This window comes from Jiangella asiatica (assembly GCF_004349065.1).
GTDB classification, from domain to species: Bacteria; Actinomycetota; Actinomycetes; order Jiangellales; family Jiangellaceae; genus Jiangella; species Jiangella asiatica.
In genome coordinates this window covers 1-55,390 of the sequence record NZ_SMKZ01000045.1, presented here as the reverse complement: position 1 = coordinate 55,390, position 55,390 = coordinate 1, and the positions used below count along the sequence as shown (strand labels likewise).

Genomic DNA, 55,390 nt, shown 5'->3' with positions numbered 1-55,390 from the left:
AGCCGGGACAGCGCGAACGCCTGGGTGGGGTCGTCGGCGGTGATGTCGTGGACCACGAGGCCGGGGTCGTCGCCGTCGCACACCTCCAGCGCGCCGGTGGCCGGGTTGCGGCGGACGCCGTGCTGGCCGTCAGCGCCGAAGCGGACCGGCTCGCCGTGCTCGAGGCGGATCAGCACCTCGTCGCGGCTGTCCCTGTTCTTCAGGATCTCGAACGCACCGTCGTTGAAGATGTTGCAGTTCTGGTAGATCTCGACGAGCGACGTGCCGCGGTGTGCGGCGGCGGCGCTCAGCACCGACGTCAGGTGCTTGCGGTCGGAGTCGATGGTCCGCGCGACGAACGTGGCCTCCGCGCCCAGCGCCAGCGAGATCGGGTTGAACGGCGCCTCCAGCGAGCCCATGGGCGTCGACTTGGTGATCTTGCCCTGCTCGCTGGTGGGCGAGTACTGGCCCTTCGTCAGCCCGTAGATGCGGTTGTTGAACAGCAGGATCGTCAGGTTGACGTTGCGGCGCAGCGCGTGGATCAGGTGGTTGCCGCCGATGGACAGCGCGTCGCCGTCACCGGTGATGACCCACACCGACAGGTCGGGGCGCGCCGCTGCCAGGCCGGTCGCGATGGTCGGCGCACGGCCGTGGATCGAGTGCATCCCGTACGTGTTCATGTAGTACGGGAAGCGCGAGGAGCAGCCGATGCCGGAGATGAAGACGATGTTCTCGCGGGCCAGCTCGAGGTCGGGCAGGAAGCCCTGCACGGCCGCGAGCACGGCGTAGTCGCCGCAACCGGGGCACCAGCGGACCTCTTGGTCGCTGGTGAAGTCCTTCTTCGTCTGCGGTGCATCGGCGGTGGGAACGCCGGCGAGGCCGGGCGCTCCCAGTTCGACGGGCGCGCTCACAGCGAGCCCACCTCCTCAACGATCACTTCGGCCAGTTCCTCGGCCTTGAACGGCAGCCCGCGGACGCGGTTGTACCCGACGACGTCGACGAGGTACTTGCCGCGCAGCAGCAGCGCGAGCTGCCCGAGGTTCATCTCCGGGACGAGCACGCGGTCGTAGGACTTCAGCACGTCGCCGGTGTTGGCGGGCATGGGGTTCAGGTGGCGCAGGTGCGCCTGGGCGACGTTGTGGCCGGCCTTGCGGGCGCGCCGCACCGCCGCGCCGATGGGGCCGTAGGTGGAACCCCAGCCCAGCACGAGCATCCGGGCCTCGCCGCTGGGGTCGTCGACCTGGAGGTCGGGGATTCCGGCGATGCCATCGACCTTCGCCTGGCGCAGGCGCACCATGCGGTCGTGGTTGCTGGGGTCGTAGGAGATGGTGCCGGGCCCGTCGAGCTTCTCGATGCCGCCGATGCGGTGCTCCAGCCCCGGCGTGCCCGGGATGGCCCACGGACGGGCGAGCGTCTCCGGGTCGCGCAGGTAGGGCCAGAACGCGTGCTCGCCGTCGCCGTCGTAGTTGAGCTCGTGCGCGAAGTCCGGGTTGATGGTCGGCAGCGCGTCGACGTCCGGCACCGCCCACGGCTCGGAACCGTTGGCGAGGTAGCCGTCGGACAGCAGGAACACCGGCGTGCGGTAGGTGACGGCGATGCGCGCGGCCTCGATCGCGGCGTCGAAGCAGTCCGAGGGAGAGGAAGCCGCGACGACGGGGACCGGCGACTCGCCGTTGCGCCCGTAGAGCACCTGGAGCAGGTCGGCCTGCTCGGTCTTGGTGGGCAGCCCGGTGGACGGACCACCACGCTGCACGTCGACGACGACCAGTGGCAGCTCCAGCGACACCGCGAGGCCGACGGTCTCGCCCTTGAGCGCGACGCCCGGACCCGATGTCGTCGTCACACCCAGAGCGCCACCGAACGACGCACCCAGCGCGGCGCCGATGGCCGCGACCTCGTCCTCGGCCTGGAACGTGCGCACGCCGAAGCGCTTGTGCTTGGACAGCTCATGCAGGATGTCCGAGGCCGGCGTGATCGGGTAGGAGCCCAGGAACAGCGGCAGCCCCGACTGCCGGGCGGCGGCGACGAGGCCGTAGGCCAGCGCGAGGTTGCCGGTGATGTTGCGGTAAATGCCAGCCGGCATGGCGGCCGGCTTCACCTCGTAGGAGACGGCGAACTCCTCGGTGGTCTCGCCGTAGTTCCAGCCGGCCTTGAGCGCGGCGATGTTGGCGTCGCGGATGGTCTCGCGGCTGGCGAACTTCTCCTGCAGGAACCGCACGGTGCCGTCGATGGACCGGCCGTACATCCACGAGAGCAGCCCGAGGGCGAACATGTTCTTGGACCGGGAGGCGTCCTTGCGCGACAGCTCGAACGGCGCCAGCGCCTCCATGGTGATGCCGGACAGGTCCAGCGCGTGCACCTTGTAGGCGCTGAGGGTGCTGTCCTCGAGTGGGTTGGTGTCCCAGCCGACCTTCTTCAGCGCGCGCGGCGTGAAGTCGCCGGTGTCGACGATGATGGTGGCGCCCTTGGGGACGTCGGGCAGGTTCGCCTTCAGCGCGGCCGGGTTCATCGCCACCAGCACGTCCGGTGCGTCGCCGGGCGTGAGAATGTCGTAGTTGGCGAAGTGCAGCTGGAAGCTGGAAACGCCGGGCAGTGTGCCGGCTGGCGCCCGGATCTCGGCCGGGAAGTTGGGCAACGTCGAAAGGTCGTTGCCGAAGGAGGCGGCCTCGGCAGTGAATCTGTCGCCGGTCAACTGCATGCCGTCACCGGAGTCACCAGCGAATCGGATCACCACACGGTCGAGTTCGCGTACGTGCTTCACCGTCACCGTGTGTCGACGCCTCCTTTGTTCTCCGCGACGGGTGTGTCTCCTCGTCGATCCCGACCATCCATGCTACGGCGACTTTCGCCAACTCCCGTCTGCGCGTCCGAAGCGTGAGAGATCTCTCGTGGCCGACATCCCTCGACCCATGGGACATCTGCGCGTAATCTCTACGGTCACCAACTGGTCTAGATCAGTTCCGGAGGTTGTCATGGTCGACGCCGCGCGCCCGGCTCCCACACCCGCTCGCGGACGGCCTCCGCTCCGTACGATCCTGATCTGGACGACGGTCGCCGTCATCGGTGCCGTCGCCTGGGGTGTGGTGGCGCTCGTCCGGGACGAGGAGATCTCGGCGCTGTGGCTGCTGGCAGCCGCGTTGGGCTCGTACGCGATCGCCTACCGGTTCTACGCGCGGTTCATCGCCAACCGCGTCCTCGGCGTCGACGACCGCCGCGCCACCCCGGCGGAGACTCTGCGCAACGACACCGACTACCAGCCGACCGACCGGCGCATCCTGTTCGGCCACCACTTCGCCGCGATCGCCGGCGCCGGGCCGCTGGTCGGTCCGGTCCTCGCGGCGCAGATGGGCTACCTGCCCGGCACCCTCTGGATCATCGTGGGGGTCATCTTCGCCGGCGCGGTCCAGGACATGGTCGTGCTGTTCTTCTCCATGCGCCGCAACGGCAAGAGCCTGGGCCAGATGGCGCGCGAGGAGATCGGCGTCGTCGGCGGGGTCGCGGCGCTGGTCGGCGTGTTCGCCATCATGATCATCCTGCTGGCGGTGCTCGCCATCGTGGTCGTCAACGCGCTGGCCGAGTCGGCGTGGGGCACCTTCTCGATCGCGATGACCATCCCGATCGCGCTGTTCATGGGCTTCTACCTGCGCACCATCCGGCCCGGCCGCGTCATCGAGACCAGCCTCATCGGCGTCACCCTGTTGCTGCTGGCCATCGTGGGCGGCGGCTGGGTCCAGGAGTCCAGCTGGGCGGACACGTTCACGCTCTCGCCGGAGGCGCTGGTGTGGGCCCTGATCATCTACGGGTTCGTGGCCTCCGTGCTGCCGGTGTGGATGCTGCTGGCGCCGCGCGACTACCTCTCGACCTTCATGAAGATCGGCACCATCGCGCTGCTGGCCGTCGGACTCTTGCTGGCCCGGCCGGTGATGCAGAACGAGGCGGTCACCGACTTCGCCTCCACCGGTGACGGCCCGGTCTTCGCCGGTTCGCTGTTCCCGTTCGTGTTCATCACCATCGCCTGCGGCGCGCTGTCCGGATTCCACGCGCTGATCTCGTCAGGCACCACGCCGAAGCTGATCGAGAAGGAGTCGCAGGTCCGGATGATCGGCTACGGCGGCATGCTCGTCGAGTCGTTCGTCGCCGTCAGCGCCATGATCGCAGCGTCGATCATCGACCCCGGCTTGTACTACGCGATGAACGCGCCGGCCGGCTTCCTCGGCGACAGCCTGGAGTCCGCGTCGCAGGCCGTGGCCGGTCTCGGCTTCACCATCACGCCGGACCAGCTGGCCGGCGCCGCGGCCGCCGTCGAGGAATCGACGCTCGTGGCCAGAACCGGCGGCGCGCCGACCCTGGCCGTCGGCATGTCGCAGATCTTCTCCGACGCCTTCGGTGCGGGCGGGCAGGCGTTCTGGTACCACTTCGCGATCATGTTCGAAGCGCTGTTCATCCTGACGACGGTGGACGCCGGCACGCGTGTCGGGCGGTTCATGCTGCAGGACACGCTGGGCAACGTCTGGAAGCCGATGCGCGACGTGTCGTGGAAGCCCGGCCTCTGGCTCACCAGCGCCCTCGTGGTCGGTGGGTGGGGCTACTTCCTGTATGCCGGCGTCACCGATCCGCTCGGCGGCATCAACCAACTCTTCCCCCTGTTCGGCATCGCGAACCAGCTGCTCGCCGCGATCGCACTGACCGTGGCGACGGTCATCCTGATCAAGCGGGGCCAGCTCAAGTGGGCCTGGGTGACCGGCATCCCCCTGCTGTGGGACGCCACCGTCACTCTGACCGCCAGCTGGCAGAAGGTGTTCTCCGACGACCCCACGCTCGGGTTCTTCGCCCAGCGCGACCGGTTCTCCGAAGCGCTGGACAACGGCGAGGTGCTGCCGCCGGCGCAGTCGCTGGACGACATGGAGCAGGTGGTCACCAACACCACGGTCGACGGCATCCTGGCGGCGTTCTTCGCGCTCCTGGTGATCATCGTCATCGCCGACGCGGCCAGAGTCTGTGTCAAGACCCTGCGCAACCCATCCGCCGTCGTCGACAGTGAGGCACCGTTCGTGGAGTCCGAGCTCGTCGCGCCGTCCGGGCTGATACCCACCCGTGAGGAGCGGCAGCTCATGGCTTCCGTGGCGGCCGGCCGGGGCAGGGAACCCGGCGGCGACGGCGGACCTGTCGGATCCGATGGCGACGGCGCCGCGGCCGGTCCGCGGTGAGCCGCGTGACCGGCGCGGTGACGGGCGCGGTGACGCGTGCCGCGGCCGGCGTCTGGTGGTATCTGCGCGAGGTCAGCGGCGAGTCCGCCTACGATCGGTATGTCGAGCACTGTCGCCAGCACGACGCCGGCGCGACGGTGCTGACCCGCCGCGAGTTCGAGCGGCGCCGGCAGGACCGACGAGAGCACGAGCCTCAGCAGCGCTGCTGCTGAGCCGCCGGCCGCGCCGCCGCTCGGCGGCCCGGCCGGAACCTCGCCGGTGCGCGGTGCGTTGACCGTGATGACCAAGAGGGCCGCCGTTGTCGGCGCGACGGGTGCCCGAGAGGTGGACGTGCAGCTCAATCGTGTGAAGGCCGCCGTGTTGCTGGTGGCGCTGTCGGCCGTGGGGGTCGTGATCGGATCGTGGTTCGGTCCGGTCGGGCTCGCCGTGGCCGCCGTCGGCGTCGTCGCCTTCGACGGTTACGTCTACCTGCGCGCCGATGCCATCGTGCTGCGGGCCATGCGCGCCTACCCCGTCAGCGAGGCCGAGCAACCGGCGCTCTACCGCGTCGTCCGCGAGCTCACGGCACCGGCGCGGGTCCCCATGCCGCGGGTCTACGTCAGCCCCACCAAGGCGGTCAACGCGTTCGCCACCGGCCGCGGCCCGGCGCGCGCCGCCGTCTGCTGCACCGAGGGCATCCTGGCCCTGCTCGACGAGCGCGAGCTGCGTGGCGTCGTCGGGCATGAGCTTGCGCACATCCGCCGCGGCGACACCGTCGTCTCGTCGATGGCGGGGGCGGCGGCGAGCGTGGTCATGGTCGCCGCCGGCTTGCGGGTCTTCGGCGGCGACGGCGACCGCGTCGGCGCCGCCGGTCGCGTCCTGCTCATCGTCCTCGGACCGCTGGCGGCGGCGATCGTCCGCGTCAGTGTCAGCCCTGCCCGCGAGTACGAGGCCGATGCCGAGGCCACCCGCATCACCGGCGATCCCCTCGGCCTGGCCGGGGCGCTGCGCAAGCTGGACACCAGCACCCGCACGCTCGTCCTGCCGCCCGAGCGCGACATCGTCGCCACCAGCCACCTCATGATCGCGAGTCCGCTGCAGCAAACCGGCATCGCTCGGCTGTTCGCGACGCACCCGCCGATGGCCGAGCGGGTGGCCCGCCTCGAACAGCGCGCGGGCTACCGCAGGTGAAGAAGCCGCGCGGCGCCCATCGCCGGGTGCGTCGTCGAAATAGCTCCGGCGCCGCGCGGGTTGATCCCAGCTGTCGGTCTGCCGAGCGTGAGGAGCGCCATGTCCCTGTCGGGCAAGCGAGTCGTGATCACCGGAGGCGGCAGCGGGATCGGGTTGGCGACGGCGCGGGCGGCGGCCGCTCGCGGCGCGTCGGTCGTGCTGCTGGGCCGCACCGAGCGGAGGCTCAAGGCCGCCGCCGACGAGATGGGCCCGGCCGCGACCTACCGGGCGGTCGACGTCACGGACGCGGCGGCCGTCGACGAGGCGTTCGCCGAGCTCGGCCCGCTCGACCACCTGGTGTGCGCCGCGGCCGGCGCCGTCGCCGGACCGTTCACCGACCTCGCCGAGCGTGACGTGCGCGACTTCTTCGAGACCAAGTTCTGGGGTCAGTACCGCGTCGCGCGGGCCGCCCTGCCGCAGATCGCGCCGGGCGGCTCGATGCTGCTGTTCTCCGGCTTCCTGTACCGCAAGGCCGCCGTCGGGCTGGCGCCGTTCGCGGCGGTCAACGGCGCGATCGAAGGGCTGGTGAAAGTGCTGGCGCTGGAGGCGGCGCCGGTACGGGTGAACGCGCTGTCGCCCGGGCGCATCGATACGCTCGGCGGCGGGGAACCGATGGAGCCCGCGGCGCGGCGCGAGTACGTCGAGCTCGCCGGGCGCGAGGCGACGCTCGGGCGGATCGGCACGGCCGACGAGGCCGCGCACGCGGCCGTATTCCTGCTGGAGAACGCCTACACGACGGGCGTCACCCTCGACGTCGACGGCGGGCTGCGCTGAGCTTCGTGAGCGCCGTCCCGAGGTCGGCACGCACGACGTCAGCGCTCACGACGGAGGAAGTCGCGGGCGCCGCGCAGCGCGGTCCTCAGTGTGCGTTGCGTCCGGGTGCTGTCCAGGCGGACGTCCAGCGGCCCAGGGGGACCGGTGTCGGCGCGGCGGCCGGTGGCCAGCGCGGAGGCATCCAAGCCGTCGCGCTCGGCGATCAGCACACCGAGCTCGTGGCGGCTCACCGCGTCCGATCCGGCAACGTGGCACACGCCCGACCGATCGGAGGCGGCCAGCTCGAGAAGGGCGCCGGCGAGGTCGGCCACATGAACCGGGCAGCGGATGTCATCGGTGAACAGCACGCCGTGGCGCCGCCCGGTCGCCAGCTCGTGGACGGCTTCCTCGTGCACGGAGTCGCCGTCGCCGATGATCAGCGACGTGCGGGCGACCACGGCGGCCGGGGCGAGGAGGCGGATCGCCGTCTCGGCCGCGGCCTTCGCGGCACCGTACGGGTTGATCGGATCGGGCGAGGCGGACTCGTCGTAGCGGACGTCGGCGCCGGAGAAGACGGCGTCGCTGGACACGTGCACCAGCCGGGAACCGTGCCGCGTCGCGGCCAGCGCCAGGCCGATCGCGCCGTCGGCCGTGGTCGCCCAGTCGGCCTTGCGATACGCCGCGTTGACGACGACGTCCGGTCGGGTCTCCCTGAGCGCCGAGGCGATCTCGTCGTCGTGACGAAGGTCCATGGCCAGCCAGCGGATCCCGGGGAAATGGCCGGCGCGGGTCGCGAAGGTCGCCGTGACTGCGTGCCCAGCTGCACGTGCCTGCCGAGCCAGCTCGCAGCCCAGGAAGCCACTGCCGCCCGCGATCAGGATGTTCATGATCCGCCAACGTTAGGGCACCGCATCGCGCCACGTCGACGGCCGGCGCGGGATGACGAGGACACGACGACGGCCGCCGGGCCCGGACCGAGGTCGCTACCATCGCTGCGCCATCGAGGCCCACGGGGGCAAGGTCCGGCTGGTGGCCGACTTCCCGGCCACACGGTCACCATCCGGTGACGATCGATTTGGAGACTGGGTGGCTACGCCAGGCCGAGACGGCGCGCAATCCTGCCTAGGTTCACCGACCAGCCCACGCCGAAACCGTGTGGCGTGATCAGAGTGCCCTCGGGAGCCCACACCTTGTCGCGCAGCCGCTCGAGTGTTGGTGGGCGTAGGTCGTAGGGCACCATTCCAGCGATCTTCCCCTCCCACGTCCGCCCTTCGGGCGGTTTGCGCAGCTCGGTGACTACTGCGGCGGTGAGGAGTCCGACACCGAGTACCCACACCGCTTTCCGGTGATCATCAACGGTTGGCGACGTCATGGTGTCGCCAACCGTTGATGATCATGGAGGGTTGGGCGATCACGTCGTCATCCAACGTGGCGGCCAACACCTGACGGCCGTTCCGCTATCGGTAGTTCACGAACTGCAGAGCGAAGTCGAAGTCCTGCTCGCGCAGCATGGCCATGACCGCCTGGAGGTCGTCCTTCTTCTTCGACGAGACCCGCACTTCGTCGCCCTGGACCTGGGCGCGCACGCCCTTGGGGCCCTCGTCGCGGATCGCCTTCGTGATCTTCTTCGCCTGGTCCTGGTCGAGACCGTCCTGCAGGGTCGCGGTGATCTTGTAGACGCTGCCCGAGCTGCGCGGCTCACCCGCGTCGAGCGCCTTGAGCGAGACCTTGCGCTTGACCAGCTTGTCCTTGAGGACATCGAGCACGGCGTTCACGCGGTCTTCGGCGGAGGCCTCCATCTCGATGGCCAGCTCGCCGAGCCAGCGGATGGAGGCGCCGGTGCCACGGAAGTCGAAGCGCTGCGAGATCTCCTTGGCCGCCTGGTTCAGGGCGTTGTCCACCTCCTGCCGGTCGACCTTGCTCACCACGTCGAACGAGGACTCGCTTGCCACGATCGCTCCCTTCGGGTCCGGTGTCGCGCGTGCCGCGATGCCGGACGAGATCCTGGTCGCCGCGCCGATTGTCCGGCGCCGGCCGCACTGTTGTATCCTCTCACCGGTCCCGGCCGTAGGCCTGGAACCACGGCAGGTTGCCCGAGCGGCCAAAGGGAGCTGACTGTAAATCAGCCGGCACAGCCTACGCAGGTTCGAATCCTGCACCTGCCACACCTCGTAAAGGCTTCGTGGATCATGTCCCGACACGGTCGGCCGGCGGCCGCGGGAGGGCATGATCAGCGGGGTCGAGGTGGATTTCGCGGAGCGTCCGACGTTGTGTAGTCTCGTCTGGCGCACACGCCCCAATAGCTCAGTCGGCAGAGCGTCTCCATGGTAAGGAGAAGGTCTACGGTTCGATTCCGTATTGGGGCTCTGGTGAGGCTGCGCCGTCAGCGCGGCGCCGGCTCCCACTGGCGGGGTAGCTCAGGTGGTTAGAGCAAACGGCTCATAATCGTTGTGTCGCGGGTTCGAGTCCCGCCCCCGCTACCGAAACCCCTGGTCTGCCAGGGGTTTTTCCGTTCCGGGAAGAACGGGACGATGCAGAACTCGGCAGAGAGTCCGGCGTATCGGCTGCTGCCCCCGGATTCATCCCCGAGGACCGGTGAGCGAGCTTGCCGCCGCTCGGCCGGGCTCGGCGCTCATCTCTGCGTGTCGGTCCAGGCTGTTCATGGTCCGCGTCGAGGCCGAGCCCCAGAAACCGGGAACCCAGCGCCCGCACGGTACCTGGACAAGCTCGCTTTACGGCCGGAGGAGGAGACCAGCGCCAGCCGTCATTCGGACGCTGAGCCCAGCGCCGCGCAGCTGAGAACGTCGCCCTACATGGGGCGGGGTGGCAGGCGCGACCGACACCCCCGCCTATCGCCGCCGGGCGCGGTGTAGGCGACGCGGTTGACGCGCATGGTCAGCGGGCCCGTGGACGGGCATAGGCGAGCAGAACTAGGGCGCATCGGCTAGCCCGGCCTCCCGCGCCCGGGCGATCGCGCCGTCCCGGTCGGCGACCTGGAGCTTGGTGAAGATGTTGGAGATGTGGTTGCGGACCGTCTTGGGGCTGATCGTCAGCCGGCTCGCGATGGTGCGGTTCGGCAGGCCCGCGGTGATCAGGGAGAGCACCTCGCGCTCCCGGTCGGTGAGTTCGGCAGTGCCGGCGGCCGGGGTGCGCTGAGGTGCCGCAGCACACGGTCGGCCACGCTCGCGCCGAACACCAGCTCGCCGGCCGCCACTGACAGCACCGCCCTGATCACGTCCTCGGGGCGGGCGCCCTTCACAAGGTAGCCGGCCGCCCCGGCCTCCATCGCTGCGCGCAGCGACGCCTCATCGTCGAGCATTGTCAGCGCCAGTACCCGCACTCCGGGCGCCTCGCGGCGCCCTAGCGAAAGATTCGATGGGTCGGCGCGACCTCGGCGGTAGCCACTTCGAGCCGGTTCGACCCCAGCCGAGGGATGGGCTAATCTCTACATCGCAAGAATCATGGTTGGAACGAGTAGTCCGCTTCTGACCAGAGGTTTTGTAGGGCACCCCAGCAATGGGGGGCCCGTTTCGGCGGGGGACGAGTCCATGTGACTCGTGAACGTTGCGTCGCGGGTTCGAGTCCCGCCCCCGCTACCACGCCGGCCGGGGTACCCCGTCGTCGCCGATTCGGTGCGACATGACCTGGTCGGTTACCCTAGCAAGGTTCTTACGATCCAAGACGTCTTCGAAAGAGGCACCCGTGGCCGCCAAGAGCGCTGACATCCGCCCGAAGATCACCATGGCCTGCACGGAGTGCAAGGAGCGCAACTACATCACCAAGAAGAACCGGCGGAACGACCCCGACCGGCTCGACTTGAAGAAGTTCTGCCCGCGCTGCCGCACGCACACTGTCCACCGCGAGACCCGCTGAGGCTCCGGGAGGGCACGGCCGTGACGGTCCCCACTGACCGGGTCGCCCGTCGGTGGTTCACAGCGGTGACGGTAGCGTCTGCGCATGCCCATTGATCCTTCGGTCGTCGGACGGGTCTACCCAGCTCAGCCCTACGAGGTGAGCAGGGAGAAGATCCGCGAGTTCGCGGAGGCGATCGGCGACGCCAACCCCGCGTACGTCGACACCGATGCGGCCCGCGAGCACGGGCACGAGGATGTCGTCGCACCCCCGACATTCGCGATGATCCCGGTCATGCGTGGTTTCGACATCCTCATGGACGATCTCGGCATCGAGTTCGCCCGGGTCGTCCACGTCGACCAGCGCTTCACCTACTCCCAGCCGCTGCGGGTGGGAACCCGAGTGGAGACGACCACCCGCCTCGACAGCGTCCGGGCCGTCGCCGGCAACGACCTGCTGAAGATCCGTTCCCAGGTGCGTGACGAAACCGGCGCCGACATCTGCGTCTCCCTCGCCACCTTGCTGGTCCGGCCGGAGGACTCGTCGGACAGGGACTCCCGTGACTGAGCGGGTGTCCGAGCATCTCGCCGTCGGCGAGGTGGTCGCCGACCAGACGTACTGGGTCACCCGCGAGCACCTGGTCCGCTACGCCGGCGCCTCGGGTGACTTCAACCCCATCCACTGGAACGAGCGCGTGGCCAAGTCAGTCGGGCTGCCCGGCGTGCTGGCGCACGGCATGCTCACCATGGCGCTGTCCCTCCGGCTGCTCACCGACTGGTTGGGCGACCCCGCGGCCGTCATCGAGTACCGCGTCCGCTTCGCGCGCCCGGTGGTGGTTCCCGACGACGACACCGGTGTCGCCGTCCGGGTGGCGGCTGCGGTCATCGAGGTGCGCGACGACGGCGTCGTCGCGCTCGAGATCACCGTGCGGGTCGGCGACCAGAAGGTCCTGACCCAGGCCCGCGCGCTGTGCCGGATGCCGGGCGGGCGGCCCGGGCTGGCATCCTGACCAGGAGCCCTTCATGCGCGAGACCTTGGACGTCCCCCTTGCCGGGCTGACCACGCTGCGCGTCGGCGGGCCGGCCAAGCGCGTCGTCGAGGCCACCACCGAGGACGAGCTCGTCGCGTCGGTCCGTGGCTGCGACGAGCGCGGCGAGCCTGTGCTCCTGCTCGGCGGCGGGTCCAACCTGGTCGTCGACGACGCCGGCTTCGACGGCACGGTGGTCAAGGTCGCCACTCGTGGCGTCGAGGCCGACACGTCCGCGTCGTGCGACTCCGGAGCGCTGGCCGCCTGTGGTGGCGTGCTGGTGTCCGCCGCGGCCGGCGAGCCGTGGGACGACCTCGTCGCGTATGCCATCCAGCGCGAATGGTCCGGCATCGAGGCGCTGTCCGGCATCCCCGGCCTCGTCGGCGCCACCCCGATGCAGAACGTCGGCGCCTACGGCCAGGAGGTCGCCCAGACGGTCTGGCAGGTACGCACCTACGACCGCCAGGACCGCCGCATCCACACCTTCGCCAACGCCGACTGCCGCTTCGCCTACCGCGACAGCCGCTTCAAGGGCGCCGACCGCTACGTCGTCCTAACCGTCAGCTACCAGCTGCGCGAGGGCGACCTCGGCGCGCCGGTCGCCTACCCCGAGCTGGCCCGCGAGCTCGGCGTGGCCGTGGGCGAACGCGCGAGGCTCACCGAGGTCCGCGCCGCCGTCCTAGCTCTGCGCGCCGGCAAGGGCATGGTGCTCGACCCCGCCGACCATGACACCTGGAGCGCCGGGTCGTTCTTCACCAACCCGATCCTCGACGAGGCCGGCGCCGCCGACCTACCCGAGGCAGCGCCCCGCTGGCCGGCAGGCGACGGACGGGTCAAGACCAGCGCCGCCTGGCTGATCGAGCACGCCGGGTTCACCCGCGGCTACGCCGGCGGGCGGCGCGACGTCTCACTGTCCACCAAGCACACCTTGGCACTGACCAACCGCGGCGAGGCGAGCACCGCCGAGCTGCTCGCGCTGGCCCGCGAGGTTCGCGACGGCGTCCGCGCGGCCTTCGGCGTCGAGCTCGCGCCGGAGCCCACGCTGGTCGGCTGCTCGCTCTAGCCTGCCCTCCCGCCTTGATCAAACGCGGAGGCGGCGGGCGTCACCGTTCCAGGACCACGACGGGGATCTCGCGCCGGCTGGCGGCCGCGTACGAGTCGTACACGGGTGCCAGCGTCGTCATGAGCTGCCACAGCCGGGCCCGCTCGTCGCCGGCGGCGGTGCGGGCCGTCGCGGCGAACCGCTCGCTCTTGATCTGCACCTCCACGGCCGGGTTCGCCGTCAGGTTCAGGTACCACGACGGGTGCGTGTGCGTGATGGCCGAACCGGAGGCGACCACGACGTACCGGTCGCCGTCGGTGCCGAAGAACAGCCCAGTGCGATGCCGCCGGCCGGTGCGGCGGCCGGTGACGGTGAGCACCAGGTTGGGCACCCCGCCCTCCAGGTAGCCGTCGCGGCCGTCGGTGGCGAGGTAGCGCCGCACGTGGTCGGCTACGGACCGGTCGGGACTGTCGATCACGTCCCCGCTCATGCCGCCGAGATCCCTTGCGCGAATCCTCCGTCGACGGCGAGCTCGACGCCGGTGGTGTACGTCGCGTCGAAGGCGAGGAACAGGGCGGCGGCCGCGATCTCCTCGACGGTGCCGTTCCGGCGCAGCGGGGTGAGCTCGTCGCCCTGCTTCTCGAACTCCGCGCGTTCCTCGGCGGACATCCCGGCCACGCCCATGGTCGGCGTCCGGATGAAACCTGGCGCCACCGAGTTGACCCGGATGCGCCGGTCCAGGAATTCCGCGGCGAACACCTGGGCGAAGCCGCGCACCGCCTCCTTCGACCCGGAGTAGGCGCTCATGCCGGGGAACACGCGGTCGTTGGCCACCGTCGTGAACACGATGGCTCCGCCGTCGACGACGAGCGGCGCGAGCCGCTGCACGATGAAGAACGAGCCCTTCGCGTTGATGTCGAAGTGCCGGTCGTAGGAGGCCTCGGTCACCTGCGTGAGCGGTTCCAGCTCGGCGATCCCGTGGTTGACGAAGACGGCGTCCAACCGGCCGAGGTGCCCGCCGGCTGCCTCGCCGAGCCGGTCGATGTCGGGCAGGCTGGCCGCGTCGGAGCGGACCACTTGTGCCGCCGGTCCCAGCGTGGCGCGCGCCTGCTCGTTGGTCGCCTCGTTGCGGCCGGTGACCAGCACCTGAGCCCCGTCCTCAACCAGCGCCCGGGCGATGGCCAGTCCCATGCCGTGGGTGCCCCCGGTGACGACGGCCTTCTTGCCGGCGAACCTGTTCATGATCGTTTCCTTCTCTCGTGGGATGCGGTGTGCGTCAGAGGGCGTCGACGACGGCGTGCGGCTCGGTCGTGGTGGGTCCGTCGGGTGACGGTGCGCGGCGGCGTCCGGACGCGGTCACGACGGCGCCGACGACGGCCGCGGCCAGCGGCACCAGCAGGGCGGTCCGGAAGTCGTCCAGGCCGGCCGTGCCGTCGGAGTTGCCGACCAGCACCGCCGTCACCACCGCGAGCCCCAGTGCGGAGCCGAACTGGAACGACGTGGTGAGCACCCCGCTGGCCAGCCCTTGCTCCTCAGTGGCGACACCATCGGTGGCGGCGATGGTCAACGGCCCGTAAGCCAGCGCGAACGCGACGGTGAGGGTGAGGAACGTCGGCAGCATCGCCGCGTAGCTCCAGTCCGCGCCGAGCCGCAGGAACAGCGTGTACGCCACCGCCGCGAGCACCAGGCCGACGACGACCACCCGGCCGTTGCCGAACCTGGCGACCAGCCGCGGCGTCAGTGTCGGGGCCAGGATCGCGTCCAGGCCGAGGACCATCAACGCCAGACCAGTCTCCGTCTCCGACCAGCCGCGGAGCTCCTGCAGGTACAGCACGGCGACGAACTGGAACCCGACGAACGAGCCGACCAGCATCATCGCGCCGACGTTCGCCCGGACGAGCGTCGGCGAGCGCAACAGTCCCAGCCGCAGCAGCGGCGTCGCCGTCCGCCGTTCGACCATGACGAAGACCGCCAGTAGGGCGAGACCGGCAACGAGTGTGAGGGCGGTGGACGGCGCGGCCACCTCCGGTGCCATCACGACCGTGTAGACCAGCAGCAGCATCCCGCCGGTGAGGCTCAGCGCTCCGGCGACGTCGAACCCGCCCGCCGTCCGCTCCGGCGCCGCGTCGCGCGGTACCGTCCGGACCGCCGCGGCCAGCAGCACCGCCGCCATGATCACCGGCGCGAAGAACACCCAGCGCCAGTCGATCGACGTGAGCAGGCCGCCGGTGACCATGCCCAGCGAGAATCCGCCGGCGGCGATGCCCGCGTAGACCAGCAGGGCCTTCGTGCGGCGCGGACCCTCCGGGAACGTCGTCGTGATGATCGACAGCCCGGCCGGCGTCATGAACGCCGCCGCGATCCCGGTGACGAACCGCGAGACGATGAGCACCCAGCCCTCCGTCGCCAGCCCGCCGAGGCCGGAGAAGAGCAGGAAGACGGTCAGCCAGAGCAGGAACATCCGGCGCCGTCCGAGCAGGTCCGCGGCCCGCCCGCCGAGCAGCACGAAGCCGCCGTAGGCCAGGACGTAGGCGCTGACGACCCACTGCAGCGACGACGTCGACATGCCCAGCTCGGCGCGGATCGACGGCAGCGCCACGCCCATCATCGAGACGTCGATGCCCTCCAGGAAGATCGCGCCGCTCAACACGAGCAGCAACGCCCAGCCGCGCGACCCGAGCCGATCGGTCCGGCTGTCGGGCAGCGGCGACGGTGTGGTGGACACGAGAGTGCTCTCCCTTGTTCGTGTGTTATCGAAGTGCCTGTCAGTTCTTCCTTGTAACTAGACGCATCTTCCGTCACTATTGGGAGGCATGGAAGAAGGCACTTCGAAGTCACCCGGTCACTCCGCGCATACCGACGACTGCCAGCAGTGGGACCCGCGCGAGGACTGCGACGTTCGGCAGATCCTCGACCGCATCGCGGACAAGTGGTCGCTGTTGGTCATCGCGCTGCTCGACGGCCAGAGCCTGCGCTTCACCGAGCTGCGCCGCAAGATCGACGGAATCAGCCAGCGGATGCTGACCGTCACGCTGCGGCAGCTGGAGCGCGACGGCCTGGTGCGCCGCACCGTGTACCCCGTCGTACCGCCGCGGGTCGACTACGAACTGACGCCACTGGGCGCCACCCTCCACGACACCATCGAGGCCCTGGTCACCTGGACCGAACGCCACCAGGCCGAGATCGCCGCCGCCCGCGACGAGTACGACCGCCGCGCCGCCCAAAAGCAGCTCGTCGACGCGTGACCCCCGCCTCGCGCCGCGGCTCCCGCCTCCCGGCTCCGAATGATCACGTTCAGCACGAAATCTCGTGTCGCACCATGCTCACAAGCCTGCTGAAGCGCGAGAACTCCTCGTGATGCACGCCCGGAAACGGGTGCACAACGCTGCGCGGATATGGCAGACTGTCCGCTCGTGATCGAGATGCCGAACCGCGTGGCCGCCCCGGCCGCCGTCGGCATGCACTGCTGTTGTTGTCGTCGCTGACCCGTCCCTCGACGCTTCCGACGACCATCCCGGGCCGGTCGTGGCCCTTTCCTGACAGCAGGCAGCGATGTTCTCGAGTTCCACGCCCCTGAGCGGGCGCACCGTCCTCGTCCTCCACGCCCACCCCGACGACGAGGCGATCTTCACCGGCGTGACGATGCGCCGCCTGGCCGACGCCGGTGCGCGCGTCGTGCTCGTCACCGCAACCCTGGGCGACCTCGGCGAGACACACGTGCCGCTCGCGCCCGGCGAGACGACGGCGCAGCGCCGCGTGGCCGAGCTGGAGCGCGCCGCCGAACTGCTCGGCGTGCAGCGGCTGGTGCTCCTGGGGCGGCGCGACTCCGGCCTGCCCGGCGCCGCCGACAACGTCCATCCCGACGCGCTCGCCGTGGCCGATGTGGACATCGTCGCTCGCTGGGTGGCCGCGCTCATCGGGGAGGAGGGCGCAGAGGCGATCGTCCACGACGACGACCGCGGCATCTATGGGCATCCGGACCACCTGGCGGCGCACCGGATCGGCGCCGCCGCGGCACGGCTCACCGGCATCGCCAGCTACCAGTCCACCGTCGACCGCGACCACCTGCGCGCCGGGACCCACCTCGTGCAGGCGGCGGCGCGGGCGACGAGACAGGACTACGGAGTCGCCGGCGACGACGTCACGCTGCGGCTGGTCGCCAGCGCGGCCGAGCTGGAGCTCAAGCGCGCCGCCATCGCGGCCCACGCCAGCCAGGTGACGCCCGCGGCGATCCCGTCGGCCGGCTTCGACCTGGCCTACGGCCACGAGTGGTTCGTCCGCGACGGAGTCCCCGGCATCCTCGACGAGCTCGACGACGTCAGCGCGGTGGCAGCGGCGGTCTGACAGGGCCCATCACCAGGACTTTGCGCGCTTCACAAGGCTTGTGAGCATGGCGCGACACGAGATCTCGTGCTGAACGTGATCATTCAGAGGGCGGGGGAGGCGAGGCGAGCCAGGCGTCGACGCCGTCGAGGAGGCGCTTGCGGACGTCGGTGGGCGCGGCGGAGCCCTCGATGGAGCCGCGGGCGAGGCCGGCGAGCTCGGCGTCTTCGAAGCCGTGGACCAGCCGGGCGGTCTCGTACTGGTCGAGCAGACGCGAACCGAACAGCAAAGGATCGTCGGCGCCCAGCGCCACCCGCGCACCCGCCGACCAGACCGCCCGCAGCGGGACGTCGGCGGCCGTGGCGTACACGCCGAGGCTGACGTTGGACGCCGGGCAGACCTCCAGCGTGACGCCCGCGGCGGCGATCCGGTCCAGCAGCGCCGGGTCCTCGGCGGATCGGATTCCGTGCCCGAGCCGGTGGGCGCCGAGGTCGTCGAGGCAGGCCTGGGCGCTGTCGGGGCCGCGCAGCTCGCCGCCGTGCGGCACCGACAGCAGGTCGGCCCGGTTCGCGATGGTGAACGCCGGCGCGAACTCGGAGATCACGCCCCGGCGCTCGTCGTTGGACAGCCCGAACCCGACGACGCCCCGGCCGGCGTACTGGACGGCCAGCCGGGCCAGCGTCCGGGCGTCGAGCGGGTGGCGGGTGCGGTTGGCCGCGATGACGATGGCGACACCGACCCCGGTCGACGTCGACGCCTGGCCGGCCGCGTCGAGCACGAGGTCGGTGAACGCGGTGATGCCGCCCAACCGATTGCCGTAGCCGGACGGGTCGACCTGGATCTCCAGCCAACCCGAACCCTCCGCCGCCTCGTCCTGCGCCGCCTCGAGCAGCAGCCGGCGCACGTCGGCCTCGGTCCGCAGCACCGAGCGGGCGAGGTCGTAGAGCCGCTGGAACCGGAACCAGCCCTTCTCGTCCGCCGCGGACAGGACCGGCGGCCAGTCCTCGCGCAACGCCTCCGGCAGCCGCACGTCGTGCTCGTCGGCGAGGTCGAGCAGGGTCGAGTGGCGCATCGACCCGGTGAAGTGCAGGTGCAGGTGCGCCTTGGGCAACGCGCGCAGGTCACGGGCCCCGTGGCGGGCCGTGCTCGTGGTCTCGGACAGCGTCACGCGGTGAGCTCAGCCGAGCAGCCGCTGGATGCGCCCGACGCCCTCGGCGAGGTCGTCGTCCCCTAGCGCGTACGACAGCCGCAGGTACCCGCTGGGTCCGAACGCCTCGCCCGGCACCACCGCGACCTCGGCTTCGTCGAGGATGATCTCGGCGAGCTCGGCGCTGGTGGACGGGGTGCGGCCGGCGATGGTACGGCCCAGCACGCCCTTCACCGACGGGTAGGCGTAGAACGCGCCCTCCGGTTCCGGGCAGTAGACGCCGTCGATCTCGTTGAGCATCGAGACGATGGTCTGCCGCCGCCGGTCGAAGGCCGCGCGCATCGTCGCGACGGCGGAGAGGTCGCCGGAGACGGCGGCCAGGGCGGCCCGCTGCGAGACGTTGGCGACGTTGGACGTGGCGTGCGACTGCAGGTTGGCCGCGGCTTTGACGACATCCTTCGGGCCGACCATCCAGCCGACCCGCCAACCGGTCATGGCGTACGTCTTGGCCACCCCGTTGACGACGACACAGGTGTCGGCGAGCTCGGGCACGGCGGTGACGATGGACGAGAACGTCGCGCCGCCGTAGACGAGGTGCTCGTAGATCTCGTCGGTGAGCACCCAGATGCCGTTCTCGTACGCCCACCGGCCGACATCGCGGACCGCCTCGGGCGAGTACACCGCGCCAGTCGGGTTGGACGGCGACACGAACAGCAGCACTTTGGTGCGCTCGGTACGTGCGGCCTCGAGCTGCTCGACGGTGACGCGGTAGCCGCTGGTCTCGTCGGCAAGGACCTCGACCGGGACGCCGCCGGCCAGGCCGATGGACTCCGGGTAGGTGGTCCAGTACGGCGTGGGCAGCAAAACCTCGTCGCCGGGGTCGAGGATGGTGGCGAACGCCTGGTAGACAGCCTGCTTGCCGCCATTGGTGACGAGGACCTGCGCGGGCTGGACCTGGTAGCCGGAGTCGCGCGCGGTCTTCGCGGCGATGGCCTCCCGCAGCTCTGGCAGGCCGCCGGCCGGCGTGTAGCGGTGGTTCCTCGGGTCGCGGCAGGCCGCGACCGCCGCCTCGACGATGTAGTCAGGCGTCGGGAAGTCCGGCTCACCGGCGCCGAAGCCGATGACCGGGCGGCCCGCCGCCTTCAGCGCCTTGGCCTTCGCGTCGACCGCGAGCGTCGCGGACTCGGTGATCGAGCCGATGCGGGCGGAGACACGACGGCTGGTGGCGCCGGCGGGCGCGGGCGAGATCATGCCGTCCATCCTGGCATCACCCGACCGCGCCACGCCAAACAGTTCCCGAATCCGGACAAGCGACGACCCCGGCTGTGCTGGCCGACGCCAAGAGGTCAGCGACGCGAGCCGCTGACCGCTGCGTAGTACTGGCTGGACTCCGGCCGGTACAGCAGGTACAGGATGTAGGCCGCCAGCGCGATCTGCACGACGTTGACGATCAGGTTGAGGCCGCCGCCACCGCTCAGTGAGAACAGCGTGAACAGGATGTTCAGGCCTCCCAGGATCGTCGCCACCACGCGGGCCCAGGACTTGCCGGCCTTGTTCGCCGCCGCCATCCACAGCCACAGGCCCACGCCGATGAGCCCGACCACGATGCCGACGCCGATGGTGAGGTTGACCGCCGCGTCGATCTCGTCGGCCGAGAGGCTGCTATCGCTGTCCTCGACCGCGTCACGGATGGCGTCGCGGCTCAGGAACGTGAACAGCAGCAGTAGGCCCGATAGCACCGCGCCGACGTACATGAGCTTGGCGGCGGTGAGGATCTGCGCGGGTGGCTCGGGACGGGCCGCGGTGCTGGGGTCGCCCCAGCCGCCGGAGATGCCCTCGTTCGAGCCGGTCCAGGCCGGTGGCTGGTTCGGAGGTGGCTGGCTCGAGGGCGGCTGGCCGGCCGGTGCCCACGGTGGCGTCTGCGAGGCGCCCTGGTCGTCGCCCGGCTGCGCGAAGGGATTCTTCTCCTCGCCCGGGTCCGAGCCCGGGGGAGGCGTGGTGCCGCTCATAGTCGAGTCTCCATCGTGTGGACGGGTGCTTTCCTGGCTCCGCACCCTAGCCCTGCTCGCGCACCTGCGGCGATGGTTGTGCCGGGAGTGTTGACGCGTTGTTATCGCCGGTTCTCGCCGGACCGTCCGCCGGCGGCGAACCAGCGGCTCGACTCCGGCCGCCACAGCAGCCACAGCACGGCGGCGGCCACCGCGGCCATCAGGACGCTGGCGACGGTGGCGACGTTCAGCTCCACCTGGAACAGTGCCACCACGGTGGTAGTGACGTACAGGGTGCCGAATGCCGTCCCCGCCGCCCGGTACCACCGCCCGCCGCGCCGGCAGCCCCACGCGATGAGCAGCCACACCCCGGCCGTGAAGATCGCGAACGTCACGTAGCCGGCCAGCTGGCTGTCACTGGACATGGTGCCGGTGTCGCCGGACGAGGCCAGGGCGTCGCGGAAGGCGTCAGGGTCGATCACGCGCAGCAGGCCCAGCAGCGCGGCCAGGCCCGCGCCGGCGTACATGAGCCGTACCGCGAGGACGACGTCGTCCGGTGGCCCGTCGGCGTCGTCGCGGGGCAGGCCAGCCCCGCCCAGCGGTGCTCCGTCGTCGTCCTCGCCCGATGCCGCGGTGTCAGCCGTCCCGCCCATGATCGGTCTCCGTCTCCGCCCACCCCGTCTATGACGACCCTAGGCAGGTCGGACGGTGAGCGCTAGTGATCACCATCCACGCGACGGTGCCCATGCTCGGGGTGACGGTCGCGAGGTAACCTCGACGGCGTGGGGTTTCAACCGTCTCGGCAGCGAGTTCGACCCGGACGGGCACTACCCCGTACACTCTCTTCCTTGGGTGGTCGTCCGACCCCCGGCGCAAGCGCGCCCGCGCTCGTTCAACCGCCGGTGGTCACCGCTCGCCCGAAGGGCAGTAGCTCAATTGGTAGAGCACCGGTCTCCAAAACCGGCGGTTGGGGGTTCAAGTCCCTCCTGCCCTGCGCGGTCGCATCCTGCGGCCTGATCGACGACGGCGCCTGGCCCAGGCGGCGTACGAGCACACGAGCGAGGTAGCACGTGACGGAGACCAGCGGCAAGACCGCTACACCCGAGCGTCCCCGGCCGCCACGGCGCCGTGGGCCGTTCGCTCGGCTGTCGCTGTGGGTCCGCCAGGTCGTGGCGGAGCTGCGGAAGGTCGTCTACCCGACCCGCAAGCAGCTGCTCACGTACACCGCGGTCGTCCTCGTGTTCGTCGCGATCATGATCACGATCGTCTCCCTGCTCGACCTCGGTCTGGGCTGGGCGATGTTCGAGGTCTTCGGCTGAGTCGATCCGTGATCAGCCGCACCCAGGAGGAAGAAGCGCACAACGTGTCCGAGCACGAGTCGACCATCGACGATGTCGAGACCGGTCAGGAGCCCGCGGGCGCTACCGGTCCGACTGACGCTGCCGTCGAGGAGGCGGAAGCCCCGGCCGAGGACATCGACGCCGACGCTGCCGAGCCCGAGGAGAGTGACCCGCTGGCGGAGTTCCGGCGGGTGCTGCGGTCCAAGCCCGGCGACTGGTTCGTGGTGCAGACCTACTCGGGTATGGAGAACCGGGTCCGGGCCAACCTGGAGAACCGGATCGGCAGCCTCAACATGGAGGACTACATCTTCGAGATCGAGGTGCCCACCGAGGAGGTCGCCGAGATCAAGAACGGCCAGCGCCGCATGGTGAAGCGCAACCGCTTCCCCGGTTACGTGCTGGTCCGGATGGAGATGACCGACGAGTCCTGGTCCGCGGTCCGCAACACTCCGGCCGTCACCGGTTTCGTCGGGCACGCCCACCAGCCGATCCCGCTCGGCCTGGACGAGGTCGAGCGCTGGCTCGCGCCCCAGGTGGCCGAGCAGGCCAAGCCGGCCGAGGAGAAGAAGCAGGTCGAGGTGGTCGACTTCGAGGTCGGCGACTCCGTCATGGTCGTCGACGGGCCGTTCGCCACCCTGCACGCCACCATCAACGAGATCAACGCCGACTCTCAGAAGATCAAGGGTCTGGTGGAGATCTTCGGCCGCGAGACCCCCGTCGAGCTTTCGTTCAACCAGATCCAGAAGCTCTGACGCACCCGCGTGCTCCGTCCGGAGCATGCCGGGACAGCACCACCATCACGACAAGGACCCGAGGAATGCCAGCGAAGAAGAAGGTCGCAGGCCTGATCAAGCTCCAGATCCAGGCCGGCCAGGCGACCCCCGCACCGCCCGTCGGCCCCGCGCTGGGCCAGCACGGCGTGAACATCATGGAGTTCTGCAAGGCGTACAACGCGGCCACCGAGTCGCAGCGCGGCAACGTGATCCCGGTGGAGATCACGGTCTACGAGGACCGTTCCTTCACCTTCATCACGAAGACGCCGCCCGCGGCGAAGCTGATCCTGAAGGCCGCCGGCATCGACAAGGGCTCGGGCGAGCCGCACCGCGTCAAGGTCGCAAGCATCACCCGCGACCAGCTGCGGACCATCGCCGAGCAGAAGATGCCCGACCTGAACGCCAACGACATCGAGGCCGCCGAGAAGATCATCGCTGGAACCGCCCGGCAGATGGGCGTCACGGTCGCCGACTGAACCGGCCACCGCATCCGCGGTGACCAGTGGAAGGGCCAGCGCTCGGCCCACACCACGACTCCGAAACACAGGGAGAGATCATGAAGCGCAGCAAGTCCTACCGCGCCGCGGCGGAGAAGATCGACCGCGACCGGCTCTACAACCCGCTCGAGGCCGTCCGGCTGGCCCGCGAGACGTCGACCACGAAGTACGACGCCACCGTCGAGGTGGCACTGCGGCTGGGCGTCGACCCCCGCAAGGCCGACCAAATGGTCCGCGGCACCGTCAACCTCCCGCACGGCACCGGCAAGACCGCCCGGGTCCTGGTCTTCGCCGTGGGTCCCAAGGCGGAGGAGGCGAAGTCGGCCGGCGCGGACATCGTCGGCGGCGACGAGCTGGTCGAGGAGATCCAGAACGGTCGCCTCGACTTCGACGCCGTCGTGGCCACGCCCGACATGATGGGCAAGGTCGGCCGGCTCGGCCGGGTGCTCGGCCCGCGCGGCCTGATGCCGAACCCGAAGACCGGCACGGTGACCATGGACGTCGAGAAGGCCGTGTCCGACATCAAGGGCGGCAAGATCGAGTTCCGGGTCGACCGGCACTCCAACCTCCACTTCATCATCGGCAAGGCTTCGTTCACCGAGCAGGCGCTGGCCGAGAACTACGCGGCCGCCCTCGACGAGGTGCACCGGCTCAAGCCGGCGGCGTCGAAGGGCCGCTACATCCGCAAGGCGACGCTCACCACCACCATGGGTCCGGCCATCCCGCTCGACCCCTCCAAGGTTCGGACGGCGGAGTCCGCCGACGCATGACCGTGACACCGGTGCGCTGTTGCTGACGGCTCACCGACCGCCGACCGCCGCGACACAGCCTGGCTGCACGCGGCGGTCGGTTCGTCATGGACGCAGGTCGTGGTGCCGGTGACCCAGCTGCTGGACCGTTCGGTGCGGCGCGGGCGGAGCCTGCCGTCGGTGCGCCGCATCCCCGTCCTCGGCCGGTTTCTGACGTGGCTCACGCCCGACTACGGCGGCCTGATCGGCGCGGCGTGCTTCTTCTGCTGGTCGCTGACGCCGTCGCTGCTCCCGCGCACCTGGATCTACCAGGCCATGGTCAGCGGCCTCACCGCCACCATCGGCTACGCCCTGGGCTCGCTGATCGGCTGGGTCGTCCGGCTGGTGCTCCGCCGGGCGCGGCCGGGGCTGCTCGAGCCGTCACGACGGGTCCGGCTGGCGGCCTGGTGGGCGCTCGGTGGGACGGCGTCGGGCGCGGCCGCGTGGTACCTGACGTCGACCGCGGGCTGGCAGACCGAGCTGCGCACGCTCATGGGTATGGCGAGTCCGGGACCCAACCACTACCTGTTCATCCTGCTGGTGGCCGGCGCGATCTTCGTCGTCTTCCTCGCGGTGGGACGGCTCATCCGTGGCGCCTCGCGGCGGTTGCGCCGTTTCTTCGGCCGTTGGGTGCCGCCGCAGGTGGCGCTGGTCGCCTCGGTCCTGTGCGTGGGCGGGCTGACGTTCTGGTCCTGGACCGGCCTGCTCTACCCGAGCCTGCTCGGTGTGGCCAACGACGCCTTCGCCGCGGTCAACATGGAGACCGAGGCCGGCAACAACGCGCCCAGCAGCGCCACCCACTCCGGCGGCCCCGGCTCCCTGGTGACCTGGGATTCGCTGGGGCGCAAGGGCCGCGAGTTCGTCTCGTCCGGCCCCACGGTCCAGGAGCTGACCGCGTTCAACGGCGAGGTGGCACTCGACCCGGTGCGGGCCTACGTCGGCATGGACTCCGCGGAGACGCCGGCAGGGCTGGCCTCACTGGCGGTGCGCGAGCTGGAACGGGCCGGCGGGTTCGACCGCGAGGTGCTCGTCGTCGTCACCACGACAGGTACCGGCTGGGTCGACGGTGCGGCCGCCGACGCGCTGGAGTACCTCTACAACGGCGACTCGGCGATCGTCGCGATGCAGTATTCGTACCTGCCCAGCTGGATCTCGTTCGTCGCGGACCAGGAGCAGGTCCGCGTCGCCGGCGAGGCGCTGTTCGACGCGGTCCACGACGCTTGGCTCGAGCGGCCGGCGGCCGAGCGGCCGCGGCTCGTCGTCTACGGCGAGAGCCTCGGCGCCATGGGCAGCGCAGCGGCGTTCGAGTCCGTCGACGACCTGCAGTCCAAGGCCGACGGCGCGCTGTGGGTCGGTTCGCCCAGCCGGCACGACCTGCGCGGTTCCCTCACCGCCGAGCGTGACTCCGGGTCGCCGTCGCGGCTGCCCGTGTACGAGGGCGGAGCAGAGGTCAAGTTCTGGGGCGGCTGGCAGGAGCCACTGGACCTGGAATTCGACCCGGGCGTGCCGCCGGTGCTGTTCCTCCAGCACGCTTCGGACCCGGTGACCCTGTGGTCGTGGGAGCTGATGTTCAACCGGCCGGAGTGGATCGACGAAGAGCACGGTCCGGATGTCCTGCCCACCCTGGACTGGTACCCGTTCGTCACGTTCTGGCAGCTCACCGCGGACATGGCGCTGTCGGCGACGGTGCCGGCCGGCCACGGGCACAACTACGGCGGCGAGCTGGTCGACGCGTGGCTCGCCGTAGCGCCGCCCGACGACTGGCCCGCCTCGCGCACCGATGACCTACGCGAGAGGGTCCACTCCTTCCAGGACCAGCAGACCGGCCCCTTCGGCTGATCACACCCCTCTCCGCTGGAATGATCACGTTCAGCACGAAATCTCGTGTCGCACCAGGATTGCAAGCATGGTGCGACACGAGCTCTCGTGCTGAACGTGATCATTCCAGGGAGGGGCGGCGGGGCCGTGGCGGCCGATTTGGCGCGGGCCGGTGCGGGCCCGTATCATCGACGGTGCCAAAGACCGCCGGTCTCACGGTCGCTCGCCGATCGTGACGAAGGTCCCGCAGCCATGTGGGCGGCCCGCGCAGGTGAGAGTGAACGTCGACGTCGGCGGTTTTGCCGAGGTCACTGACGCCCCGCGCCTGCGCCGGGGCGTTTTCCATGTTCGCGGGCTCGCCGGCACCACCATCTGGAGAAGGAGCCGCATGGCGAGGCCTGACAAGGCAGCCGCGGTCGCCGAGCTGGCGGACGAGTTCCGCGCGAGCAACGCGGTCGTGCTGACCGAGTACCGCGGCCTCACCGTCAAGCAGCTGACGGAGCTTCGTCGGTCGCTCGGTGGGAACGCGTCCTACGCCGTGGTGAAGAACACGCTGACCAAGATCGCGGCCAAGGAAGCCGGGATCGACAGTCTCGAGCAGTACCTCAGCGGCCCGTCGGCCATCGCCTTCGTCAAGGGCGACCCGGTGGAGGCCGCGAAGGGCCTGCGTGACTTCGCCAAGGCCAACCCCGTCCTCGTCGTGAAGGGCGGCCTGCTCGACGGCGCGCCGCTCTCGAGCGACGAGATCACGAAGCTCGCCGACCTCGAGTCGCGCGAGGTCCTGCTGGCCAAGCTGGCCGGTGCGATGAAGGCGTCGCTGCAGAACGCGGTGTCGCTGTTCGCCGCGCCGCTGTCGCAGACCGCTCGCGTCATCGAGGCGCTGCGGCAGAAGGCCGAGGCGGACCCCAGCATCCTCGCGGGCGGAGCCGGCACGCCGGCCGCCGTCGCGGAGGAGCCCGCTGCCGAGGCCGAGGCGCCCGCTGAGGCGACCGAGACCGAGGCCCCTGCCGAGGCGCCGGCCGAAGGGACGCCGGCTGCCGAGGCGACCGAGACCGAGGCAGCCGCCGAGGCGACGGAGCAGAACGAGGGCTGACCCGGGGGTCGTCATACCCCGAGCCCGTACGACAACCGGCATCAGCCGACCACAGAAAGGAAAACCGCCACCATGGCGAAGCTCAACACCGAGGAGCTCCTGGACGCGTTCAAGGAGATGTCCCTCATCGAGCTCTCCGAGTTCGTGAAGAAGTTCGAGGAGACCTTCGAGGTCACCGCGGCCGCTCCGGTCGCCGTCGCGGCTGCCCCGCCGGCCGCCGGTGGCGCTGGTGGTGGCGAGGCCGCCGCCGAGGAGAAGGACGAGTTCGATGTCGTCCTCGAGGCCGCCGGCGACAAGAAGATCCAGGTCATCAAGGAGGTCCGCGCGCTCACCTCGCTCGGCCTCAAGGAGGCCAAGGACCTTGTCGAGGCCGCGCCGAAGCCGCTGCTGGAGAAGGTCAACAAGGAGGCCGCGGACAAGGCCAAGGAGGCCCTCGAGGCCGCTGGCGCCACCGTCTCGGTCAAGTGAGGCACTGACCCGGTCCGCGACCGCGCGTCAGCTTCGAACGGCCGGGTCCGGCATCCCTTCGTGGGTGCCGGACCCGGCCGTTTCCGTGTCAGCGGCCGTAGCCGGCTCTTGTCGATCACCGGCGCCCTGAGCGCGTGGTGGCACGCCGCGAAGGTCAAATTCTTGGACAACTGTTCGGCCACTCTCATCCGGGGCGTGACCAGGCCGGACGCGGTGACCAAGGGGAGAAATCGACCACATCGCGGGCGTCGGTGCTTGACGCGGGTGACCTCCTGACGAGATGCTGAGGTAGCACCGAGGTGGGAGATGCCAGGGAGAAAGACGGGCAGAGTGGCGTACCACTCGACAGCAGTGTGCCCTTTGGGTTAGACTGCAGCTTTGCGCTGCCCTTCGCCGATGCTGCCCGTGTGGGTTGAGGACCGCGCTTGCATTCCGACCGTGTGCCCTCGGAAGGACCCCTGTTGGCCGTCACGCCTACCACCACTGCTGGCTCTGTCTCGCGTCGTATCTCCTTCGCCAAGATTCGCGAACCCCTGGATGTTCCGAACCTTCTCGCCCTTCAGATAGATAGCTTCGATTGGCTGCTCGGCAACGAGCGCTGGCAGGCGCGTGTCGCCGCCGCCGAGGCCGAGGGGCGCACCGACGTCAACACCACGTCGGGCCTGCAGGAGATCCTCGACGAGATCAGCCCCATCGAGGACTTCTCGGCGACTATGTCGCTGTCGTTCTCCAACCCTCGATTCGAGGACCCCAAGAACAGCATCGACGAGTGCAAGATGCGTGACTTCACGTACTCGGCGCCGCTGTTCGTCACCGCGGAGTTCATCAACAACGAGACCGGTGAGATCAAGTCCCAGACGGTCTTCATGGGCGACTTCCCGCTCATGACCCCGAAGGGGACGTTCATCGTCAACGGCACCGAGCGGGTCGTCGTCTCGCAGTTGGTGCGGTCGCCGGGTGTCTACTTCGAGCGCTCGCTCGACAAGACCTCGGACAAGGACATCTACACGGCCAAGGTCATCCCGTCCCGGGGTGCGTGGCTGGAGTTCGAGATCGACAAGCGCGACATGGTCGGCGTTCGCCTGGACCGCAAGCGCAAGCAGAACGTCACCGTGCTGCTCAAAGCCATGGGCTGGACAAACGAGCAGATCCTCGAGGAGTTCGGCGACTACGAGTCGATGCGCGCCACCCTGGAGAAGGACCACACCACCACCCAGGACGAGGCGCTGCTCGACATCTACCGCAAGATGCGCCCGGGTGAGCCGCCGACGCGGGAGGCCGCCCAGCAGCTGCTCGAGAACGCCTACTTCAACCCCAAGCGCTACGACCTGGCCAAGGTCGGCCGCTACAAGCTGGGCAAGAAGCTCGGCCTGGAGCAGCCGCTGGACCAGAGCACGCTGACCATCGACGACATCATCGGCACGCTGCGCTACCTGGTGCGGCTGCACGCCGGCGAGGCCGAGCTCACCAACGGCGAGCTCACCGTCCCGGTCGAGGTGGACGACATCGACCACTTCGGCAACCGCCGGCTGCGCACGGTGGGCGAGCTCATCCAGAACCAGGTCCGCACCGGTCTGTCCCGGATGGAGCGCGTCGTCCGTGAGCGCATGACCACCCAGGACGTCGAGGCCATCACGCCGCAGACGCTGATCAACATCCGGCCGGTCGTGGCAGCGATCAAGGAGTTCTTCGGAACTTCCCAGCTGTCGCAGTTCATGGACCAGACCAACCCGCTGGCCGGGCTGACGCACAAGCGCCGGCTCTCCGCGCTGGGTCCGGGCGGTCTGTCGCGTGAGCGCGCCGGCATGGAGGTTCGTGACGTCCACCCGTCGCACTACGGCCGCATGTGCCCGATCGAGACCCCTGAGGGTCCGAACATCGGTCTGATCGGTTCGCTGGCGACCTACGGTCGCATCAACGCCTTCGGTTTCATCGAGACGCCGTATCGCCGGGTCGTCGACGGCCGGGTTACCGACGACATCGAGTACCTGAGTGCTGATGAGGAGGACCGCCGGGTCATCGCGCAGGCCAACGCGCCGCTGACCGACAACGGCGGCTTCGCAGAGGACAAGGTGCTGGTCCGCAAGCGTGGCGGCGAGATCGAGACGGTGCCGGGCGACCAGGTCGACTACATGGACGTGTCGCCGCGGCAGATGGTCTCCGTCGCCACCGCCATGATCCCGTTCCTGGAGCACGACGACGCCAACCGCGCGCTCATGGGTTCCAACATGCAGCGCCAGGCCGTGCCGCTGCTGCGCTCCGAGGCGCCGCTGGTCGGCACGGGCATGGAGTCGCATGCGGCCGAGGACGCCGGTGACGTCGTGCTGGCCGAGAAGAGCGGTGTGGTCACCGAGCTGTCGGCCGACTACGTCACGATCATGGCCGACGACGGCACGTACCAGACCTACCAGCTGGCGAAGTTCCGCCGGTCCAACGCCGGGTCGTGCATCAACCAGCGGCCCATCGTCGACGAGGGGCAGCGGGTCGAGGCCGGCCAGGTCATCGCCGACGGCCCGTCCACCGAGCTGGGTGAGATGGCGCTGGGCAAGAACCTGCTGGTGGCGTTCATGTCCTGGGAGGGTCACAACTACGAGGACGCCATCGTCATCTCGCAGCGGCTGATCCAGGACGACGTCCTCACCTCGATCAAGATCGAGGAGCACGAGGTGGATGCCCGCGATACCAAGCTGGGCCCGGAGGAGATCACCCGCGACATCCCGAACGTGTCCGACGAGGTCCTCGCCGACCTCGACGAGCGCGGCATCATCCGGATCGGCGCGGAGGTCACCAACGGCGACATCCTCGTCGGCAAGGTCACGCCCAAGGGTGAGACCGAGCTGACCCCCGAGGAGCGGCTGCTCCGGGCGATCTTCGGCGAGAAGGCGCGCGAGGTGCGCGACACGTCGCTGAAGGTCCCGCACGGCGAGTCCGGCAAGGTCATCGGGGTGCGAGTGTTCGACCGCGACGAGGGCGACGAGCTCCCGCCGGGCGTCAACCAGCTGGTCCGCGTCTACATCGCGCAGATGCGCAAGATCCAGGACGGCGACAAGCTGGCCGGCCGCCACGGCAACAAGGGCGTCATCGCCAAGATCCTCCCGGTCGAGGACATGCCGTTCCTCGAGGACGGCACCGCGGTCGACATGGTGCTCAACCCGTTGGGCGTGCCCAGCCGGATGAACCTCGGCCAGGTCATGGAGACCCACCTCGGGTGGGTGGCCAAGACCGGCTGGGAGGTCGAGGGCGACGACGAGGAGTGGAAGACCCGCCTGCGGGCCATCGGCGCCGGCGAGGCGCCGGCGAACACCAAGGTGGCTACGCCGGTGTTCGACGGCGCCCGCGAGGACGAGATCGCCGGCCTACTGGCCTCGACGCTGAAGACCCGCGACGACGCTCGCCTGGTGGGCGGCGACGGCAAGGCGCAGCTGTTCGACGGTCGGTCCGGCGAGCCGTTCCCGAAGCCGGTGGCGGTGGGCTACATGTACATACTCAAGCTCAACCACCACGTCGACGACAAGATCCACGCCCGGTCCACGGGTCCGTACTCGATGGTCACCCAGCAGCCGCTGGGTGGCAAGGCGCAGTTCGGCGGCCAGCGCTTCGGTGAGATGGAGGTCTGGGCTCTGCAGGCCTACGGCGCGGCGTACGCGCTGCAGGAGCTGCTGACCATCAAGTCCGACGACGTGCCGGGCCGAGTCAAGGTGTACGAGGCCATCGTCAAGGGCGAGAACATCCCCGAGTCGGGGATCCCCGAGTCGTTCAAGGTGCTCTTCAAGGAGATGCAGGCGTTGTGCCTCAACGTCGAGGTGCTCTCCAGCGACGGTTCCCAGATCGAGATGCGAGAGACCGACGAGGACGTCTTCCGCGCTGCTGAAGAACTCGGAATCGACCTGTCCCGGCGCGAGCCGAGCAGCGTCGAAGAGGTCTGACGGGTGGTGGGAGGCCGCCCTTCCGGCGCGGCCTCCCACGTCCGCCAGCCACACCCGTAAGACCTGACGACGACATCTGAGAGAAGGAAACACGTGCTCGACGTCAACTTCTTCGACGAGCTACGCATCGGCCTCGCGACCGCCGACAACATTCGTGAGTGGTCGCATGGCGAGGTCAAGAAGCCTGAAACCATCAACTACCGCACCCTCAAGCCGGAGAAGGACGGGCTCTTCTGCGAGAAGATCTTCGGCCCCACCCGCGACTGGGAGTGCTACTGCGGCAAGTACAAGCGCGTCCGCTTCAAGGGCATCATCTGTGAGCGCTGTGGCGTCGAGGTCACGCGTGCCAAGGTGCGCCGCGAGCGGATGGGCCACATCGAGCTGGCCGCGCCGGTCACGCACATCTGGTACTTCAAGGGTGTGCCGTCCCGGCTCGGGTACCTGCTCGACCTGGCCCCGAAGGACCTCGAGAAGGTCATCTACTTCGCCGCCTACATGATCACCTGGGTCGACGAGGAGGCGCGGCACCGCGACCTGTCCTCGCTCGAGGGCCAGATCGACGTCGAGCGCAAGCAGATCGAGCAGCGCCGCGACGCCGATGTCGAGGCCCGGGCCAAGAAGCTCGAGGCCGACCTGGCCGAGCTCGAGGCCGAGGGCGCAAAGGGCGACGCGCGCCGCAAGGTCAAGGAGTCCGCCGAGCGTGAGATGAGCCAGCTGCGCAAGCGCTCCGAGGCTGAGATCGACCGTCTCAACGCCGTGTGGGACCGCTTCCGCAACCTCAAGGTCCAGGACCTCGAGGGCGACGAGCTGCTCTACCGCGAGATGCGCGACCGTTTCGGTCAGTACTTCCGCGGCGGCATGGGCGCGCAGGCCATCAAGGAGCGCCTGGAGACCTTCGACCTCGAGGCCGAGGCGGAGAAGCTTCGTGAGCTGATCCGCAGCGGCAAGGGACAGAAGAAGACCCGTGCGCTGAAGCGGCTCAAGGTCGTCTCGCCGTTCCTCACCACCCGCAACGACCCGCGCGGCATGGTGCTGGACGCCGTCCCGGTCATCCCGCCGGACCTGCGCCCGATGGTGCAGCTCGACGGTGGCCGGTTCGCCACCAGCGACCTCAACGACCTGTACCGCCGGGTGATCAACCGGAACAACCGCCTCAAGCGACTGCTCGACCTGGGCGCTCCGGAGATCATCGTCAACAACGAGAAGCGGATGCTGCAGGAGTCCGTGGACGCGCTGTTCGACAACGGCCGCCGCGGTCGTCCGGTCACCGGGCCGGGCAACCGTCCGCTGAAGTCGATCTCCGACATGCTCAAGGGCAAGCAGGGCCGGTTCCGCCAAAACCTGCTGGGCAAGCGCGTCGACTACTCCGGCCGTTCGGTCATCGTCGTCGGTCCGCAGCTCAAGCTGCACCAGTGCGGCCTGCCCAAGGGCATGGCGATCGAGCTGTTCAAGCCGTTCGTCATGAAGCGGCTGGTCGACCTCTCGCACGCGCAGAACATCAAGAGCGCCAAGCGCATGGTCGAGCGGGCCCGCCCGGTCGTCTGGGACGTGCTGGAGGAGGTCATCGCCGAGCACCCGGTGTTGCTGAACCGGGCGCCGACGCTGCACCGTCTCGGCATCCAGGCGTTCGAGCCGCAGCTCATCGAGGGCAAGGCGATCCAGATCCACCCGCTGGTCTGCACGGCTTTCAACGCCGACTTCGACGGCGACCAGATGGCGGTGCACCTGCCGCTGTCCGCCGAGGCGCAGGCCGAGGCCAGGGTCCTGATGCTGTCCAGCAACAACATCCTCAAGCCGGCCGACGGCCGGCCGGTGACCATGCCGACGCAGGACATGGTGCTGGGCATCTTCTTCCTGACCTCCGACCGTGGCGACCAGATCGGTGAGGGCCGGGCGTTCTCGTCCGTAGCCGAGGGCATCGCCGCGTTCGACCGGGGTGAGCTGTCGCTGCAGGCGCCGATCACCATCCGGGTGAACGACGTCGTGCCGCCGGCCGGCTTCGAGGTCCCCGAGGGCTGGGAGGCCGGTCAGCCGCTGACGCTGCGGACCACCCTGGGCCGGGCGCTGTTCAACGAGGCGCTGCCGCTGGATTACCCGTTCGTCGACGCCGTCGTCGACAAGAAGCAGCTGGGCATCATCGTCAACGACCTCGCCGAGCGGTACCCGAAGATCCAGGTGGCGGCCACGCTGGACGCGCTGAAGGAGATCGGGTTCCACTGGGCCACCCGCTCGGGTGTGACGGTGTCGTTCGACGACGTCGTGGCGCCGGACACCAAGGCGCAGATCCTGGAGGGCTTCGAAGCCAAGGCCGAGAAGGTCGAGCGCAACTTCGCCCGCGGTGTCATCTCCGACGGCGAGCGGCGCGAGGAGCTCATCGACATCTGGACCGACGCCACCAACGCCGTCGACGAGGCGATGCGCGAGTCGTTCACGTCGGAGAACGCCATCGACATCATGGTCACCTCCGGTGCCCGTGGTAACTGGATGCAGATCCGGCAGCTGGCCGGCATGCGCGGACTGGTCGCCAACCCGAAGGGTGAGACCATCCCGCGGCCGATCAAGGCGAGCTTCCGCGAGGGCCTGACCGTGGTGGAGTTCTTCATCTCCACCCACGGTGCTCGTAAGGGTCTGGCCGACACCGCGCTGCGTACCGCCGACTCCGGGTACCTCACCCGTCGTCTGGTGGACGTCTCGCAGGACGTCATCATCCGAGAGATCGACTGCGGCACCGACCGCGGCCTGACACTGCCGATCGCCGCGGCGGGCGCTGATGGCAAGCTCGTCGTCGACGAGCACGTCGAGACCTCGGTCTACGCCCGGTCGCTGGTTGAGGATGTCATGGCCCCGGACGGGTCGAAGGTCGCCTCCGCCGGTGACGACCTCGGCGACGTCGAGATCGGCCGCCTGGTGGCCGCGGGCGTCGAGAACGTCCGCGTGCGCAGCGTGCTGACCTGCGAGAGCAAGACCGGCGTCTGCGCCATGTGCTACGGCCGGTCGCTGGCCTCGGGCAAGCTGGTGGACGTCGGCGAGGCCGTCGGCATCATCGCCGCCCAGTCGATCGGCGAGCCCGGCACCCAGCTGACCATGCGGACGTTCCACACCGGCGGTGTTGCCGGTGAGGACATCACGCACGGTCTGCCGCGTGTGGTCGAGCTGTTCGAGGCGCGCGCCCCGAAGGGCAAGGCTCCGCTCGCGGAGGTGTCCGGCCGGGTCCGTATCGAGGAGGACGCCAAGGGCGCCCACGCCGTCATCGTCCCCGACGACGGCAGCGACGAGCAGTCCTTCCCGCTGTCGCGGCGTGTCTTCGAGTGGACCAACCGGCGCGCGCCGGGCATCGCCCAATGGCGCGTGCAGGACACCGACCACGTCGACGTCGGCGAGCTGCTGCACTCCGGTACGGCCGACCCGCACGACGTGCTGCGGGTCCAGGGCCAGCGGGCGGTCCAGGTCTTCCTAACCGACCAGGTCCAGGAGGTCTACCGGTCGCAGGGTGTGTCCATCCACGACAAGCACATCGAGATCATCGTGCGGCAGATGCTGCGCCGGGTCACGGTGCTCGAGAGCGGCACCACCGACCTGCTCCCCGGTGAGCTGGTCGAGCGGTCCCGCTTCGAGGAGGAGAACCGTCGTGCGGTGGCCGAGGGCGGCCAGCCGGCCTCCGGTCGTCCGCAGCTGATGGGCATCACGAAGGCGTCGCTGGCCACTGACTCGTGGCTGTCCGCGGCGTCATTCCAGGAGACCACGCGGGTGCTCACGGAGGCGGCCATCAACGCCAAGTCCGACCCGCTGATCGGTCTGAAGGAGAACGTCATCCTCGGTAAGCTCATCCCGGCCGGTACGGGCCTGCCCCGTTACCGCAACCTGCGGGTCGAGCCCACCGAGGAGGCCAAGGCGGCCATGTACTCCATGGTCGACTACGGCGCCGACTACTCCGACTACGAGTTCGGCCAGGGCTCCGGCGAGGCCGTGCGCCTGGAGGATTACGACTTCGGCTCGTACAACTGACGTTGCGCGAGTCGCGGTCTGAATGACCAGCGGCGCCGCCGTCCGCGTGAGGGACGGCGGCGCCGCTGTTCTGTTTCCGGGTGACAGCCGAGCGGTGGGCTCAGCGCAGGCCGCCGCTGAACTTGCCCGGTGTCGTGACGGTGACCGGCGCCCGGCGCAGCGCGGCGGCGACGTCGTCGCGGACCCGCGTCACCAGCTCCTCCAGGGAGGCCGGCAGCCCGGCCGGTGCCGCGGGCGGGTCGTGGTCCGGACGCAGCTCCTCGAGTACGTGGACCTCGAGGCCGTCGTCGTGCACGAACGTCCGCACCGGCTTGAGCACGGTGCCGGGCAGGTGGACGATCTCGGCCTCGCCCGGGTTCTGGGAGAGGACGGCGAGATCGCGGCCCTGGTGCCCGGCGATGGCGAACAGGCCGGCCGAGGTGAAGTTCTCGGTGGCAACGCGCGGGTCGCGGGAGGTGGCCGTGAGCTCCTGGGTGACGAGCGTGCCGTCGGGCGCGCCGGCGTCGGGGCCGAGCCCACGGTAGGTGAGCGCGGGCGACGGCGGGAGCTTGCCCAGGGCGGTGACGAGCCCCGGAAGCGGCTCGCTCATGCGGAGTCCTCGTCGTCGGCGTCCTGCTGGTCGTCGGCGGAGAGCGCCCGCTTCTCGTCCTCGGTGTAGTAGTGGATGGTCCCGTCGGGCTTCTCGTAGCCGACCAGGTCGAGACCCTCCGGGTGGCGGCCCTTCTCCAGCCCGAGTGCGCCAGGGGGGAACGTCTCGCCCTGCGACGCCTCCAGCGCCGCGTCCTCGACCGTGTCGAGGTACGCGGCCTTCTCCTCGTCACTGAGCTTGTCGTACTCGTCCCAGTCGAAGCTCATGCGGTGATCTCCTCGACTCGAATCCGCCAACAACCCACCGTATGGTCCCACCTTCGGCTCAGGACCCGAAACGGCGTGTCCGGGCGGAAGAGGATCTCCGACTCGTGCCCGAACTGCGACAGCTTCCGCACGTCGACGCCGGTGCGCCCGACGATGGTGATGAGCGCGTTCCTGCCGCCGCGGAAGCTCTCGGCGACGGCGCGGTTCGCCGACGAGCTGAGGAACGCGGGGTCGGCGACCACGCTGCCTCGCTCCCAGCGGGCCAGGACGTGGTCGGGCAGGCCAGTGCCGCGGAACGTGACCCCAGGGCTGGCGGGCAGCGCGGTGAGGCCGGCGACGGCGTGGGCGGCCAGCGTCTCGATCTCGTCGCGGTCGGCCGCCGGCGTCTGCTCGGGTGCTCGCAGGTGCCCGTTGATGCGGTCCACGCCGCGTACGGTCGTGTAGGCATGGATGGCCAGCACCTCGTCGGCGGTGAGCCGGGGGTAGCGCTCGGCGACGGCCTCGGCCCACTGGCGCGTGCCCTTGGGAGCGGCGATGTCGTCGAGCTCAGGCAGCGGCGGCGCCTCGGCGGTCGCGGTGCGAGCGGACGGGGCGACGTCCGTCGTGGGCGCGGTGCCCGCGACCGCGACGCCGGCCGGTCCGAGCAGCGCCGCCAGGGCGCCGATCTCGGCGCCGATGGCAGCACCGACCTGGTCGCGGGCGCCGTCGACCAGGCGCGCCAGCTCGGTACCGAGCTGGCGCAGGGCGGCGTCGTGAACGAGCGGGCCGGCAGGGGCGGCACCGATCACGCCGGCGATCCGTGCGACGTCGGCCCGAATGCCGCGGCTCAGCCGGTCGAACTCGTCGCAGGTGGCCTCGGACAGGCGCGTGAGCGCGTCGACCGACGATCGGACGGAGCCGGGCCGCCCCGTGCCGGCTGAGCGCTTCATGGCCCTGTAGGTGGGTGCGTGGCGGCCGCTGTGACACCGGCCGGCGGGGTGCGTCGGCGAGCCCCGCGCCGAAACCGGCATGGCGTCTCGCGGCGCGCGGGCGTGACCCAGCGGCGGGGGTGGGATATCTTGCCTTCAAGGCGCCCCGGTTCTCGGGAGGCGCCCACTTTGACCTGGGTCCCCTTGACCAGGTAACCTCAGTCTTCGTGCCTGGACTGCTCCGGGCAATCCGGCGCGCCTAGCGTCAGACGCGGGCGCATACCGGACAGATCAACCGACCACACCGATCGGGAGCCTGATCGTGCGGCGTGGGACCGGGCCGACACGCCCGACCGCGGGGGTCGCGTCAAGGCGCCCGTGACCTGCGCCGACATCGGCGAGCGAGCGGTGTGAACCCCGGAAACCAGACGAGTCGAGGCAGTTCGACACAGCAGAGGACACGGAGACGTAGTGCCTACGATCCAGCAGTTGGTCCGCAAGGGCCGCCAGGACAAGGTCGCCAAGAACAAGACCCCGGCGCTCAAGGGCAGCCCGCAGCGGCGCGGCGTGTGCACCCGTGTGTACACCACCACCCCGAAGAAGCCGAACTCGGCGCTTCGCAAGGTCGCCCGCGTCAAGTTGACCAGCCAGATCGAGGTCACCGCGTACATCCCGGGCGTCGGCCACAACCTGCAGGAGCACTCCATGGTGCTCGTGCGCGGCGGCCGAGTGAAGGACCTGCCCGGCGTTCGTTACAAGATCATCCGCGGCTCGCTCGACACCCAGGGCGTCAAGAACCGCAAGCAGGCACGCAGCCGGTACGGCGCGAAGAAGGAGAAGAGCTGATGTCGCGCCCCAAGATTGGCTCCAGCAGTCGTAGCAGCGCTAAGGAGAACTTCTGATGCCGCGCAAGGGCCCAGCACCCAAGCGACCGGTCGTCGTCGACCCGGTCTACGGCTCGCCGCTGGTCACCCAGCTGGTCAACAAGGTCCTCGTCGACGGAAAGAAGTCCGTCGCCGAGAGCATCGTCCACGGCGCCCTCGAGGGCTGCCGGGAGAAGACCGGCACGGACCCCGTCGTCACCCTGAAGCGTGCGCTCGACAACGTCAAGCCGACCCTCGAGGTCCGCAGCCGCCGCGTCGGTGGCGCGACCTACCAGGTGCCGATCGAGGTGCGCGCCGGCCGCAGCACCACACTGGCCCTGCGCTGGCTGGTCAGCTACTCCCGCGCCCGTCGTGAGAAGACCATGACGGAGCGCCTCATGAACGAGATCCTCGACGCCTCCAACGGCCTTGGCGCCAGCGTGAAGCGGCGCGAGGACACCCACAAGATGGCCGAGTCGAACAAGGCCTTCGCACACTACCGCTGGTAGTTCGTCAGCGGCTGAGTCGACGAGACCACACCTAAGGAAGCGAACGCACGAACATGGCGACCGACCTCCGCAAGCTCGATCTGGCCAAGGTCCGCAACATCGGCATCATGGCCCACATCGACGCCGGCAAGACCACCACCACCGAGCGGATCCTGTACTACACCGGTATCAACTACAAGATCGGTGAGGTCCACGATGGCGCTGCCACCATGGACTGGATGGAGCAGGAGCAGGAACGCGGCATCACCATCACCTCGGCCGCGACCACCTGTGAGTGGGACGACCACACCATCAACATCATCGACACGCCCGGCCACGTCGACTTCACCGTCGAGGTCGAGCGGTCGCTGCGCGTCCTGGACGGCGCGGTGGCCGTGTTCGACGGCGTCGCTGGTGTGGAGCCGCAGTCGGAGACCGTCTGGCACCAGGCCAACAAGTACGGTGTCCCGCGTATCTGCTTCATCAACAAGCTCGACCGCACCGGCGCGGAGTTCCACCGCTGCGTCGACATGATCGTGTCGCGGCTGAAGGCCACCCCGCTGGTCCTGCAGCTGCCGATCGGCGCCGAGGCCGACTTCCGCGGCCTGGTCGACCTGGTTGACATGAAGGCCCTGGTCTGGTCGGCCGAGACGCCGCTGGGCGAGATGTACGACACCGTCGACATCCCCGACACCCACATCGAGGCCGCCCAGGAGTGGCGCGACCGGCTGCTCGAGACCCTCGCCGAGAACGACGAGGCGATGATGGAGCTCTACCTCGACGGCAAGGAGCCCGACCGCGACGAGTTGATCGCCGCGATCCGCCGGGCCACCATCGCCGGCAACCTGACCCCGGTGCTGACCGGCTCGGCGTTCAAGAACAAGGGCGTGCAGCCCATGCTCGACGCCGTCGTGCGGTACCTGCCGTCGCCGCTGGACATCGGCTCGGTCGAGGGCCACGCGGTCGACAACGAGGACGAGATCCTCACGCGCGACCCGAACGAGGACGCCCCGCTGTCGTCGCTGGCGTTCAAGATCATGGCCGACCCGCACCTCGGCAAGCTCACGTTCGTCCGGGTCTACTCGGGCACGCTGACCGCCGGTACCCAGGTGCTCAACAGCACCAAGGGCAACAAGGAGCGCATCGGCAAGATCTACCGGATGCACGCGAACAAGCGTGAGGAGATCGAGAAAGCCAGCGCCGGCCAGATCGTCGCGGTGATGGGTCTCAAGAACACCACCACCGGTGACACGCTGTCCGACTCGGCCAAGCCGGTCATCCTGGAGTCGATGAAGTTCCCGGCGCCGGTCATCTCCGTCGCCATCGAGCCGAAGACGAAGAGCGACCAGGAGAAGCTCGGCACCGCCATCCAGCGGCTGGCCGACGAGGACCCCACCTTCCAGGTGCGCACCGACGAGGACACCGGTCAGACGATCATCTCCGGGATGGGCGAGCTGCACCTGGAGATCCTCGTCGACCGCATGAAGCGCGAGTTCAAGGTCGAGGCCAACGTCGGTAAGCCGCAGGTGGCCTACCGCGAGACCATCCGCCGCAAGGTGGAGAAGGTCGAGTACACGCACAAGAAGCAGACCGGTGGCTCGGGCCAGTTCGGCCGCGTCATCATCGACATCGAGCCGACCGGCGGCGACGGCGACGGAGGTTACGAGTTCGTCAACGCCGTTACCGGTGGCCGCATCCCGCGGGAGTACATCCCCGCCGTGGACGAGGGCTGCCAGGAGGCCATGGAGTTCGGTGTCGTCGCCGGCTACCCGCTGGTGGACGTCAAGGTCACGCTGCAGGACGGCGCGTACCACGACGTCGACTCGTCGGAGCTGGCGTTCAAGATCGCCGGTTCGATGGCGTTCAAGGAAGCTGCTCGGCGCGCCGACCCGGTGCTGCTCGAGCCGATTTTCGAGGTCGAGGTGTCCACGCCCGAGGACTACATGGGTGAAGTCATCGGTGACCTCAACTCCCGCCGTGGTCAGATCCAGGCCATGGAGGAACGTGCCGGCCAGCGCATCGTCAAGGCGCTGGTCCCGCTGTCGGAGATGTTCGGCTACGTCGGTGACCTCCGCAGCAAGACCCAGGGCCGGGCCAGCTACTCGATGCAGTTCGACTCCTACGCCGAGGTTCCCAAGAACGTGGCGGAAGAGATCATCAAGAAGGTCCGGGGAGAGTAATCTCTGCGGAGCTTCGGCTCGGCTGCACCATCGAGATAACCCGACCGAAATAACGACAGCCGAACACACCGCACAGCGGGAATCGGCAACGTACGAAGTCCCAACAGGAGGACCCCACAGTGGCTAAGGCGAAGTTCGAGCGGACCAAGCCGCACGTCAACATTGGCACCATCGGTCACGTCGACCACGGCAAGACCACTCTGACGGCTGCCATCACCAAGGTGCTGCACGAGAAGTATCCGGAGCTGAACGAGGCCACTCCGTTCGATGACATCGACAAGGCCCCGGAAGAGAAGCAGCGCGGCATCACCATCAACATCGCGCACGTGGAGTACCAGACGGACAAGCGCCACTACGCGCACGTCGACGCTCCCGGTCACGCCGACTACATCAAGAACATGATCACCGGCGCGGCGCAGATGGACGGCGCGATCCTCGTGGTCGCCGCCACGGACGGCCCGATGCCGCAGACCAAGGAGCACGTGCTGCTGGCCCGTCAGGTCGGCGTGCCGTACATCCTGGTGGCGCTCAACAAGGCCGACATGGTGGACGACGAGGAGATCCTGGAGCTCGTCGAGCTCGAGGTCCGCGAGCTGCTCTCCGAGTACGAGTTCCCGGGCGACGACGTCCCGGTCATCAAGGTCTCGGCGCTCAAGGCGCTCGAGGGCGACGCGGAGTGGGTCAAGACCGTCGAGGACCTCATGGAGGCCGTCGACGAGAACGTGCCGGACCCGGTGCGTGAGACCGACAAGCCGTTCCTGATGCCGATCGAGGACGTCTTCACCATCACCGGCCGCGGCACCGTCGTGACCGGTCGTGTCGAGCGTGGTGTGCTCAAGGCCAACGAGGAGGTCGAGCTCGTCGGCATCCGTCCGGGCCCGGCGCAGAAGACCACGGTCACCGCGGTCGAGATGTTCCGGAAGACCCTCGACGAGGCCCGGGCCGGTGAGAACGTCGGTCTGCTGCTGCGCGGTACCAAGCGCGAGGACGTCGAGCGTGGCATGGTGGCCGTGAAGCCGGGCACCAACACCCCGCACACCAACTTCGAGGCGCAGGTCTACATCCTGTCCAAGGACGAGGGTGGGCGTCACACGCCGTTCTTCAACAACTACCGTCCGCAGTTCTACTTCCGGACCACGGACGTCACCGGCGTCGTCACGCTGCCCGAGGGCACCGAGATGGTCATGCCGGGCGACAACACCAGCATGTCCGTCGAGCTGATCCAGCCGGTGGCCATGGACGAGGGCCTGAAGTTCGCCATCCGTGAGGGTGGCCGGACCGTTGGTGCCGGCAACGTCACCAAGATCCTCAAGTAGTTCGACAGGGCGAGGGGCGGCCGACCGGTCGCCCCTCGTACCGCAGTCCAGTTCAGAAGTCGGGTCATGCAAGGGTCGCGAACTCTCCCCGGTCGACATCAGGCCCGGACCGAGGGCTCAGGTGGACCTTCGGCCCACCGTCGCCCGACGGTTCTTGCATGACCTTCCAGGATTGGCCCCAGCCAATCTGATCTGGCATACTGTTCAGGTTGCTCGGCGGAGGGCGACGTCTGCACCATGCGTGCGGGGACCGGCTATGGAGCCGGGCCCGGTGACGAAGAACTCCGATGGGTCGGCAGTGCCCCTCAGGGCGTGGCCGTGCCCGGCCGTCTAACCCCGATGACCAGCGTGTTCGCCGCGGGCGTGTTTCGCCGCGCGGCGCGACACGCCCGACCGCGGGGGTCGGCGGAGCAGCAGCTCAGTGTTGGTTCAGATCGGGTCTTAGCAGTACGAAGAGTGAGGACGACAAGCAGCCATGGCGGGACAGAAGATCCGCATCCGGCTCAAGGCCTATGACCACGAGGTCATCGACACGTCGGCGCGGAAGATCGTCGACACGGTGACGCGCACGGGTGCGCAGGTCGCAGGCCCGGTGCCGCTGCCTACCGAGAAGAACGTGTACTGCGTCATCCGGTCGCCGCACAAGTACAAGGACAGCCGCGAGCACTTCGAGATGCGTACGCACAAGCGGCTCATCGACATCATCGACCCCACGCCGAAGACCGTCGACTCGCTCATGCGTCTCGACCTGCCGGCCGGCGTCGACATCGAGATCAAGCTCTAAGGGACGCGTCAGCGATGAGTAATCAAACGACTGGAGCGCCACACCGTGTCGTCAGCGGCCTGCTCGGCGAGAAGCTCGGCATGACCCAGGTGTGGGACGAGAACAACCGCATCGTCCCGGTCACCGTGGTCAAGGCCGGGCCGTGCGTCGTGACGCAGGTCCGCACGCCGGACACCGACGGCTACGACGCGGTCCAGCTCGCGTACGGCGCGCCCAACCCGCGCAAGGTCACCAAGCCCGCCAAGGGCCACTACGACAAGGCCGGTGTGACGCCGCGGCGCCATGTCGCCGAGCTGCGGACCTCCGACGCGTCGGAGTACACGCTCGGCCAGGAGGTCACGGTCGAGGTGTTCGAGGCCGGCCAGGAGGTCGACGTCACGGGCACCAGCAAGGGCAAGGGCTTCGCCGGTGTGATGAAGCGTCACGGCTTCGGCGGTCTGCGCGCCTCCCACGGTGTGCAGCGCAAGCACCGCTCGCCGGGGTCCATCGGCGGCTGCGCGACGCCCGGCCGCGTGTTCAAGGGCATGCGTATGGCCGGCCGGATGGGCGGTGAGCGGGTGACCACCCAGAACATCGCGATCCAGGCCGTCGACTCCGAGAAGGGCCTGCTGCTGCTCAAGGGCGCGGTTCCCGGCCCGAACGGCGGCCTGGTCTTCGTCCGCACGGCCTCGAAGGGAGCGGTCCAGTGAACACCGTCGACGTTCTGAATCCCAAGGGCGGCACCGACAGCACTGTTGAGCTACCAGCGTCGATATTCGAGGTCCAGGTCAACGTCCCGCTGATCCACCAGGTCGTGGTGGCCCAGCTGGCCGCGGCCCGTCAGGGCACGCACTCGACGAAGACCCGCGCCGAGGTCTCCGGCGGCGGCGCCAAGCCCTACCGCCAGAAGGGCACCGGCCGGGCCCGTCAGGGTTCGATCCGGGCGCCGCAGTTCACCGGTGGTGGCGTGGTGCACGGCCCGCAGCCGCGCGACTACTCGCAGCGGACGCCGAAGAAGATGAAGGCCGCCGCGCTTCGCGGTGCGCTGTCCGACCGGGCCACGCACGGTCGCGTCCACGTGGTCACCGGCTTCGTCGACGGCGACGCCCCGAGCACGAAGGCCGCACTGAAGACCATCGCCGCGCTGACCGAGCGCAAGAACGTCCTGGTCGTCGTCGAGCGTGGCGACGAGCTGACGGTGAAGAGCCTGCGCAACGCGCCGCAGGTGCACCTGATCGTCGCCGACCAGCTCAACACCTACGACGTGCTCTGCGCCGACGACGTCGTCTTCACTCAGGGTGCTCTGGACGCGTTCCTGGGCAGCAAGGAGAAGGCCAGCGCCGAGGAGGACGCCAAGTGAGCACCATTCGCAAGGATCCGCGCGACATCCTCATCGTGCCGGTCGTCTCCGAGAAGAGCTACGGCCTGCTCGACGAGAACAAGTACACCTTCGTCGTCGCACCCGACGCCAACAAGACCGAGATCAAGATCGCGGTCGAGAAGGTGTTCAACGTCAAGGTCACCGGCGTCAACACTCATAACCGCCAGGGCAAGCGCCGTCGCACCCGCTTCGGCGTGGGCAAGCGCCCCGACACCAAGCGGGCCATCGTGACGGTGGCCGAGGGTCAGCGCATCGACATCTTCTCCGGCCCGGTCGGCTGACGGCCGGCCGGAACGAGTTACCGAGGTTACGACGAATGGGAATCCGTAAGTACAAGCCGACGACACCGGGCCGGCGTGGCTCCAGCGTCGCCGACTTCGTCGAGGTCACCCGGTCCACGCCTGAGAAGTCGCTGGTGCGGCCGCTGCCCAAGAAGGGCGGGCGCAACAACTCCGGCCGGATCACCACGCGGCACCAGGGTGGCGGGCACAAGCGTCAGTACCGGGTCATCGACTTCCGCCGGGCCGACAAGGACGGCGTGCCGGCGAAGGTCGCGCAGATCGAGTACGACCCGAACCGCACCTCGCGGATCGCGCTGCTGCACTACGCCGACGGCGAGAAGCGCTACATCCTCGCGCCGTACCGGCTGGCTCAGGGCGCCATGGTCGAGGCGGGTCCGTCCGCCGACATCAAGCCCGGTAACAACCTGCCGCTGCGCAACATCCCGGTCGGTACGGTCATCCACGCCATCGAGCTGCGGCCCGGCGGTGGCGCGAAGATCGCACGGTCCGCCGGCGCCAGCGTGCAGCTGGTCGCCAAGGAGGGCACCTGGGCGCAGCTGCGCATGCCCTCCGGCGAGATCCGCAACGTCGACGTGCGCTGCCGCGCCACCGTCGGCGAGGTCGGCAACGCCGAGCAGTCGAACATCAACTGGGGCAAGGCCGGCCGGATGCGCTGGAAGGGCAAGCGCCCGTCGGTGCGCGGTGTCGCCATGAACCCGGTCGACCACCCGCACGGTGGCGGTGAGGGCAAGACCTCCGGTGGACGCCACCCGGTCAACCCGAATGGCCGTCCCGAGGGGCGGACCCGCCGGAAGAACAAGCCCAGTGACCGTCAGATCGTCCGCCGCCGCAAGACCGGCAAGAAGCGCTGAGTCGGGAGTCAGAACAGATGCCGCGCAGCCTGAAGAAGGGCCCCTTCGTCGACGAGCACCTGGCCAAGAAGGTCGATGCTCAGAACGAGAAGGGCACCAAGAATGTCATCAAGACCTGGTCCCGTCGCTCGATGATCGTGCCGGACATGATCGGCCACACCATCGCGGTGCACGACGGTCGCAAGCACGTCCCGGTGTTCGTCACCGAGGCGATGGTCGGGCACAAGCTCGGCGAGTTCGCCCCGACGCGCACGTTCAAGGGCCACGAGAAGGACGACCGTCGCGCCCGGCGCCGATGACGTCCACCACGAAGTGACAGCTGAGGAGTAACGATGGAAGCCAGGGCTCAGGCGCGGTTCGTGCGCGTCACGCCCAGCAAGGCGCGCCGTGTGGTGGATCTGATCCGTGGCATGGACGCGGACGAGGCTTCGGCGCTGCTGCAGTTCGCGCCGCAGGCCGCCGCGGTCCCGGTGCGCAAGGTGCTGGAGAGCGCGATCGCCAACGCCGACGACCTCGCCGGGACCCCGCGCGAGACGCTCGTCATCGCGCAGGCCTTCGTGGACGACGGCCCGACGATGAAGCGGTTCCGTCCGCGGGCGCATGGCCGTGCCAGCCGCATCAACAAGCGGACGTGCCACATCACCGTCATCGTCGATGACAAGGCGTCGCTGTCCGCGGCCGCCGGTTCGAAGGGAGGGGCCCGCTAGTGGGTCAGAAGATCAACCCGCACGGGTTCCGGCTCGGTGTGTCCACCGACCACAAGAGCCGGTGGTTCGCCGACAGCACCACGCAGGGTCAGCGCTACCGCGACTACATCGCCGAGGACGTGGCGATTCGCAAGCTCATGACCGAGGGCATGGAGCGCGCCGGCATCTCGCACGTCGACATCGAGCGCACCCGTGACCGGGTCCGCGTCGACATCCACACCGCCCGGCCGGGCATCGTCATCGGCCGCCGCGGCGTGGGCGCCGACCGGCTGCGCTCGGAGCTGGAGAAGCTCACCGGCAAGCAGGTCCAGATGAACGTCCTCGAGGTCAAGCAGCCCGAGATCGACGCTCAGCTGGTCGCGCAGGGTGTGGCCGAGCAGCTGTCGGCTCGCGTGGCGTTCCGCCGCGCGATGCGCAAGGCGCTGCAGACCACCATGCGCGCAGGCGCCAAGGGCGTGCGGATCCAGTGCTCGGGCCGCCTGGGCGGCGCGGAGATGAGCCGTTCGGAGTTCTACCGCGAGGGCCGGGTGCCGCTGCACACGCTGCGCGCCGACGTCGATTACGGCTTCTACGAGGCCCGCACCACCTTCGGCCGCATTGGCGTGAAGGTGTGGATCTACAAGGGTGACGTGAGTGGTTCGCGCGCCGAGCGTGCTGCCGAGCAGGCCGCACAGGCCCGTGCTCAGCAGCAGCAGCGCGGCGGTGGCAGGGGCCGACCCGAGCGGCGTCGCCCGGGTGGGCGCGGCGAGCGCCCCGAGCGCGGTGACGCCTCCGCGGCTCCTCAGACGGCGCCGGCCGAGGCACCCGCTGTCGAGGCCCCCGTCGCCGAGACCGGCGCCGCGAGCACCGGACAGGAGAGTTGAGACCATGCTGATCCCTCGCAAGGTGAAGCACCGCAAGCAGCACCACCCGAAGCGGCGGGGCATGGCCAAGGGTGGCACCTCGCTGGCGTTCGGTGAGTACGGCATCCAGGCGGTCGAGGGCCACTACGTGACCAACCGCCAGATCGAGGCCGCTCGTATCGCCATCACCCGGCACATCCGTCGTGGCGGCAAGGTGTGGATCAACATCTACCCGGACCGCCCGCTGACCAAGAAGCCGGCCGAGACCCGCATGGGTTCCGGCAAGGGCTCCCCCGAGTGGTGGATCGCCAACGTCAAGCCGGGCCGCGTCATGTTCGAGCTGTCCTACCCGAACGAGACGGTGGCTCGCGAGGCGCTGACCCGCGCGATCCACAAGCTCCCCATGAAGGCTCGCATCGTGTCGCGCGAGGCAGGTGAAGTGTGATGGCGATCGGTTCGAAGAACCTGGACGCCGCGTCGCTGCGCGAGCGTTCCGACGACGAGCTCGTCGAGGAGCTCGGCAAGGCGAAGGAGTCGCTGTTCAACCTGCGGTTCCAGGGCGCCACGGGCCAGCTGGAGAGTCACGGCCGGCTCAAGGCCGTGCGGCGGGACATCGCTCGGATCTACACGGTGATGCGCGAGCGCGAGCTCGGCATCGTCGCCGTCGTTCCGGTCGACACCAAGGCGGACAAGGCCGAGAAGGCGAAGCCGTCGAAGAAGGCCGAGAAGGCCGAGGCCGCCGAGGCCGCCCAGGCCGAGCCGGAGAAGAAGGCCGCGCCGAAGAAGCGGGCCGCCAAGAAGGCCGCCGCTCCCGCTGGCAGCTCTTCGCCGTCGGCGGAGAAGAGTGCCTCGGACGAGGACGGTGCCGAGTGAGCCCCGCGAACAAGGAAGAGAACGTGAACGAGAGCGCGAACACCAACCAGGGCCAGGCCCCGGGTGGCCGCGGCTACCGCAAGACCCGGCAAGGGCTGGTGGTCAGCGACAAGATGGACAAGACCGTCGTCGTGTCCGTCGAGGACCGCTTCAAGCACCCGCTGTACGGCAAGGTCGTGCGCCGGTCCAGCAAGCTGAAGGCGCACGACGAGCAGAACGCCGCCGGCGTCGGTGACCGCGTGCTCGTCATGGAGACCCGTCCGCTGTCGGCCACGAAGCGCTGGCGCGTCGTGGAGATCATCGAGAAGGCGAAGTAGGAGCGAGATGATTCAGCAGGAGTCGCGGCTGCGTGTCGCCGACAACACCGGTGCCAAGGAGCTCTTGTGCATCCGGGTTCTCGGTGGCTCCGGTCGGCGATACGCCGGCATCGGTGACGTCATCGTGGCGACGGTCAAGGACGCCATCCCCGGCAGCAATGTGAAGAAGGGCGACGTCGTCAAGGCCGTGGTCGTGCGGACCGTGAAGGAGCGCCGGCGGCCGGACGGCTCCTACATCCGCTTCGACGAGAACGCGGCCGTGATCATCAGGGACGGCGGCGACCCGCGCGGCACCCGCATCTTCGGGCCCGTCGGCCGTGAGCTCCGCGAGAAGCGCTTCATGCGCATCATCTCGCTCGCTCCGGAGGTGTTGTGAGAGATGAAGATCAGGAAAGGTGACAAGGTCGTCGTCATCGCCGGCAAGGACAAGGGCCTGGTCGGCAAGGTGATCGCGGCTTACCCGCGCGACGAGCGCGTGCTGGTGGAGGGTGTCAACCGCATCACCAAGCACACCAAGCCGACCCAGACCGCCCGCGGCACGCAGCAGTCCGGCGGGATCGTGCACCAGGAGGCGCCGATCCACGTGTCGAACGTGCAGCTGGCCGTGGAGGCCGAGGTCGACGGCAAGAAGAAGACGGTCGGCACCCGTGTGGGGTACCGGTTCGACGACGACGGCAACAAGGTCCGGTACGCCAAGCGCACCGGTGAGGACATCTGATGACTATTACGGACGCGCCCTCCCGATCCATTCCAAGGCTCAAGCAGCGCTACCGCGAGGAGATCGTGTCGGCGCTGCGCGAGCAGTTCGAGATCGCGAACGTCATGCAGGTGCCCACGGTGACCAAGGTCGTCGTCAACATGGGTGTCGGCGAGGCCGCTCGCGACGCGAAGCTGATCGAGGGCGCCGTTACCGACCTCGCGGCCATCACCGGCCAGCGGCCGGCGGTCACCAAGGCCCGCAAGTCGATCGCGCAGTTCAAGCTGCGCGAGGGGATGCCCATCGGTGCGCACGCCACGCTGCGCGGCGACCGCATGTGGGAGTTCCTGGACCGGCTGGTGACCATCGCGCTCCCGCGCATCCGGGACTTCCGCGGCCTGTCGCCCCGCCAGTTCGACGGCAACGGCAACTACACGTTCGGTCTCAACGAGCAGTCGATGTTCCACGAGATCAACCAGGACCGGATCGACCGAGTGCGCGGCATGGACATCACTGTCGTCACAACGGCGACCAACGACGAACAGGGTCGGGCGCTGCTGAAGCTGCTCGGTTTCCCGTTCAAGGAGCAGTGACGAAGTGAGCGAGCATAGCGGCCGGCGTCGCGACGAAGGAGCAGCGGTCCGCGTAGCGAGCAAGCTGAGGAACGCGACCATGAACAAGGAGAACTGACGTGGCGAAGAAGGCGCTGATCATCAAGTCCAAGCGCAAGCCGAAATTCGGCGTGCGCGCGTACACGCGGTGCCAGAAGTGCGGTCGTCCGCACTCGGTGTACCGCAAGTTCGGCCTGTGCCGCGTCTGCCTTCGTGAGATGGCGCACCGCGGCGAGCTGCCGGGCGTCACGAAGTCCAGCTGGTAGCAGGGCGGCCAGACCCATCGGATCGTCGAAGGTCCGCGCGACCGGGCAAGAGCCCGAGGACGTGGAAACCACGACGGGAAAGCGGCAACGACACACATGACCATGACCGACCCGATCGCAGACATGCTCACCCGTCTGCGCAACGCCAACTCGGCGCACCACGACACCGTGGCGATGCCGCACAGCAAGATCAAGGTGCACATCGCCGAGATCCTCAAGCAGCAGGGTTACATCGCGGGCTTCGCCGTGCAGGAGCCGGCCGAGGGCGCCGTCGGCAAGTCCCTCGTGCTGACGCTGAAGTACGGCCCGTCCCGCGAGCGCTCCATCGCCGGCATCCGGCGTGTGAGCAAGCCGGGTCTGCGGGTCTACGCCAAGGCCACCAACATGCCGAAGGTCCTCGGTGGGCTGGGCGTCGCCATCATCTCGACGTCGCAGGGCCTGCTGACCGGCCAGGCGGCAGCCAAGCAGGGCGTGGGCGGGGAAGTCCTCGCCTACGTCTGGTGACGGGAAAGGAGCCAGGAACCATGTCGCGTATCGGCAAGCTCCCGATCCCGGTGCCCTCGGGTGTCCAGGTGACGGTCGACGGCCGCGCCCTCACCGTCACGGGCCCGAAGGGCACGCTGAACCACACTCTGCCGGACGTCATCGACGTCGAGCGGTCCGAGGACGGCGCCCTCGAGGTGCGCCGGCCCGACGACGAGCGCGAGAGCAAGGCGCTGCACGGGCTCACCCGAACCCTGGTGGCCAACATGGTCACCGGCGTGACGGACGGCTACGAGAAGAAGCTCGAGATCGTCGGTGTGGGCTACCGGGTGACGGCCAAGGGCCAGAACCTGGAGTTCGCGCTCGGCTTCAGCCACCCCGTGGTGGTCGAGCCGCCGGACGGCATCTCGTTCGCCGTCGAGTCGCCGACCAAGTTCGCGGTGCGGGGCATCGACAAGCAGAAGGTCGGCGAGGTCGCCGCGAACATTCGCAAGATCCGCAAGCCGGAGCCGTACAAGGGCAAGGGCGTGCGCTACGAAGGCGAGCGCGTGCGGCGCAAGGTCGGAAAGGCTGGGAAGTAGGCAATGGGCATCGCGATCAACCGGCGCGTCCGCAAGGGCGACAAGGCCGCGGCGCGCAACCGTCGGCACCTGCGGGTGCGGAAGAAGGTCGCCGGCACCGTCGAGCGTCCCCGCCTCGTGGTCACCCGCTCGCTGCGGCACATGGTGGCGCAGGTGGTGGACGACACCACCGGCCGCACGCTCGCATCGGCCACCAGCATGGAGGCCGACCTGCGTTCGCTCGACGGCGACAAGACGGCCAAAGCCCGCAAGGTGGGCGAGCTGATCGCCGACCGTGCCAAGGCTGCGGGCGTCGAGGCCGTCGTCTTCGACCGTGCCGGCAACCAGTACCACGGCCGGGTGGCCGCGGTGGCGGAGGGCGCCCGCGAGGGCGGCCTCAAGCTCTGAGGAAACTGCGACCAAGAAATTTTCGGCCTCGACTGAGAAGCGTGTCTCGGCCGGACATTCCGGCTTCGACTGAGAAGCGTGTCTCGGCCGGAGAACTCGAGAGGATAGAGGGACATCATGGCTGAACCCCAGCGCCGCGGTGGCGGTGCCGGTGGCGAGCGCCGCGATCGTCGTGACCGTCGCGATCGCGACAACCGTCGCGGCGACGGCGGTGCGGACAAGACCAACTACATCGAGACCGTGGTCGCCATCAACCGCGTCGCCAAGGTCGTACAGGGTGGCCGGCGCTTCAGCTTCACCGCACTGGTCGTCGTCGGCGACGGCGACGGCACGGTGGGCGTGGGCTACGGCAAGGCCAAGGAGGTGCCCTCGGCCATCGCCAAGGGCGTCGAGGAGGCCAAGAAGCAGTTCTTCAAGGTGCCGCGCATCCAGGGGACCATCCCGCACCCGGTCCAGGGTGAGAAGGCCGCCGGCGTGGTGCTGCTGCGCCCGGCCTCGCCCGGTACCGGTGTGATCGCCGGTGGCCCGGTGCGCGCCGTCCTGGAGGCCGCTGGCGTCCACGACGTGCTGAGCAAGTCGCTCGGCTCGTCGAACGCGATCAACATCGTGCACGCCACGGTCGAGGCGCTGAGGTCGCTGGAGCGTCCGGAGCAGGTGGCCGCCCGCCGCGGCCTCCCCGTCGAGGACGTCGCACCGGCCGCACTCCTGCGCGCTCAGGCGGCGGGGGTGTCGTCATGAGCGGCAAGCTGAAGGTCCGCCAGGTCAAGAGCCAGATCGGTGGCAACCAGTCGCAGCGCGAGACGCTTCGTTCGCTGGGCCTGCGCCGCATCGGGCACGAGGTCATCAAGGAAGACCGCCCCGAGATCAGGGGGATGGTCCAGACGGTGGCGCATCTGGTCACGGTCGAAGCGATCTCCGCCGCTGAGGCCGAAGATGTACAGCCGAGGAGGCCGAAGAACCAATGAGCAACTCGCCGTTGAAGCCGCACCACCTACGGCCGGCCCCGGGGGCCAAGACCGCCAAGACCCGCGTGGGTCGCGGCGAGGCGTCGAAGGGCAAGACGGCCGGGCGCGGTACGAAGGGCACCAAGGCCCGGTACCAGGTCCCGGCCCGGTTCGAGGGTGGTCAGCTGCCGCTGCACATGCGGCTGCCGAAGCTCAAGGGTTTCAAGAACCCGTTCCGCGTCGAGTTCCAGGTTGTGAACCTGGACAAGCTCGCGGCCCTGTACCCGGAGGGCGGGGACGTCACCGTCGACGACCTCGTGGCCAAGGGTGCGGTGCGGTCCGGTAAGCCGGTCAAGGTCCTGGGCACCGGTGACATCTCCGTTGCGCTGCGAGTGAACGTGAACGCGTTCTCCGCGACGGCCAAGGAGAAGATCACCGCTGCTGGCGGGACCGCCACCGAGCTCTGAGATTCGCATCGCCGGTGCGCCGGCGGTTTTTCGAAGGCGCACTGCGGTCCACGGGGCCGCAGGCGCCTTCGTCCGTCGGCACCATGCGGTGTTAACGTCTAGTCCGTCCGTACCACCGTGCCGGCATCGACCTCGCCGTCGGTCACGCAGGAGGCCCCGAAGTGCTCAGAGTGTTCGCGCAGGCATTCCGTACACCAGACCTGCGCCAGAAACTGTTGTTCACGCTGGGCATCATCGCGATCTTCCGCGTCGGCTCGGTTCTGCCCACCCCCGGCGTCGACGTTCCCGCCGTCCGCACCTGTGTCGACCTGGCCGGAAACGAGGGCATCTACGGGATGCTCAACCTCTTCTCCGGCGGCGCGATGCTGCAGTTGGCGGTCTTCGCACTCGGCATCATCCCGTACATCACGGCCAGCATCATCCTGCAGCTGCTGACCGTAGTAATCCCGCGCATCGAGGCGCTGCGCAAGGAGGGCGCCTCCGGACAGGCGCAGATCACGCAGTACACGCGCTACCTGACCATCGGTCTGGCGCTGCTGCAGTCCACCACCATCGTGACCCTGGCCCGCCGCGGACAGTTCTTCCCGAACTGTCCCGAGGAGGTCCTGCACGACGACTCCTTGACCACCGCCGCCATCATGATCATCACCATGACGGCCGGCACCGGTGTCGTCATGTGGCTGGGTGAGCTGATCACCGACCGCGGCGTCGGCAATGGCATGTCGCTGCTGATATTCACCCAGATCGTGGCCAGCGTGCCGGGCATGTTCTGGAACATCCAGACCAGCCGCGGCTGGGGCGTATTCGGCCTGGTGGTCGCGGTCGCGCTGGTCGTCGTGGCGCTGATCGTCTTCGTCGAACAGGCACAGCGGCGCATCCCGGTGCAGTACGCGAAACGCATGGTCGGCAGGCGCATGTACGGCGGCTCGGCCACGTACATCCCGTTGAAGATCAACCAGGCGGGTGTCATCCCGGTCATCTTCGCCTCATCGCTGCTCTACATCCCGCTGCTGGCCGCGCAATTCAACCAGACCTCCAGCTGGGGGTTGTGGATCCAGGACAACTTCACCCGCGGCACGCACCCCCTCTACATCGCTTTCTACTTCCTGCTCATCGTCGGGTTCGCGTTCTTCTACGTGTCCATCACGTTCAACCCGAAGGACATCTCCGACAACATGAAGCGCTACGGCGGCTTCGTGCCGGGCATCCGCGCCGGCCGGGCCACCGAGGAGTACCTCGCGTACGTGCTCAACCGGATCACGTCGGCGGGCGCCATCTACCTTGCGCTGGTGGCGCTGCTGCCGCTGTTGGCCTTCAACGTGCTCAACCCGTCCGACGGCGGGCAGTCGTTCAACAACATGTTCGGCGGCACCAGCATCCTGATCATGGTCGGTGTCGGCCTGCAGACCGTGCAGCAGATCGAGAGCCAGCTGCAGCAGCGCAACTATGAGGGGTTCCTCCGGTGACCCGGCTGCTCATCATGGGCCCGCCGGGCGCGGGCAAGGGCACCCAGGCCGAGCTGGTGGCCAAGCGTTTCAGCGTGCCGGCCATCTCCACCGGCGACATCTTCCGGTCCAACATCGCGGCGCGGACGCCGCTGGGCGTCGAGGTGAAGAAGTACATCGACGCCGGCGAGTACGTGCCGGACGAGCTGACGAACGACCTCGTGAGCGACCGGCTGGCCCAGCCCGACGCCGCCGACGGCTTCCTGCTCGACGGCTACCCGCGCACCCTGTCGCAGGTGGAGTTCCTCGACCAGACACTCGCCGCCCAGGGCACCGAGCTCGACCACGTCATCGTCCTCACCGTCGACGTCGACGAGGTCGTGAAGCGGCTGCACAAGCGGGCCGTCGAGGAGGGCCGCACCGACGACAGCGAGGATGTCATCCGGCGCCGCCAGGAGGTCTACCTGGAGCAGACCGCGCCGCTGATCGCCGTCTACCGTGACCGCGGCCTGGTCTTCGAGGTCGACGGCTTGGGCAGCGTCGAGGAGGTCGCGGCTCGGGTGGCCGACGCCATCTCCCAGCCGCCGCACCCGTAAGTCCAGAAGGTCGGGCCATGCAGAAGATGCCGCATCGCGCCGGGAGATCGCCTGGCCCGGTCGCCGGCTCGCGGGGACCTTCGGCCCCGGGTCGCCGGGCGATTCCGCACGGCCCGCCGACCGAGGCGGGCGGCCTGCGGTGATCGAGATCAAGACGCCGGCCGAACTGGCCGGCATGCGCGCGGCCGGGTTGGTGGTCGCCGAGATTCACGAGGTGATGCGTGCGGCCATCGCGCCGGGCGTCACCCCACTGGACCTCGACGCGATCGCCCGGCGTGAGCTGGCCGCCCGGGGCGCCATGTCCAACTTCCTCGGCTACGGCGGCTTCCCGGCCACCGTCTGCGTGTCCGTCAACGACGTCGTCGTCCACGGCATCCCCGACGACACCGCCTTCCGCGACGGCGACATCGTCTCGCTCGACTTCGGCGCGGTCCTCGACGGCTGGCACGGCGACGCCGCGGTGACCGTCCCGGTGGGGTCGGTGCCGGACGAGATCACCAAGCTCCTCACCGACTGCGACGACGCGCTGTGGGCGGGCATCGGTGCCATACGGTCGGGCGGGCGGGTCCGCGACATCGGCACCGCCATCGAGAAGGCCATCGTGTCCAGGGGCGACTACGGCATCGTCGAGGAGTACGGCGGCCACGGCATCGGCACCGCCATGCACCAGGACCCGCATGTCATGAACTACCGGACCCGCCAGCGCGGTCCGAGGCTCGTGCCAGGCATGTGCCTCGCCGTGGAGCCGATGATCACCCTCGGCGGCCCGGAGACCCACGTCCTGGACGACGAGTGGACCGTCAAGACCGACGACGGCACCTGGGCGGCGCACTTCGAGCACAGCATCGCCGTCACCCCTGACGGCCCGTGGGTCCTCACCGCCCTCGACGGCGGCGCCGAGCGCCTGTCCGCGATGGGCGTCTCCACCCCCGCCACCGTCTCCTGACCCCGGCGGGCCGGCCCGTCCGCCCACCCCCGTGCCCGGGCCCGGAATGATCACGTTCAGCACGTAATCCCGTGGTGCACCATGCC

At 69.2% G+C, this 55,390-nt stretch carries 61 protein-coding genes, 4 tRNA genes and 2 pseudogenes (1 of these 67 cut by a window edge); 51 read left to right on the top strand and 16 right to left on the bottom strand.

What is annotated here, in order from left to right:
- Both E1269_RS24410 and E1269_RS24405 read right to left on the bottom strand, forming a co-directional pair.
- A protein-coding gene (locus tag E1269_RS24410; RefSeq protein WP_203434026.1) for a 2-oxoacid:ferredoxin oxidoreductase subunit beta crosses the window boundary here: on the bottom strand, positions 1-890 show its 5' portion. The gene continues 169 nt to the left of window position 1, outside the view; 890 of the gene's 1,059 nt are visible here — the first part of the coding sequence; it begins with the start codon at positions 888-890; its stop codon lies off the left edge, out of view.
- Positions 887-2,746: a 2-oxoacid:acceptor oxidoreductase subunit alpha gene (locus E1269_RS24405; RefSeq protein ID WP_420810666.1), complete on the bottom strand. Its 1,860-nt coding sequence runs from the start codon at positions 2,744-2,746 to the stop codon at positions 887-889. The genes E1269_RS24410 and E1269_RS24405 overlap by 4 nt, the downstream gene beginning before the upstream one ends.
- A 205-nt stretch (positions 2,747-2,951) precedes the next feature.
- On the opposite strand from E1269_RS24405, the gene E1269_RS24400 reads away from it, so the two are divergent.
- The 4 genes from E1269_RS24400 to E1269_RS24385 all read left to right on the top strand — a co-directional run bounded on the left by E1269_RS24400 (position 2,952) and on the right by E1269_RS24385 (position 7,169).
- Entirely contained in the window at positions 2,952-5,186 is a 2,235-nt protein-coding gene (locus E1269_RS24400) for a carbon starvation CstA family protein (RefSeq protein ID WP_131899462.1), read from the top strand.
- A gap of 5 nt (positions 5,187-5,191) precedes the next feature.
- Positions 5,192-5,398 carry a YbdD/YjiX family protein gene (locus E1269_RS24395; RefSeq protein ID WP_203434025.1) on the top strand — a complete coding sequence of 69 codons (207 nt, stop codon included), beginning with the start codon at positions 5,192-5,194 and terminating at the stop codon, positions 5,396-5,398.
- Positions 5,399-5,465: 67 nt separating this feature from the next.
- A complete protein-coding gene (locus tag E1269_RS24390; protein WP_203434030.1) occupies positions 5,466-6,356 on the top strand; it encodes a M48 family metalloprotease in 891 nt (296 codons plus the stop codon).
- Positions 6,357-6,455: 99 nt separating this feature from the next.
- The gene (locus E1269_RS24385; protein ID WP_131899439.1) at positions 6,456-7,169 is read left to right on the top strand and encodes an SDR family oxidoreductase; all 714 of its coding nucleotides are present in this window, start codon (positions 6,456-6,458) and stop codon (positions 7,167-7,169) included.
- 38 nt (positions 7,170-7,207) lie between these two features.
- On the opposite strand, the gene E1269_RS24380 is transcribed toward E1269_RS24385, so the two are convergent.
- Both E1269_RS24380 and E1269_RS24370 read right to left on the bottom strand, forming a co-directional pair.
- On the bottom strand, positions 7,208-8,035 hold the full coding sequence (locus E1269_RS24380; RefSeq protein ID WP_131899437.1) for an SDR family oxidoreductase: 828 nt from the start codon (positions 8,033-8,035) through the stop codon (positions 7,208-7,210).
- Between the two features lie 570 nt (positions 8,036-8,605).
- Positions 8,606-9,100 (bottom strand): YajQ family cyclic di-GMP-binding protein, encoded by a 495-nt coding sequence (locus E1269_RS24370; protein ID WP_131899433.1) that lies wholly within the window; start codon positions 9,098-9,100, stop codon positions 8,606-8,608.
- A gap of 131 nt (positions 9,101-9,231) precedes the next feature.
- Between E1269_RS24370 and E1269_RS24365 the strand changes: the two genes are divergently transcribed.
- From E1269_RS24365 to E1269_RS24355, 3 genes are all read left to right on the top strand, one after another.
- Positions 9,232-9,313, top strand: a tRNA-Tyr gene (locus E1269_RS24365).
- A gap of 128 nt (positions 9,314-9,441) precedes the next feature.
- Positions 9,442-9,514, top strand: a tRNA-Thr gene (locus E1269_RS24360).
- Positions 9,515-9,554: 40 nt separating this feature from the next.
- Positions 9,555-9,628 (top strand) — tRNA-Met (locus E1269_RS24355).
- A gap of 450 nt (positions 9,629-10,078) precedes the next feature.
- Here E1269_RS24355 and E1269_RS33925 read toward each other — a convergent pair.
- Both E1269_RS33925 and E1269_RS24345 read right to left on the bottom strand, forming a co-directional pair.
- The gene (locus tag E1269_RS33925) at positions 10,079-10,252 is read right to left on the bottom strand and encodes a LuxR C-terminal-related transcriptional regulator (protein WP_131899431.1); all 174 of its coding nucleotides are present in this window, start codon (positions 10,250-10,252) and stop codon (positions 10,079-10,081) included.
- The gene (locus E1269_RS24345; protein ID WP_131899429.1) at positions 10,240-10,488 is read right to left on the bottom strand and encodes a response regulator; all 249 of its coding nucleotides are present in this window, start codon (positions 10,486-10,488) and stop codon (positions 10,240-10,242) included. The genes E1269_RS33925 and E1269_RS24345 overlap by 13 nt, the downstream gene beginning before the upstream one ends.
- A gap of 401 nt (positions 10,489-10,889) precedes the next feature.
- Between E1269_RS24345 and rpmG the strand changes: the two genes are divergently transcribed.
- The 4 genes from rpmG (at position 10,890) to E1269_RS24325 (ending at position 13,090) form a co-directional block, all read left to right on the top strand.
- Positions 10,890-11,021, top strand: a complete 132-nt coding sequence (gene rpmG, locus E1269_RS33580) for a 50S ribosomal protein L33 (RefSeq protein ID WP_221441588.1) — start codon at positions 10,890-10,892, stop codon at positions 11,019-11,021.
- 84 nt (positions 11,022-11,105) lie between these two features.
- Entirely contained in the window at positions 11,106-11,567 is a 462-nt protein-coding gene (locus E1269_RS24335) for an FAS1-like dehydratase domain-containing protein (protein WP_131899427.1), read from the top strand.
- Entirely contained in the window at positions 11,560-12,009 is a 450-nt protein-coding gene (locus E1269_RS24330; RefSeq protein WP_131899425.1) for a MaoC/PaaZ C-terminal domain-containing protein, read from the top strand. Before E1269_RS24335 ends, E1269_RS24330 begins: the two co-directional genes overlap by 8 nt.
- Before the next feature lie 13 nt (positions 12,010-12,022).
- Positions 12,023-13,090, top strand: coding sequence for a UDP-N-acetylmuramate dehydrogenase (locus E1269_RS24325; protein WP_131899423.1), 1,068 nt, complete (start codon positions 12,023-12,025; stop codon positions 13,088-13,090).
- Positions 13,091-13,130: 40 nt separating this feature from the next.
- Here E1269_RS24325 and E1269_RS24320 read toward each other — a convergent pair whose 3' ends face one another.
- The 3 genes from E1269_RS24320 to E1269_RS24310 are packed head-to-tail and all read right to left on the bottom strand — an operon-like array spanning position 13,131 to position 15,794.
- Entirely contained in the window at positions 13,131-13,559 is a 429-nt protein-coding gene (locus E1269_RS24320; protein WP_131899421.1) for a nitroreductase/quinone reductase family protein, read from the bottom strand.
- Positions 13,556-14,311 (bottom strand): SDR family oxidoreductase, encoded by a 756-nt coding sequence (locus tag E1269_RS24315; RefSeq protein WP_131899419.1) that lies wholly within the window; start codon positions 14,309-14,311, stop codon positions 13,556-13,558. The genes E1269_RS24320 and E1269_RS24315 overlap by 4 nt, the downstream gene beginning before the upstream one ends.
- Before the next feature lie 34 nt (positions 14,312-14,345).
- Positions 14,346-15,794, bottom strand: coding sequence for an MFS transporter (locus tag E1269_RS24310; RefSeq protein ID WP_203434023.1), 1,449 nt, complete (start codon positions 15,792-15,794; stop codon positions 14,346-14,348).
- 88 nt (positions 15,795-15,882) lie between these two features.
- Between E1269_RS24310 and E1269_RS24305 the strand changes: the two genes are divergently transcribed.
- Together E1269_RS24305 and E1269_RS24300 are read left to right on the top strand one after the other, a co-directional pair.
- The gene (locus E1269_RS24305) at positions 15,883-16,314 is read left to right on the top strand and encodes a winged helix-turn-helix transcriptional regulator (protein ID WP_131899417.1); all 432 of its coding nucleotides are present in this window, start codon (positions 15,883-15,885) and stop codon (positions 16,312-16,314) included.
- A 307-nt stretch (positions 16,315-16,621) separates the two neighbouring features.
- Entirely contained in the window at positions 16,622-17,413 is a 792-nt protein-coding gene (locus E1269_RS24300; RefSeq protein WP_131899415.1) for a PIG-L family deacetylase, read from the top strand.
- A 79-nt stretch (positions 17,414-17,492) separates the two neighbouring features.
- Here E1269_RS24300 and E1269_RS24295 read toward each other — a convergent pair whose 3' ends face one another.
- From E1269_RS24295 to E1269_RS24280, 4 genes are all read right to left on the bottom strand, one after another.
- On the bottom strand, positions 17,493-18,560 hold the full coding sequence (locus E1269_RS24295) for an adenosine deaminase (RefSeq protein WP_203434022.1): 1,068 nt from the start codon (positions 18,558-18,560) through the stop codon (positions 17,493-17,495).
- A gap of 9 nt (positions 18,561-18,569) precedes the next feature.
- Entirely contained in the window at positions 18,570-19,799 is a 1,230-nt protein-coding gene (locus tag E1269_RS24290) for a pyridoxal phosphate-dependent aminotransferase (protein WP_420810665.1), read from the bottom strand.
- Between the two features lie 86 nt (positions 19,800-19,885).
- Entirely contained in the window at positions 19,886-20,548 is a 663-nt protein-coding gene (locus E1269_RS24285) for a hypothetical protein (RefSeq protein WP_131899411.1), read from the bottom strand.
- A gap of 101 nt (positions 20,549-20,649) precedes the next feature.
- Positions 20,650-21,180, bottom strand: coding sequence for a hypothetical protein (locus E1269_RS24280; protein WP_131899409.1), 531 nt, complete (start codon positions 21,178-21,180; stop codon positions 20,650-20,652).
- A gap of 268 nt (positions 21,181-21,448) precedes the next feature.
- Here E1269_RS24280 and E1269_RS24275 point away from each other — a divergent pair.
- From E1269_RS24275 to E1269_RS24230, 10 genes are all read left to right on the top strand, one after another.
- A tRNA-Trp gene (locus E1269_RS24275) sits at positions 21,449-21,521 on the top strand.
- Between the two features lie 76 nt (positions 21,522-21,597).
- A complete protein-coding gene (gene secE / locus E1269_RS24270) occupies positions 21,598-21,846 on the top strand; it encodes a preprotein translocase subunit SecE (RefSeq protein WP_131899407.1) in 249 nt (82 codons plus the stop codon).
- Positions 21,847-21,854: 8 nt separating this feature from the next.
- Positions 21,855-22,619 (top strand): transcription termination/antitermination protein NusG, encoded by a 765-nt coding sequence (nusG, locus tag E1269_RS24265; protein WP_239001011.1) that lies wholly within the window; start codon positions 21,855-21,857, stop codon positions 22,617-22,619.
- Positions 22,620-22,684: 65 nt separating this feature from the next.
- Entirely contained in the window at positions 22,685-23,116 is a 432-nt protein-coding gene (rplK, locus tag E1269_RS24260; RefSeq protein ID WP_131899405.1) for a 50S ribosomal protein L11, read from the top strand.
- A gap of 80 nt (positions 23,117-23,196) precedes the next feature.
- The gene (rplA, locus tag E1269_RS24255) at positions 23,197-23,907 is read left to right on the top strand and encodes a 50S ribosomal protein L1 (protein WP_131899403.1); all 711 of its coding nucleotides are present in this window, start codon (positions 23,197-23,199) and stop codon (positions 23,905-23,907) included.
- Between the two features lie 99 nt (positions 23,908-24,006).
- Positions 24,007-25,764: an alpha/beta hydrolase gene (locus E1269_RS24250; protein ID WP_131899401.1), complete on the top strand. Its 1,758-nt coding sequence runs from the start codon at positions 24,007-24,009 to the stop codon at positions 25,762-25,764.
- A gap of 367 nt (positions 25,765-26,131) precedes the next feature.
- A complete protein-coding gene (rplJ, locus tag E1269_RS24245; protein ID WP_131899399.1) occupies positions 26,132-26,836 on the top strand; it encodes a 50S ribosomal protein L10 in 705 nt (234 codons plus the stop codon).
- A gap of 72 nt (positions 26,837-26,908) precedes the next feature.
- Positions 26,909-27,304 carry a 50S ribosomal protein L7/L12 gene (rplL, locus tag E1269_RS24240; RefSeq protein ID WP_131899397.1) on the top strand — a complete coding sequence of 132 codons (396 nt, stop codon included), beginning with the start codon at positions 26,909-26,911 and terminating at the stop codon, positions 27,302-27,304.
- Positions 27,305-27,765: 461 nt separating this feature from the next.
- Positions 27,766-31,230, top strand: coding sequence for a DNA-directed RNA polymerase subunit beta (rpoB, locus tag E1269_RS24235; protein ID WP_239001010.1), 3,465 nt, complete (start codon positions 27,766-27,768; stop codon positions 31,228-31,230).
- A 93-nt stretch (positions 31,231-31,323) separates the two neighbouring features.
- The gene (locus tag E1269_RS24230) at positions 31,324-35,235 is read left to right on the top strand and encodes a DNA-directed RNA polymerase subunit beta' (protein ID WP_131899395.1); all 3,912 of its coding nucleotides are present in this window, start codon (positions 31,324-31,326) and stop codon (positions 35,233-35,235) included.
- Between the two features lie 100 nt (positions 35,236-35,335).
- Here the strand turns inward: E1269_RS24230 and E1269_RS24225 are convergent, their stop codons facing one another.
- The 3 genes from E1269_RS24225 to E1269_RS24215 are packed head-to-tail and all read right to left on the bottom strand — an operon-like array spanning position 35,336 to position 37,019.
- A complete protein-coding gene (locus E1269_RS24225; protein ID WP_131899393.1) occupies positions 35,336-35,824 on the bottom strand; it encodes a hypothetical protein in 489 nt (162 codons plus the stop codon).
- Positions 35,821-36,090 (bottom strand): hypothetical protein, encoded by a 270-nt coding sequence (locus E1269_RS24220; RefSeq protein ID WP_131899391.1) that lies wholly within the window; start codon positions 36,088-36,090, stop codon positions 35,821-35,823. The genes E1269_RS24225 and E1269_RS24220 overlap by 4 nt, the downstream gene beginning before the upstream one ends.
- Positions 36,087-37,019, bottom strand: coding sequence for an ADP-ribosyltransferase domain-containing protein (locus E1269_RS24215; RefSeq protein ID WP_162606607.1), 933 nt, complete (start codon positions 37,017-37,019; stop codon positions 36,087-36,089). The genes E1269_RS24220 and E1269_RS24215 overlap by 4 nt, the downstream gene beginning before the upstream one ends.
- 450 nt (positions 37,020-37,469) lie before the next feature.
- On the opposite strand from E1269_RS24215, the gene rpsL reads away from it, so the two are divergent.
- The 28 genes and pseudogenes from rpsL (at position 37,470) to map (ending at position 55,304) form a co-directional block, all read left to right on the top strand.
- On the top strand, positions 37,470-37,844 hold the full coding sequence (gene rpsL / locus E1269_RS24210; RefSeq protein ID WP_026877502.1) for a 30S ribosomal protein S12: 375 nt from the start codon (positions 37,470-37,472) through the stop codon (positions 37,842-37,844).
- A 55-nt stretch (positions 37,845-37,899) separates the two neighbouring features.
- Positions 37,900-38,370, top strand: a complete 471-nt coding sequence (gene rpsG / locus E1269_RS24205; protein ID WP_026877501.1) for a 30S ribosomal protein S7 — start codon at positions 37,900-37,902, stop codon at positions 38,368-38,370.
- 53 nt (positions 38,371-38,423) lie between these two features.
- A complete protein-coding gene (fusA, locus tag E1269_RS24200; protein ID WP_131899387.1) occupies positions 38,424-40,529 on the top strand; it encodes an elongation factor G in 2,106 nt (701 codons plus the stop codon).
- Between the two features lie 119 nt (positions 40,530-40,648).
- On the top strand, positions 40,649-41,845 hold the full coding sequence (tuf, locus tag E1269_RS24195) for an elongation factor Tu (protein ID WP_131899385.1): 1,197 nt from the start codon (positions 40,649-40,651) through the stop codon (positions 41,843-41,845).
- 475 nt (positions 41,846-42,320) lie between these two features.
- Positions 42,321-42,629: a 30S ribosomal protein S10 gene (gene rpsJ, locus E1269_RS24190; protein WP_026877498.1), complete on the top strand. Its 309-nt coding sequence runs from the start codon at positions 42,321-42,323 to the stop codon at positions 42,627-42,629.
- A 14-nt stretch (positions 42,630-42,643) separates the two neighbouring features.
- On the top strand, positions 42,644-43,318 hold the full coding sequence (gene rplC, locus E1269_RS24185) for a 50S ribosomal protein L3 (protein WP_131899383.1): 675 nt from the start codon (positions 42,644-42,646) through the stop codon (positions 43,316-43,318).
- On the top strand, positions 43,315-43,968 hold the full coding sequence (gene rplD, locus E1269_RS24180) for a 50S ribosomal protein L4 (protein WP_131899381.1): 654 nt from the start codon (positions 43,315-43,317) through the stop codon (positions 43,966-43,968). The genes rplC and rplD overlap by 4 nt, the downstream gene beginning before the upstream one ends.
- On the top strand, positions 43,965-44,270 hold the full coding sequence (gene rplW, locus E1269_RS24175) for a 50S ribosomal protein L23 (RefSeq protein ID WP_131899379.1): 306 nt from the start codon (positions 43,965-43,967) through the stop codon (positions 44,268-44,270). The genes rplD and rplW overlap by 4 nt, the downstream gene beginning before the upstream one ends.
- 35 nt (positions 44,271-44,305) lie before the next feature.
- On the top strand, positions 44,306-45,142 hold the full coding sequence (gene rplB / locus E1269_RS24170; protein WP_131899377.1) for a 50S ribosomal protein L2: 837 nt from the start codon (positions 44,306-44,308) through the stop codon (positions 45,140-45,142).
- Between the two features lie 17 nt (positions 45,143-45,159).
- On the top strand, positions 45,160-45,441 hold the full coding sequence (gene rpsS / locus E1269_RS24165) for a 30S ribosomal protein S19 (protein WP_046772620.1): 282 nt from the start codon (positions 45,160-45,162) through the stop codon (positions 45,439-45,441).
- 33 nt (positions 45,442-45,474) lie between these two features.
- Positions 45,475-45,849 (top strand): 50S ribosomal protein L22, encoded by a 375-nt coding sequence (gene rplV / locus E1269_RS24160; protein WP_131899375.1) that lies wholly within the window; start codon positions 45,475-45,477, stop codon positions 45,847-45,849.
- Complete coding sequence (gene rpsC / locus E1269_RS24155; RefSeq protein ID WP_131899373.1) at positions 45,849-46,712, top strand: 30S ribosomal protein S3; 864 nt, start codon at positions 45,849-45,851, stop codon at positions 46,710-46,712. Before rplV ends, rpsC begins: the two co-directional genes overlap by 1 nt.
- Positions 46,713-46,716: 4 nt before the next feature.
- Positions 46,717-47,136: a 50S ribosomal protein L16 gene (gene rplP / locus E1269_RS24150; protein WP_026877490.1), complete on the top strand. Its 420-nt coding sequence runs from the start codon at positions 46,717-46,719 to the stop codon at positions 47,134-47,136.
- A pseudogene (gene rpmC / locus E1269_RS33575) lies at positions 47,136-47,450 on the top strand (50S ribosomal protein L29); the annotation flags it as partial. The gene rplP and the pseudogene rpmC, both read left to right, overlap by 1 nt.
- 137 nt (positions 47,451-47,587) lie before the next feature.
- Positions 47,588-47,881, top strand: a complete 294-nt coding sequence (rpsQ, locus tag E1269_RS33570) for a 30S ribosomal protein S17 (RefSeq protein ID WP_131899369.1) — start codon at positions 47,588-47,590, stop codon at positions 47,879-47,881.
- Between the two features lie 7 nt (positions 47,882-47,888).
- A complete protein-coding gene (gene rplN, locus E1269_RS24135) occupies positions 47,889-48,257 on the top strand; it encodes a 50S ribosomal protein L14 (RefSeq protein WP_131899367.1) in 369 nt (122 codons plus the stop codon).
- A 3-nt stretch (positions 48,258-48,260) separates the two neighbouring features.
- On the top strand, positions 48,261-48,599 hold the full coding sequence (rplX, locus tag E1269_RS24130; RefSeq protein WP_131899365.1) for a 50S ribosomal protein L24: 339 nt from the start codon (positions 48,261-48,263) through the stop codon (positions 48,597-48,599).
- A complete protein-coding gene (gene rplE / locus E1269_RS24125; protein ID WP_131899363.1) occupies positions 48,599-49,171 on the top strand; it encodes a 50S ribosomal protein L5 in 573 nt (190 codons plus the stop codon). The genes rplX and rplE overlap by 1 nt, the downstream gene beginning before the upstream one ends.
- A gap of 98 nt (positions 49,172-49,269) precedes the next feature.
- Positions 49,270-49,455 (top strand): type Z 30S ribosomal protein S14, encoded by a 186-nt coding sequence (locus tag E1269_RS24120; protein ID WP_131899361.1) that lies wholly within the window; start codon positions 49,270-49,272, stop codon positions 49,453-49,455.
- Positions 49,456-49,551: 96 nt separating this feature from the next.
- Positions 49,552-49,959, top strand: coding sequence for a 30S ribosomal protein S8 (gene rpsH, locus E1269_RS24115; RefSeq protein WP_131899359.1), 408 nt, complete (start codon positions 49,552-49,554; stop codon positions 49,957-49,959).
- Positions 49,960-49,979: 20 nt separating this feature from the next.
- Entirely contained in the window at positions 49,980-50,519 is a 540-nt protein-coding gene (gene rplF / locus E1269_RS24110) for a 50S ribosomal protein L6 (protein WP_131899357.1), read from the top strand.
- 3 nt (positions 50,520-50,522) lie between these two features.
- A complete protein-coding gene (gene rplR / locus E1269_RS24105; protein WP_131899355.1) occupies positions 50,523-50,906 on the top strand; it encodes a 50S ribosomal protein L18 in 384 nt (127 codons plus the stop codon).
- Between the two features lie 117 nt (positions 50,907-51,023).
- Positions 51,024-51,644 (top strand): 30S ribosomal protein S5, encoded by a 621-nt coding sequence (rpsE, locus tag E1269_RS24100; protein ID WP_131899353.1) that lies wholly within the window; start codon positions 51,024-51,026, stop codon positions 51,642-51,644.
- A pseudogene (gene rpmD / locus E1269_RS24095) lies at positions 51,641-51,820 on the top strand (50S ribosomal protein L30); the annotation flags it as partial. The gene rpsE and the pseudogene rpmD, both read left to right, overlap by 4 nt.
- 47 nt (positions 51,821-51,867) lie before the next feature.
- Entirely contained in the window at positions 51,868-52,317 is a 450-nt protein-coding gene (rplO, locus tag E1269_RS24090) for a 50S ribosomal protein L15 (protein WP_131899349.1), read from the top strand.
- A gap of 161 nt (positions 52,318-52,478) precedes the next feature.
- Positions 52,479-53,783, top strand: a complete 1,305-nt coding sequence (gene secY, locus E1269_RS24085; protein ID WP_131899347.1) for a preprotein translocase subunit SecY — start codon at positions 52,479-52,481, stop codon at positions 53,781-53,783.
- Between the two features lie 5 nt (positions 53,784-53,788).
- A complete protein-coding gene (locus tag E1269_RS24080; protein WP_131899448.1) occupies positions 53,789-54,358 on the top strand; it encodes an adenylate kinase in 570 nt (189 codons plus the stop codon).
- A 139-nt stretch (positions 54,359-54,497) separates the two neighbouring features.
- Entirely contained in the window at positions 54,498-55,304 is an 807-nt protein-coding gene (gene map, locus E1269_RS24075) for a type I methionyl aminopeptidase (protein ID WP_131899345.1), read from the top strand.
- The last annotated feature ends 86 nt before the right edge of the window (positions 55,305-55,390 follow it).

Bases quoted from the DNA above. Each gene is read 5' to 3' on its own strand.
- E1269_RS24390 (WP_203434030.1), top strand. From the start codon at position 5,466: ATGACCAAGAGGGCCGCCGTTGTCGGCGCGACGGGTGCCCGAGAGGTG.
- rplL (WP_131899397.1), top strand. From the start codon at position 26,909: ATGGCGAAGCTCAACACCGAGGAGCTCCTGGACGCGTTCAAGGAGATG.
- rpsS (WP_046772620.1), top strand. From the start codon at position 45,160: ATGCCGCGCAGCCTGAAGAAGGGCCCCTTCGTCGACGAGCACCTGGCC.
- rpsG (WP_026877501.1), top strand. From the start codon at position 37,900: ATGCCGCGCAAGGGCCCAGCACCCAAGCGACCGGTCGTCGTCGACCCG.
- E1269_RS24300 (WP_131899415.1), top strand. From the start codon at position 16,622: ATGTTCTCGAGTTCCACGCCCCTGAGCGGGCGCACCGTCCTCGTCCTC.
- E1269_RS24220 (WP_131899391.1), bottom strand. From the start codon at position 36,090: ATGAGCTTCGACTGGGACGAGTACGACAAGCTCAGTGACGAGGAGAAG.
- rplB (WP_131899377.1), top strand. From the start codon at position 44,306: ATGGGAATCCGTAAGTACAAGCCGACGACACCGGGCCGGCGTGGCTCC.
- E1269_RS24400 (WP_131899462.1), top strand. From the start codon at position 2,952: ATGGTCGACGCCGCGCGCCCGGCTCCCACACCCGCTCGCGGACGGCCT.
- E1269_RS24280 (WP_131899409.1), bottom strand. From the start codon at position 21,180: ATGGGCGGGACGGCTGACACCGCGGCATCGGGCGAGGACGACGACGGA.
- rplJ (WP_131899399.1), top strand. From the start codon at position 26,132: ATGGCGAGGCCTGACAAGGCAGCCGCGGTCGCCGAGCTGGCGGACGAG.
- E1269_RS24225 (WP_131899393.1), bottom strand. From the start codon at position 35,824: ATGAGCGAGCCGCTTCCGGGGCTCGTCACCGCCCTGGGCAAGCTCCCG.
- rplC (WP_131899383.1), top strand. From the start codon at position 42,644: ATGAGTAATCAAACGACTGGAGCGCCACACCGTGTCGTCAGCGGCCTG.
- fusA (WP_131899387.1), top strand. From the start codon at position 38,424: ATGGCGACCGACCTCCGCAAGCTCGATCTGGCCAAGGTCCGCAACATC.
- E1269_RS24325 (WP_131899423.1), top strand. From the start codon at position 12,023: ATGCGCGAGACCTTGGACGTCCCCCTTGCCGGGCTGACCACGCTGCGC.
- E1269_RS24385 (WP_131899439.1), top strand. From the start codon at position 6,456: ATGTCCCTGTCGGGCAAGCGAGTCGTGATCACCGGAGGCGGCAGCGGG.
- rplR (WP_131899355.1), top strand. From the start codon at position 50,523: ATGGGCATCGCGATCAACCGGCGCGTCCGCAAGGGCGACAAGGCCGCG.
- rplA (WP_131899403.1), top strand. From the start codon at position 23,197: ATGAAGCGCAGCAAGTCCTACCGCGCCGCGGCGGAGAAGATCGACCGC.
- rplE (WP_131899363.1), top strand. From the start codon at position 48,599: ATGACTATTACGGACGCGCCCTCCCGATCCATTCCAAGGCTCAAGCAG.
- rplV (WP_131899375.1), top strand. From the start codon at position 45,475: ATGGAAGCCAGGGCTCAGGCGCGGTTCGTGCGCGTCACGCCCAGCAAG.
- rplO (WP_131899349.1), top strand. From the start codon at position 51,868: ATGAGCAACTCGCCGTTGAAGCCGCACCACCTACGGCCGGCCCCGGGG.
- E1269_RS24315 (WP_131899419.1), bottom strand. From the start codon at position 14,311: ATGAACAGGTTCGCCGGCAAGAAGGCCGTCGTCACCGGGGGCACCCAC.
- rplK (WP_131899405.1), top strand. From the start codon at position 22,685: ATGCCAGCGAAGAAGAAGGTCGCAGGCCTGATCAAGCTCCAGATCCAG.
- rpsE (WP_131899353.1), top strand. From the start codon at position 51,024: ATGGCTGAACCCCAGCGCCGCGGTGGCGGTGCCGGTGGCGAGCGCCGC.
- E1269_RS24290 (WP_420810665.1), bottom strand. From the start codon at position 19,799: ATGGACGGCATGATCTCGCCCGCGCCCGCCGGCGCCACCAGCCGTCGT.
- E1269_RS24320 (WP_131899421.1), bottom strand. From the start codon at position 13,559: ATGAGCGGGGACGTGATCGACAGTCCCGACCGGTCCGTAGCCGACCAC.
- rpsH (WP_131899359.1), top strand. From the start codon at position 49,552: ATGACCATGACCGACCCGATCGCAGACATGCTCACCCGTCTGCGCAAC.
- rpsJ (WP_026877498.1), top strand. From the start codon at position 42,321: ATGGCGGGACAGAAGATCCGCATCCGGCTCAAGGCCTATGACCACGAG.
- rplP (WP_026877490.1), top strand. From the start codon at position 46,717: ATGCTGATCCCTCGCAAGGTGAAGCACCGCAAGCAGCACCACCCGAAG.
- rplF (WP_131899357.1), top strand. From the start codon at position 49,980: ATGTCGCGTATCGGCAAGCTCCCGATCCCGGTGCCCTCGGGTGTCCAG.
- E1269_RS24335 (WP_131899427.1), top strand. From the start codon at position 11,106: ATGCCCATTGATCCTTCGGTCGTCGGACGGGTCTACCCAGCTCAGCCC.
- E1269_RS24380 (WP_131899437.1), bottom strand. From the start codon at position 8,035: ATGAACATCCTGATCGCGGGCGGCAGTGGCTTCCTGGGCTGCGAGCTG.
- rpmG (WP_221441588.1), top strand. From the start codon at position 10,890: ATGGCCTGCACGGAGTGCAAGGAGCGCAACTACATCACCAAGAAGAAC.
- rplN (WP_131899367.1), top strand. From the start codon at position 47,889: ATGATTCAGCAGGAGTCGCGGCTGCGTGTCGCCGACAACACCGGTGCC.
- rplX (WP_131899365.1), top strand. From the start codon at position 48,261: ATGAAGATCAGGAAAGGTGACAAGGTCGTCGTCATCGCCGGCAAGGAC.
- E1269_RS24215 (WP_162606607.1), bottom strand. From the start codon at position 37,019: ATGAAGCGCTCAGCCGGCACGGGGCGGCCCGGCTCCGTCCGATCGTCG.
- E1269_RS24305 (WP_131899417.1), top strand. From the start codon at position 15,883: ATGGAAGAAGGCACTTCGAAGTCACCCGGTCACTCCGCGCATACCGAC.
- E1269_RS24285 (WP_131899411.1), bottom strand. From the start codon at position 20,548: ATGAGCGGCACCACGCCTCCCCCGGGCTCGGACCCGGGCGAGGAGAAG.